The sequence below is a fragment of the Aquimarina algicola genome (assembly GCF_006443095.1).
Taxonomy (GTDB): domain Bacteria; phylum Bacteroidota; class Bacteroidia; order Flavobacteriales; family Flavobacteriaceae; genus Aquimarina; species Aquimarina algicola.
On record NZ_VFWZ01000002.1, the window covers coordinates 1,441,787 to 1,499,457 of the forward strand.

The 57,671-nt window shown below is 33.2% G+C and carries 53 protein-coding genes (2 of these 53 running past the window's edge); 33 read left to right on the top strand and 20 right to left on the bottom strand.

All coding sequences use genetic code 11. The annotated features are described in order from the left end of the window. The 4 genes from FHK87_RS10335 to FHK87_RS10350 form a co-directional block, all read left to right on the top strand. Positions 1-109 carry the 3' portion of an enoyl-CoA hydratase/isomerase family protein gene (locus FHK87_RS10335; protein ID WP_140592600.1) on the top strand. Its footprint begins 671 nt before the window's first position, so 109 of the gene's 780 nt are visible here — the last part of the coding sequence; the start codon falls outside the window, past its left edge; its stop codon occupies positions 107-109. A 118-nt stretch (positions 110-227) separates the two neighbouring features. Continuing rightward, positions 228-1,154: a helix-turn-helix domain-containing protein gene (locus FHK87_RS10340; RefSeq protein ID WP_140592601.1), complete on the top strand. Its 927-nt coding sequence runs from the start codon at positions 228-230 to the stop codon at positions 1,152-1,154. A 68-nt stretch (positions 1,155-1,222) separates the two neighbouring features. Further along, complete coding sequence (locus FHK87_RS10345; protein WP_140592602.1) at positions 1,223-2,671, top strand: S41 family peptidase; 1,449 nt, start codon at positions 1,223-1,225, stop codon at positions 2,669-2,671. 114 nt (positions 2,672-2,785) lie between these two features. After that, positions 2,786-3,418, top strand: a complete 633-nt coding sequence (locus FHK87_RS10350; protein ID WP_140592603.1) for a hypothetical protein — start codon at positions 2,786-2,788, stop codon at positions 3,416-3,418. Positions 3,419-4,113: 695 nt separating this feature from the next. Here the strand turns inward: FHK87_RS10350 and FHK87_RS26185 are convergent. The 7 genes from FHK87_RS26185 to FHK87_RS10375 form a co-directional block, all read right to left on the bottom strand. Beyond that, positions 4,114-4,260, bottom strand: coding sequence for a hypothetical protein (locus FHK87_RS26185; protein WP_226294178.1), 147 nt, complete (start codon positions 4,258-4,260; stop codon positions 4,114-4,116). Positions 4,261-4,282: 22 nt separating this feature from the next. Beyond that, positions 4,283-4,411 (bottom strand): hypothetical protein, encoded by a 129-nt coding sequence (locus FHK87_RS26535; protein ID WP_262711253.1) that lies wholly within the window; start codon positions 4,409-4,411, stop codon positions 4,283-4,285. A gap of 123 nt (positions 4,412-4,534) precedes the next feature. Beyond that, a complete protein-coding gene (locus tag FHK87_RS10355) occupies positions 4,535-4,870 on the bottom strand; it encodes an HTH domain-containing protein (RefSeq protein WP_140592604.1) in 336 nt (111 codons plus the stop codon). 371 nt (positions 4,871-5,241) lie between these two features. Beyond that, positions 5,242-7,401 (bottom strand): peptidase domain-containing ABC transporter, encoded by a 2,160-nt coding sequence (locus FHK87_RS10360; protein ID WP_140592605.1) that lies wholly within the window; start codon positions 7,399-7,401, stop codon positions 5,242-5,244. 492 nt (positions 7,402-7,893) lie between these two features. Continuing rightward, positions 7,894-9,066: an HlyD family secretion protein gene (locus FHK87_RS10365; protein ID WP_140592606.1), complete on the bottom strand. Its 1,173-nt coding sequence runs from the start codon at positions 9,064-9,066 to the stop codon at positions 7,894-7,896. Positions 9,067-10,600: 1,534 nt separating this feature from the next. After that, positions 10,601-11,080, bottom strand: coding sequence for a hypothetical protein (locus FHK87_RS10370; RefSeq protein WP_140592607.1), 480 nt, complete (start codon positions 11,078-11,080; stop codon positions 10,601-10,603). Between the two features lie 232 nt (positions 11,081-11,312). Continuing rightward, on the bottom strand, positions 11,313-11,567 hold the full coding sequence (locus FHK87_RS10375) for a hypothetical protein (protein WP_140592608.1): 255 nt from the start codon (positions 11,565-11,567) through the stop codon (positions 11,313-11,315). A gap of 437 nt (positions 11,568-12,004) precedes the next feature. On the opposite strand from FHK87_RS10375, the gene FHK87_RS10380 reads away from it, so the two are divergent. The 7 genes from FHK87_RS10380 to FHK87_RS10405 all read left to right on the top strand — a co-directional run bounded on the left by FHK87_RS10380 (position 12,005) and on the right by FHK87_RS10405 (position 22,950). After that, the gene (locus tag FHK87_RS10380) at positions 12,005-13,732 is read left to right on the top strand and encodes a helix-turn-helix domain-containing protein (protein WP_140592609.1); all 1,728 of its coding nucleotides are present in this window, start codon (positions 12,005-12,007) and stop codon (positions 13,730-13,732) included. Between the two features lie 122 nt (positions 13,733-13,854). Next, complete coding sequence (locus FHK87_RS26190) at positions 13,855-14,007, top strand: hypothetical protein (RefSeq protein ID WP_226294179.1); 153 nt, start codon at positions 13,855-13,857, stop codon at positions 14,005-14,007. 98 nt (positions 14,008-14,105) lie between these two features. Further along, entirely contained in the window at positions 14,106-16,271 is a 2,166-nt protein-coding gene (locus FHK87_RS10385) for a prolyl oligopeptidase family serine peptidase (RefSeq protein ID WP_226294180.1), read from the top strand. Positions 16,272-16,280: 9 nt separating this feature from the next. Beyond that, complete coding sequence (locus FHK87_RS10390) at positions 16,281-18,428, top strand: prolyl oligopeptidase family serine peptidase (RefSeq protein WP_140592611.1); 2,148 nt, start codon at positions 16,281-16,283, stop codon at positions 18,426-18,428. Further along, positions 18,418-20,088: a S8 family serine peptidase gene (locus FHK87_RS10395; RefSeq protein WP_226294181.1), complete on the top strand. Its 1,671-nt coding sequence runs from the start codon at positions 18,418-18,420 to the stop codon at positions 20,086-20,088. Before FHK87_RS10390 ends, FHK87_RS10395 begins: the two co-directional genes overlap by 11 nt. 9 nt (positions 20,089-20,097) lie before the next feature. After that, positions 20,098-21,750 carry a S8 family serine peptidase gene (locus FHK87_RS10400; RefSeq protein ID WP_140592613.1) on the top strand — a complete coding sequence of 551 codons (1,653 nt, stop codon included), beginning with the start codon at positions 20,098-20,100 and terminating at the stop codon, positions 21,748-21,750. Between the two features lie 39 nt (positions 21,751-21,789). After that, positions 21,790-22,950, top strand: a complete 1,161-nt coding sequence (locus tag FHK87_RS10405) for a mycothiol transferase (RefSeq protein ID WP_140592614.1) — start codon at positions 21,790-21,792, stop codon at positions 22,948-22,950. A 43-nt stretch (positions 22,951-22,993) separates the two neighbouring features. On the opposite strand, the gene nadD is transcribed toward FHK87_RS10405, so the two are convergent. Genes nadD through FHK87_RS10420 form a run of 3 tightly spaced genes read right to left on the bottom strand, consistent with a single transcriptional unit; the run spans position 22,994 to position 25,063 of the window. After that, on the bottom strand, positions 22,994-23,575 hold the full coding sequence (nadD, locus tag FHK87_RS10410; protein WP_140592615.1) for a nicotinate (nicotinamide) nucleotide adenylyltransferase: 582 nt from the start codon (positions 23,573-23,575) through the stop codon (positions 22,994-22,996). Between the two features lie 57 nt (positions 23,576-23,632). Beyond that, positions 23,633-24,205: a guanylate kinase gene (gene gmk, locus FHK87_RS10415; RefSeq protein WP_140592616.1), complete on the bottom strand. Its 573-nt coding sequence runs from the start codon at positions 24,203-24,205 to the stop codon at positions 23,633-23,635. After that, a complete protein-coding gene (locus FHK87_RS10420) occupies positions 24,206-25,063 on the bottom strand; it encodes a YicC/YloC family endoribonuclease (protein WP_140592617.1) in 858 nt (285 codons plus the stop codon). A 183-nt stretch (positions 25,064-25,246) separates the two neighbouring features. Between FHK87_RS10420 and FHK87_RS10425 the strand changes: the two genes are divergently transcribed. Both FHK87_RS10425 and FHK87_RS10430 read left to right on the top strand, forming a co-directional pair. Further along, the gene (locus FHK87_RS10425) at positions 25,247-26,038 is read left to right on the top strand and encodes a zinc metalloprotease (RefSeq protein WP_140592618.1); all 792 of its coding nucleotides are present in this window, start codon (positions 25,247-25,249) and stop codon (positions 26,036-26,038) included. 238 nt (positions 26,039-26,276) lie between these two features. Beyond that, on the top strand, positions 26,277-27,068 hold the full coding sequence (locus tag FHK87_RS10430; RefSeq protein ID WP_140592619.1) for a zinc metalloprotease: 792 nt from the start codon (positions 26,277-26,279) through the stop codon (positions 27,066-27,068). 72 nt (positions 27,069-27,140) lie between these two features. Here the strand turns inward: FHK87_RS10430 and FHK87_RS10435 are convergent, their stop codons facing one another. Genes FHK87_RS10435 through FHK87_RS10445 form a run of 3 tightly spaced genes read right to left on the bottom strand, consistent with a single transcriptional unit; the run spans position 27,141 to position 31,382 of the window. Beyond that, positions 27,141-27,689, bottom strand: a complete 549-nt coding sequence (locus FHK87_RS10435; protein WP_140592620.1) for a GNAT family N-acetyltransferase — start codon at positions 27,687-27,689, stop codon at positions 27,141-27,143. 3 nt (positions 27,690-27,692) lie between these two features. After that, positions 27,693-28,244 carry a CopD family protein gene (locus FHK87_RS10440; protein WP_226294182.1) on the bottom strand — a complete coding sequence of 184 codons (552 nt, stop codon included), beginning with the start codon at positions 28,242-28,244 and terminating at the stop codon, positions 27,693-27,695. Next, positions 28,245-31,382, bottom strand: a complete 3,138-nt coding sequence (locus FHK87_RS10445) for a WD40/YVTN/BNR-like repeat-containing protein (protein ID WP_140592621.1) — start codon at positions 31,380-31,382, stop codon at positions 28,245-28,247. 229 nt (positions 31,383-31,611) lie between these two features. Between FHK87_RS10445 and FHK87_RS10450 the strand changes: the two genes are divergently transcribed. The 5 genes from FHK87_RS10450 to FHK87_RS10470 all read left to right on the top strand — a co-directional run bounded on the left by FHK87_RS10450 (position 31,612) and on the right by FHK87_RS10470 (position 37,776). Further along, complete coding sequence (locus FHK87_RS10450; protein ID WP_140592622.1) at positions 31,612-32,637, top strand: helix-turn-helix domain-containing protein; 1,026 nt, start codon at positions 31,612-31,614, stop codon at positions 32,635-32,637. Positions 32,638-32,858: 221 nt separating this feature from the next. Beyond that, positions 32,859-35,510 (top strand): T9SS type B sorting domain-containing protein, encoded by a 2,652-nt coding sequence (locus FHK87_RS10455; RefSeq protein WP_140592623.1) that lies wholly within the window; start codon positions 32,859-32,861, stop codon positions 35,508-35,510. An 82-nt stretch (positions 35,511-35,592) separates the two neighbouring features. Beyond that, on the top strand, positions 35,593-36,765 hold the full coding sequence (locus tag FHK87_RS10460) for a PQQ-dependent sugar dehydrogenase (RefSeq protein ID WP_140592624.1): 1,173 nt from the start codon (positions 35,593-35,595) through the stop codon (positions 36,763-36,765). A gap of 13 nt (positions 36,766-36,778) precedes the next feature. Next, entirely contained in the window at positions 36,779-37,336 is a 558-nt protein-coding gene (locus FHK87_RS10465; protein ID WP_140592625.1) for an NUDIX hydrolase, read from the top strand. Positions 37,337-37,353: 17 nt separating this feature from the next. After that, positions 37,354-37,776, top strand: a complete 423-nt coding sequence (locus FHK87_RS10470; RefSeq protein ID WP_140592626.1) for a nuclear transport factor 2 family protein — start codon at positions 37,354-37,356, stop codon at positions 37,774-37,776. Positions 37,777-38,181: 405 nt separating this feature from the next. Here the strand turns inward: FHK87_RS10470 and FHK87_RS10475 are convergent, their stop codons facing one another. Then, positions 38,182-39,573, bottom strand: a complete 1,392-nt coding sequence (locus FHK87_RS10475) for an MATE family efflux transporter (protein ID WP_140592627.1) — start codon at positions 39,571-39,573, stop codon at positions 38,182-38,184. A 78-nt stretch (positions 39,574-39,651) separates the two neighbouring features. Then, a complete protein-coding gene (gene hemH / locus FHK87_RS10480; protein ID WP_140592628.1) occupies positions 39,652-40,695 on the bottom strand; it encodes a ferrochelatase in 1,044 nt (347 codons plus the stop codon). Positions 40,696-41,015: 320 nt separating this feature from the next. Between hemH and FHK87_RS10485 the strand changes: the two genes are divergently transcribed. Beyond that, positions 41,016-41,195, top strand: a complete 180-nt coding sequence (locus tag FHK87_RS10485; protein ID WP_140592629.1) for a hypothetical protein — start codon at positions 41,016-41,018, stop codon at positions 41,193-41,195. Positions 41,196-41,204: 9 nt separating this feature from the next. On the opposite strand, the gene FHK87_RS10490 is transcribed toward FHK87_RS10485, so the two are convergent. Further along, a complete protein-coding gene (locus tag FHK87_RS10490; protein ID WP_140592630.1) occupies positions 41,205-42,095 on the bottom strand; it encodes an AraC family transcriptional regulator in 891 nt (296 codons plus the stop codon). A gap of 200 nt (positions 42,096-42,295) precedes the next feature. On the opposite strand from FHK87_RS10490, the gene hemA reads away from it, so the two are divergent. From hemA to FHK87_RS10530, 8 genes are all read left to right on the top strand, one after another. Then, positions 42,296-43,555, top strand: a complete 1,260-nt coding sequence (gene hemA, locus FHK87_RS10495) for a glutamyl-tRNA reductase (protein ID WP_140592631.1) — start codon at positions 42,296-42,298, stop codon at positions 43,553-43,555. Beyond that, complete coding sequence (gene hemC, locus FHK87_RS10500; protein ID WP_140592632.1) at positions 43,548-44,462, top strand: hydroxymethylbilane synthase; 915 nt, start codon at positions 43,548-43,550, stop codon at positions 44,460-44,462. Before hemA ends, hemC begins: the two co-directional genes overlap by 8 nt. 4 nt (positions 44,463-44,466) lie before the next feature. Then, complete coding sequence (locus tag FHK87_RS10505) at positions 44,467-45,132, top strand: uroporphyrinogen-III synthase (RefSeq protein WP_140592633.1); 666 nt, start codon at positions 44,467-44,469, stop codon at positions 45,130-45,132. 67 nt (positions 45,133-45,199) lie between these two features. Then, positions 45,200-46,225, top strand: coding sequence for a uroporphyrinogen decarboxylase (gene hemE, locus FHK87_RS10510; protein ID WP_140592634.1), 1,026 nt, complete (start codon positions 45,200-45,202; stop codon positions 46,223-46,225). 1 nt (position 46,226) lies between these two features. Then, positions 46,227-46,718 (top strand): DUF6973 domain-containing protein, encoded by a 492-nt coding sequence (locus FHK87_RS10515; protein WP_140592635.1) that lies wholly within the window; start codon positions 46,227-46,229, stop codon positions 46,716-46,718. A 61-nt stretch (positions 46,719-46,779) separates the two neighbouring features. Continuing rightward, complete coding sequence (locus tag FHK87_RS10520; RefSeq protein ID WP_140592636.1) at positions 46,780-47,589, top strand: EI24 domain-containing protein; 810 nt, start codon at positions 46,780-46,782, stop codon at positions 47,587-47,589. Between the two features lie 35 nt (positions 47,590-47,624). Further along, positions 47,625-48,527: an oxygen-dependent coproporphyrinogen oxidase gene (gene hemF, locus FHK87_RS10525; RefSeq protein ID WP_140592637.1), complete on the top strand. Its 903-nt coding sequence runs from the start codon at positions 47,625-47,627 to the stop codon at positions 48,525-48,527. Positions 48,528-48,608: 81 nt separating this feature from the next. Then, positions 48,609-49,211 (top strand): hypothetical protein, encoded by a 603-nt coding sequence (locus tag FHK87_RS10530; RefSeq protein WP_140592638.1) that lies wholly within the window; start codon positions 48,609-48,611, stop codon positions 49,209-49,211. Positions 49,212-49,416: 205 nt separating this feature from the next. Here the strand turns inward: FHK87_RS10530 and FHK87_RS10535 are convergent, their stop codons facing one another. Next, the gene (locus tag FHK87_RS10535; protein ID WP_140592639.1) at positions 49,417-50,013 is read right to left on the bottom strand and encodes a cysteine hydrolase; all 597 of its coding nucleotides are present in this window, start codon (positions 50,011-50,013) and stop codon (positions 49,417-49,419) included. Continuing rightward, complete coding sequence (locus FHK87_RS10540) at positions 50,010-50,483, bottom strand: nuclear transport factor 2 family protein (RefSeq protein WP_140592640.1); 474 nt, start codon at positions 50,481-50,483, stop codon at positions 50,010-50,012. The genes FHK87_RS10535 and FHK87_RS10540 overlap by 4 nt, the downstream gene beginning before the upstream one ends. Before the next feature lie 78 nt (positions 50,484-50,561). Here FHK87_RS10540 and FHK87_RS10545 point away from each other — a divergent pair, with 78 nt between their 5' ends. The 4 genes from FHK87_RS10545 to FHK87_RS10560 all read left to right on the top strand — a co-directional run bounded on the left by FHK87_RS10545 (position 50,562) and on the right by FHK87_RS10560 (position 52,939). Further along, positions 50,562-50,885, top strand: a complete 324-nt coding sequence (locus FHK87_RS10545; RefSeq protein ID WP_140592641.1) for a MerR family transcriptional regulator — start codon at positions 50,562-50,564, stop codon at positions 50,883-50,885. Between the two features lie 219 nt (positions 50,886-51,104). Next, on the top strand, positions 51,105-51,881 hold the full coding sequence (locus tag FHK87_RS10550) for a GNAT family N-acetyltransferase (protein WP_140592642.1): 777 nt from the start codon (positions 51,105-51,107) through the stop codon (positions 51,879-51,881). A 94-nt stretch (positions 51,882-51,975) separates the two neighbouring features. Then, entirely contained in the window at positions 51,976-52,470 is a 495-nt protein-coding gene (locus FHK87_RS10555) for a hypothetical protein (RefSeq protein ID WP_140592643.1), read from the top strand. A 43-nt stretch (positions 52,471-52,513) separates the two neighbouring features. Further along, a complete protein-coding gene (locus tag FHK87_RS10560) occupies positions 52,514-52,939 on the top strand; it encodes a hypothetical protein (protein ID WP_140592644.1) in 426 nt (141 codons plus the stop codon). Between the two features lie 24 nt (positions 52,940-52,963). On the opposite strand, the gene FHK87_RS10565 is transcribed toward FHK87_RS10560, so the two are convergent. Both FHK87_RS10565 and FHK87_RS10570 read right to left on the bottom strand, forming a co-directional pair. Next, positions 52,964-54,316 (bottom strand): sensor histidine kinase, encoded by a 1,353-nt coding sequence (locus FHK87_RS10565; protein WP_140592645.1) that lies wholly within the window; start codon positions 54,314-54,316, stop codon positions 52,964-52,966. Then, positions 54,316-55,680 (bottom strand): sigma-54-dependent transcriptional regulator, encoded by a 1,365-nt coding sequence (locus FHK87_RS10570; protein WP_140592743.1) that lies wholly within the window; start codon positions 55,678-55,680, stop codon positions 54,316-54,318. The genes FHK87_RS10565 and FHK87_RS10570 overlap by 1 nt, the downstream gene beginning before the upstream one ends. Positions 55,681-55,934: 254 nt before the next feature. On the opposite strand from FHK87_RS10570, the gene FHK87_RS10575 reads away from it, so the two are divergent. Further along, the gene (locus FHK87_RS10575) at positions 55,935-57,260 is read left to right on the top strand and encodes a TolC family protein (RefSeq protein WP_226294183.1); all 1,326 of its coding nucleotides are present in this window, start codon (positions 55,935-55,937) and stop codon (positions 57,258-57,260) included. Between the two features lies 1 nt (position 57,261). Beyond that, positions 57,262-57,671: the beginning of an efflux RND transporter periplasmic adaptor subunit gene (locus FHK87_RS10580; protein WP_140592647.1), read on the top strand. The gene runs 841 nt beyond the window's last position; 410 of the gene's 1,251 nt are visible here — the first part of the coding sequence; its start codon is at positions 57,262-57,264; its stop codon lies off the right edge, out of view.

A 57,671-nucleotide genomic window follows, 5' to 3' on the forward strand; every position in this document is an offset into this window, starting at 1 on the left:
ATATACTACAGAGATAGAACAATTTGGTAATTGTTTTGGTACCGAAGATTTCAAAGAAGGAACTACTGCATTTTTAGAAAAAAGAAAAGCAGATTTTCCCGGTAAATAAAATAGATACGTAATACACATGTTGAAGTCTCTTTTTGTCAAAAATCTTAAAGAGACTTTTTTTTGACCATTTTATTCTTGTATCGCAATGCAATTACATTAAATATCATGTATTGATTATGAAAAGCACTTTGTTTAATAAAGATGTGAGGTTATTACAAACTTCGTATAAGAGATCATTTTTTCCAGATCAATTCTCAAATGAGATATATTATTCCAGCTTTACAAAACCTTCAAAAAATACACCCATAAAGTATACATCAAACTTTTCTATAAAATATGTGCTTAGCGGTAGCGAATCGTATCTGTTAAATGGAAAAAAGCATACAATAGAATCAGGGAAATATTTACTTGTTAATGATGGACAAGAAGTAGAAACAAAACCAGAACGTAACTCTGAAGGGATCTCTATTTTTTTAGAAAAAGAGCTAATAGCCGAAGTATATGCTTCGCTTATCAGCACAGACAAGAAGCTTATTGAAAAAGAAGTCTCAAGCAATGCTTTTTTGGATATAGAATTTTTTGAAAGTACTTTTAGTCATTCTGATATCCTGGGAACCGTACTGCAACAAATATCACAAAATATAAAGGGTAATAAGAACTATAAAGATGCACTAACAAAAGAATCGTATTACTGTATCGCTGAAAAATTGATACTTTCACAAAAACAAGTGCAAGATGAAATCGGGCATATAGAAAGAACTAAAAAAAGTACGAGAGAGGAGTTATATAAAAAGGTACGTATTGCCAAAGATTACATTCATGATACGATGTTGTCAGATTTTAATCTTGAGCTATTGTCAAAAAATGTAGGATTGTCAAAATATCACCTTATTCGAGTTTTTAAATCTACTTTTTCTATGACGCCCTACCAATATCATTTATTTTGTAAAGTAGAGCGAGCCAAAGCGTTGCTCATATACCATTCTCACAATTTAGAAGTTATAGCATACATCTGTGGGTTTAATGATATTTTTTCTTTTAGTAAAACCTTCAAAAAAGTAGTAGGGGTAACGCCATCAAAATTTAGACAGCAGTATAAATAGGCAATTTTTGACAAATTCTTTTTTTCTCAAACGTTTACTTTGGTGAAGTAGAATTAAAAAATCTTCTTATGCAAAGATCAGCTTTACTATTCCTCTTTTGGATATATAGTATCTCATTTGGCATATATGCTCAGACACAGTTAGGGTATACTTATGACGAAAAATTTTCTCCCGATAGCCTTAGACTATGGGCAGAAAAAACGATGAACGAGGTCATCCTGCATCATCCGGGAATGTATCGATATACCACCAAACCAAAATTTGATACTATAATTAGCAAGCTGACTCAAAGCATAAACGACTCATTAACCACTCTAGAATATTATAGAAAGCTCAAACCTATATTTGCTCAAATAGGATGTTTGCATACCTCAATTACATTATCAGAACCATTTCAGCACCATTACGAAGAACATTTAAAATTTATTCCTATAGAAGTATTTATAGATCACAATAAGCATGTTTTTATAACGAAAGCATATCGTCAACAACAAATTCCTTTACAAAGCAGGATTATTTCAATCAATAATCAACCTATTTCAGAAATTTTGGATATTCTTTATAAAGCAATACCCTCAGACGGATATAATGAGACCTTAAAAACATTGGCGCTAAACGATAGATTCCCATTTTGGTATCAAAGTATAATAAGCACCACTGATCAATATACTATTGAAACTGAGTATCAAGGAGAGATACAAACATATCATTTGGAGGGGGTACCCAAAGAAACGTTTCCGAAGTCAGAATTTGAAAAAGATACAGAAAAAGAGCAGTTGGTGTTTCTCATAAAAGATGATGTTGCTTTTCTTACCATACGTTCGTTCGCAACCACACTCATTACAGATAACGGACAAAACTTTCGAAAATTTATAAGTACAACTTTTAAGACCATTCAAGATCAACAAATAATGAATCTGGTTATCGATGTAAGAAATAATACAGGCGGTACAGATAGAAACGCTGTATTTCTAACCTCTCATTTTTTTGATCAGGATTTTCAGTACTGGAAACATGTTGAAGTTACAGAAGCCGTTGCTAAGCAAATCAAAGGAATGTACAGGGTATTTTATAAGAAACCCAAAAAAATAGGGGACAAATATCACTGGAAAGGCGCAAGATGGTGGCTCACAAAAGAGTTTAATTATTATAAAACTCAAAAACCTGCAAAATACAATTACAATGGCAATGTCTATATTCTTACAAATGGTGGGTGTATGTCATCATGTGCAGATGTTGTAGCACTATTGTCTCAGGATAAAAAGGTTAAAGTAGTAGGAGAAGAAACCGGTGGGGGTTTTCAAGGCAATACCAGTGGTTTGATGCCGGTAACAAAGGTTTATCCAAATATGGAAATGATCATTCCATTACAAAAATATACAAATGCAGTAGATGAGAATATCAATGTTGGCAGGGGTACAATACCGGATCATCATGTACCTTTAACATTAGAAAATGTGATGCGCAATTATGATGAACAATTAGAATATGTAAAGCAATTGATCAAAAAAAAGTAGTGTTTGGCTAAAGAGACACATATCCTTAGCTACGAACTCGTTTAAACGAGTTCTACAAATAGATTGTAATTTTAAGTTTTTGTACATTTATCAAAACTCTTATTATCCTAATGTATGAATGCGCTCTATAAAAACCCAATAGCTATAATTTTAATAGTGCTTTCTATTGTTGGCTACATTTTACTCAAAGCATATTTACCGCCAATAGATCTCTCTCATTTAACTCCCGAAAATGTAATTGCGGTTTTAGGATATCTATCAGTAGTCATGTTTGTTGTTGAACAATTTATTGAGATTTTTATAGATGATCCCAATCAGAAAGAGAAAAAAGAATGCAAAAACAGAATTTCTGAGATCAATACGTATTTAGAAAAGATCAATAAAGATAGAGATGCTGTTGCCATAGAAGAAGAACCTGTAGAAGAAGAAAACCCTGATAAAGTGATCAGGATTATGAGAGAAAAGAAAGCATTACAAGAAAAGTTGATTAATAAAGGGTTACATCGACAACAAAGAACCTCTATAATCGCTTTTGTATTAGGATTAGTACTCTCTTTTTCGGGATTACGCCTTATGTCAGGTATTATTTTTGAGGGTTCGCAAGAATCACTTTCAGAAATTCAATCTACTATTATCCAATCCATAGACATTGTCCTCACTGCAGGAATCATTGCCGGAGGCAGTGGGAGAGTACATCGGTTAATCAAAAAAATAAAGTATTCTATTACTCCGGATATGAACCTGTGAGTTTTTGAGTTTTTGAGTTTGTGAGAAAGTGAGTTCTTGAGTCTGTGAGTAGGTGAGGAGTAAAACGTGATGTCAGTCTGAGCTTGTCGAAGACACTTTGAGTATGTGAGTTTTTGAGTCCATGAGTTTGTGAGGAAGTGAGTATTTGAGGGTAGAGTAGTAAAACGTGATGTCAGTCTGAGCCTGTCGAAGACATTATGAGTTCTTGGGAATGTGATTACATTCACATATGGCATATACGTCACCCTAAACTTGATTTAGGGTCACACAAGTAGAGAAACGACTCTGGTGAGATGCTGAATCGAGTTCAGCATGACGATATTTTAATTGTTATACATAAAAAAACACTGCTCTCAGAGAAAGCAGTGTTTTTTTAAATGCTTTTTATAAAATATGTTTTAGCCAATATAATATTTGGCAATCTGGTATCCTGCCATGAATAAACCAACCATGGCGATACTACTATATATAATAACGGTTGCTGTTTTATCTTGAATTGCTTTCATAATTTAGGTTTTTAAGTTTAATAAACTTCTACTAAAATATTTTATTTATTACTATTTACCAAATTTACCTTATAATATTATCAAATTAAAAAAAGATTTTTATTAGAGAATACTTTTAATCAAAAGTATTCTCTAACTAAGAATAGCCTCTTTTTATTAATTTATAACTTAAGGTATTCTTATTTATTATTAAGAAGCTAAATCTCTACCTACTTGATATCCTGCACTAAAAAGAGCAACTGTTAAAATAGCTGCGGCAATTATAGAACCTCCATTTGTATTTGATTTATCTTCTAGTGTTAATTCTATTGAATTGAATTCTTTTAAATTTTTCATAATTATTTATTTTTATTTTGACTTACATATTTACTACATAACCTGTGATTAAACCTAGTATTGGAGCTGTGATTAATCCCCAGCCTCCGTCAACTTTTTTTATCTCTTCAGAGCTCAATGCTTGAACTCCAAAACTTTCTAAATTTTTCATGTTTTTAAATTTTAATAATTAATAATTCAGTTTTTAATCCGTGCATCTTGTTTCGTCAAACCTGATGCTGTTTTTGTGTTGCAACACTTGTAAACGCATGCGCATTGCGTTTATATTACAATACTACAACGGTTGCGTCCCAATTTTCGGGACGCTGTTGTAAAATGTATATTTTTTTAAAAAACCTCCCCCAAATATGGCTTTGGATTCGCTATAATCTAGCTCTCCAACCTCGAACCCAAATCTAAATTTTACGATCCCATCATATACAAAACTCTGTATGCCATGATGATAATAGATAGGGGCTTTCAAATCTTTCATCACATCAATAGCTCTGTAGATTTTGGTTCTAGAGACGCCTAGCCGAGCAGCCAATGTTGCCGGTGGCCCTGTTGCTTTTAATCGAATGAGTTGATCTATACGATCGATCAGCTCTACATGTTTGATTAATGTATCCATACTTTTTTTGTTTAGTTGTTATTAAGTACTGAGTACAAAGTATTAAGTAATCAGTATTTATCCGTATCGTCATGCTGAACTTGATTCAGCATCTCATTAGGCTTAGTTTTTCTATTTTTTTACCCTGTTTTGTGCGACCCTGAATCGAGTTCAGGGTGACGTTTGTTATATTTTTAGTTTTTAGTCACTTGATTTGTAATAGGTCTTCGACAAGCTCAGACTGACATTTGGTTTTATTTCATTTAATTTCCTCACATACTCACTTACTCAAATGCTACTTTTCACTTTTACATTTAGCCTTTTACATTTTACATCCTCATTCCTCACATGCTCAAAAACTCACATTCTCACAAACTCACCTCCTCAACATCTCACACACTCATTTCCGGGATTTGTTTTTGCCAGAGTTGATAATATTTCCCTTGTTGGGGATATAGTGTATGGTGATCACCCTGCTCGATAACTTTACCTTGTTCTAGCACCACAATCTGGTCGGCATTGACTACTGTGCTTAATCGATGTGCAATAATGATTACTGTTTTATGCTGGTCACGTAATTGTTGTACCGCTTGTTGGATATAGTTTTCTGAGGTACTATCTAGAGATGAGGTGGCCTCATCCAGCACTAATATTTCAGGATTTTTGTATAAGGCACGTGCAATGGCAATCCGTTGTTTTTGCCCACCTGATAGTGTTGCCCCATTTTCACCTAGATAGGTGGCAAATGCATTGGGAAGTTGCTCTATAAATTCTAGAATTCCTATTGCTTTGCAAACGTTTATAATACGTTCTACATCGGGAGCAAACTCACCTACAGCAATATTCTCGATCACATTGCCGGCAAAGAGGTCGATGTGTTGGGGTACTACTGCGACCAGTTGTCTTAAACTGTCGTTATCAATATGTTTTAAATCTTTGTCTCCTATAGCGATTTTCCCTTTTTGTATGGGATATATATTTTGTAACAGTGACATTAGTGTGGATTTGCCGGATCCGCTTTCACCAATTATAGCAGTGATTTTTCCTTTTGGGATGCGCAAATTGAAATCAGTAAATACCTGCACCCTCGAACCGTATCTAAAAGACACATTAGCAAAATGAATATCACCAATATGCATGTTGTCAAGCTTCATTTTTTGGGTGTTGGTTTCTCGCTCTAGGTCCATAATCTCAAATAAACGGTCTGCGGCAATCAATGCATTTTGTATTTGCTTATTGGCACTGACCAAACTTGCTACCGGAGCGGTAAAGTATCCTGTAATGGCATAAAAGGCCATAAGTTCTCCTGCTGTAATTTCTTTTTGGATGACAAAATAAGTACCACACCACAAGAGTATAATGGTAAAGAGTTGTGCAATAGTATCGGTACCCGAGGTAGCAAATACAGTATTGAGCGCAGAGGTATAGCCGGTTTTTAGCAAACTGATAAAACGCGTTTCTGTTTTGATATTGGCAAAACCCTCTAAACCAAATTGTTTTATGGTTCCCACGGCATTGAGAGATTCTACAAGTTGACTCTCGAGTTCTGCTGATTTTTCCATCACTGCTCGTTCTGTTCGTTTGTTGAGCGTATCCGTAATTTTATAAAGGATACCATATAGCGGTATGATAGCAAGCATAATAAGTGCTAGTTTCCAATAATAGGTAAACATCAAAACAAAAGAGAAAATAACAATGAGGATATTAACAGATAGGGTTAAGGCTACCCCATTGATAAATGTTCTTATTTTTACCGCATCATTAATGCGAGAAATAATCTCTCCCACTCGCATGGTATCAAAGAACTGTTGTGGCAGTTTAAGTAGGTGTTTGTAATATCCCAATATCAATCGGGTATCGATCTGTTGCCCCGTTTTGATTAAGAATATATCTTTAAAAACCCCAATCACAAGTTTGAGTAGTACTATCGCAATCATAAAGACCCCCAACAAGTTTAGTAATTTGGTAGAAGTACCTATAAACACATGGTCGGTTAATTTTTGAATATAAATAGAAGTAGAGAATCCTAATAGGGTATATAACATTGCCCCAACAAAAGCTTGTATCAATACGGTTTTGTGAGGTTGTAATAAAAACCAAAAGCGTTTGTAGACGGATACTTTTTGATTTTCTGCTACAAAATTTTCTTTGGGTAATAGTAAGACCAGTACACCTGTCCATTCTTTCTTGAATTCGTCATGTGTTTTTTTATGTACCCTACCATCGGCAGGATCCATAATCGTGATGTGATGTTTGGTTACCTGATAGATCACGACATAATGGTGTAATTGCTCATTTACGATAATATGCGCAATAGCAGGTTTAGGAATTTTAGACAGACTCTCCAGATCTCCACGCACACCTTTGGCGTCAAATCCGATCTGTTCTGCGGCTTCGAGTAAGCCTAATACATTGGTTCCTTTTTTGTCTGTATTGGCAAGTTGTCGTATTCTGGCAATGGGGATTTGTAATTTATAATGTGCAGCCACCGATGCCAGACAAGCAGCACCGCAGTCTGTGATATCATGTTGTTTTATTTTGGTTCTTCTCATGGTGGTTTTTTAGTTTTTAATTTTTAGTAATAAGTGGTTATAAGTACAAAGTAAGAAGTACAAAGTACGAAGTATGTCCTCCTCTCTCTCAAATCTCACTTTCCATCTCTATCATTCCTCACACCCAACACCTCATTCCTAATGCTGCATTTCACTAGTTATTTCTTATCTTTTTGTGTCACCCTGAATCGAGTTCAGGGTGACGTGTGTTATATTTTAATTTTTATTGTCAAACTGAGCTTGTCGAAGTTTTTTGGTTATTTACTTTTCAGTAGGTCTTCGACAGGCTCCGACTGACATTTCATCTTTCTTTTTATTTCGTCATGCTGAACTCGATTCAGCATCTCATTATTTATGTTTTCGCTTGTTGTGTGACCCTGAATCGAGTTCAGGGTGACGTGTATATTATATTTTTAATTTCCTCATTCCTCATACCCCATACTTCACACCTTTACTACTTCCTCAAATACTCAACAACTCACAAACTCACATTCAACGACTCACCACCTCGTCCCTATTTGGACTAGAAGGGTTAAGCCAATCATCAACTTTGTCATATAGCAGATCATACAATGTACGCTCAGTGAGTTGAAATCTTGCATTGAGGGTCATTCCTTTATTAAAGTTGCCTTTGAATCCATTTTTGAGTTGTAAAAAATTTTGATCTACCTGACACTTTACTTTAAAAACAGGTTGATTGTCTATCATATCAATGTCTTTACTGATTTCAAGAATTTGTCCGGTAGCCAATCCCCATTGATTGTAATTAAAGGCATCGACCTGAAAATTAACAGTTTTGTTTTTGCTGATCAATCCGATATCAGAAGGAGAGAGGTAGCACTCTGCAACCAACCGGGTATCCGGTGATATTTCTGCAAGCTTAGTTCCTGCAGTTATAAAACTACCGGGGGCGATGCCGGTTACATTTTTGAGTATCCCATCTATAGGGGCAATAATCATCTGCTCTTTTTGGCTTTGTTGTAATTGTGAGAGGTTGCTTTTTTGTTCCCTTAGTGTTGTGTTGTAATCGGTTAAAGCCGCTTGCCAGTTGTTTTTTTGTTCTTTTTTATATTGTGATACGTTACTGCTTGCCAGTTGGTATTCAAATAAAGTATTCTCATATTCTACTTTGGCAATAACCCCTTTTTGATATAGTTTTTTATTGCGTAGATAATCGTTTTTGGTTTTTTGTACTCGATTTTTTAGAATCCTTAGTTTTTGATAGAAATAGAGGGTCTCTTTTTTATATTTTGCAGAACGTACTTGATGTAGTTTTGGATACATGGTAGTACTTAGGTATTTGCAATCTGTAATAAAGGTGTTGATCTCTTGTGTTTGTAGGGTTGATCTTTGTATTTGTGCATCGATTGCTATAGTGCTTGTCATCAATAAGGTATCTCCCTTTGCGACCTTTTGGTTGTCTTGTATAACAGCAAAAATCACCTTTCCGGATTGTAAGGGTGTAATCATGATTCGTTCTTTACTTGGTTTTAGCATTCCCTTTGCTGTGGTATATATATTTATTTTTATAAAGGGTAACCCAAGTAATACGACGACTACGGTAAAGAGTATTGTACCATAAATGATCTTGCTTTTACTGGTATGAGTAAATTGATGTACCTCTACGGTATGCTCTATAATTTCTTTAGGAAATAGTTGTTTCATAAGATATAGTTATTATAGGCCAAAGATTGTTGTGAGATATTGAAGTAACATATTGACCCCTGTAATGGTTATTTTGGTTATAAAATGTATCATTGTTTTCCCTTTTTGTTTTTAATATTTAGAAGTACGGGAGTAAGAAGTACAAAGTACGAAGTATGTTCTCCTTGTAAATCTTCACATTCTCAAAGACTCACAATGTCTTCGACAAGCTCAAACTGACATCACGTTTTACTCCTCACCCCTCATACCCCACACCTAATTCTGCATCTCATTAAGCTTGGTTTTTAGCTTCTTGTGCGACCCTGAATCGAGTTCAGGGTGACGTACATATTATATTTTAATTTCCTCACATACTCACTTACTCAAATGCTACTTTTCACTTTTACATTTAGCCTTTTACATTTTACATCCTCACACCCAATACCTCACCCCTAATCTAATCCCTTTCCTCCGTTGCGTATTTTTTACCTTCCGTTGGGTCTTTTTGATCAAAATTTCAACTCGACAAGTAGAAATTTTAACTCACGAGGTTGAAATTTTAACCTCGTGAGTTAAAATTTTAAAGGTTTGGGTTAAAATTTGAGTCATGTTTCTTAAAATTTCAATGCTTCGGGTTAAACACTTAGTCTTTTTGACCCATCGTTTGGTCTTTTGGGTTAAACGTTTAACCTTTGGGGTTAAAATTTTAATGCCGTTCCTTAAAATTTGAATGTGTTTTGTTAAAATTTTGAGGTTGCTGCTTCATTTTTTATCGATTGAGGTAAAATCCCCCTTTAATAGCTTTTATTTACGGGTGCCTACCCAACTATATGTATGTAATTTTAATTGTAAAACGTTGCTAAAAAAGGGGGAGTGGGGGTATCAATTGGGGATATTTAATTTTCTTGTTTGATTTTGTAATAGGTCTTCGACAAGCTCAGACTGACATTTAGTTTTATTTTTACATTTCATCTCTCTTTTTATTTAGTCATGCTCAACTCGATTCAGCATCACATTAGTTATTTCTTCTCTTCTTGTGCGACCCTGAATCGAGTTCAGGGTGACGTACATATTATATCCTCATTCCTCACATCCCATACCTAACCCCTTTACTACTTCCTCAAATACTCAACAACTCACATTCTCACAAACTCACCCCTCATACCTCACATACTATCTTTGATTGAGTTTAGGGAGACGATTAATAATTTTTCAGCTTTATTAATATATATTCACAAACTCATCATCTCCCAAACTCAAACTTCACTATTCAAATCACTTTAATCTTATTCTGCTTTCGTCATGCTGAATTCGATTCAGCATCTCACTAGTTATGTTTTCGCTTGTTGTGCAACCCTGAATCGAGTTCAGGATGACGTACATATTATATCCTCATTCCTCACACCCCATACCTAACCCCTTTACCACTTCCTCAAATACTCAACAACTCACAAACTCACATTCTCAAAGTGTCTTCGACAGGCTCAGACTGACAAATCGTTTTACTCTCCAAAACCTCAAGAACTCACCTACTCAAAGACTCACAAACTCATTTTTAAAGTTGTTCTTCTGTAGGATCTGATTTACTTCTGGATCGGCTAAAGAATTGTGACAGTTCTGCGACTTTTTCTGTAAATCCCGGTTTGCCGGCTCCTTTGCTGTATTGCGAGAAGGCGTAGTCTGTAAGAGAATCTTGATAGTTGTCGTAATCATGCAGAATTTTGGTGCTTTCCATTCGATACACAAGGCTTTCTATACGGCCCAATAGGTTTTCGAGATATCCACGAGCGCTATAGTCTCTATCAAACTCTTCCCAGTCGATATCAGGAGAGCTTAGTGATGGGCTATGATTACGGTAATCTTTAATTTTATTAACGAATAATTTATTTTTTTCGTTGATAGCTTTATATCCTGAGCGTTGCTTTTCTGTAAGTGCAGATAATTTGTTTAAGAAGATATTTTCTAATTCTGTGATTAAGTTTTCTGCTTGTTGTTTTTCTTCCGGTGTTAATTGGTCTTGAATAATATTTCTCATTTTTCTATAGTTATTAATTTTTCGTTATTCATTTTACCTATTTATATCGTCATGCTGAACTCGATTAGGTATCTCGTTAGTTTTATTTTTGCTTCTTTACTTTTTATATCGTCATGCTGAACTTGATTCAGCATCTCATTATTTATGTTTTCCTTTCTAGTGCGACCCTGAATCAAGTTCAGGGTGACGTACATATCATATTTTAACATACTCACTCCTCACACCCCATACCTCACACCTTGTTATACCCGGCGCATGTTTTTTTGTAATAGTCAAGCAAAAACAGGTTACGCGCTTTATAAATTAATTGAATCGCTTCGTCACTGGTTTTGCCTTTGGTATAGAGCTTATTGATCCAGAGATAGAGTATGGTTTCATAAAGGCTTTGTCTTACTAGATTATACATAAACTGATCTGTGGTCATATGAAAGGCTGCTAAAACCGTTGCGATAAATTTATTTTTTGAGGGTTGTGATCCTATATGCATAGCCAATGTTTTTTTGGTTTTATAATATTATTAATAGTTATGTTTTATTATTGAAAACTTTTTGTGTAATAATACTTAACTCAATATTCAATAAGGTTTTTCTTTCAAAATGAACTTCAACTAATTCAAATAAGGTTATTATCTTTACTCACTTTAATTCATTAATCAATCAAAACTTTAAAGATTGTTTGCTTACACTACTATAGCGGTTTGTTTAATAAGTGCTTTTTAGGTTTAAATAAAATTTTCATTTTTTGATAGGACAAATGTAAGAGTGCAACAATCTTTAAAACAAGTTGTTACAATGATGATTTATAAATTGACATCTGTTATTTTATAAATTGTTGACTATTATTTAATCAATAATAATTTGATAGACAAAAGCTTACGTGAAGTTTTGATTTATAATAATATGTAAACACCTAAAGTTGTATAAAGTGAAGGGAGAAAAAAAAATTACATTAACTTATTTAGTTATTTTTATACTATTTACTAATATAGTTAATTCAAAACCTTTGTACGAATCAGCTTTGATTTTTAAGAGTGTTGAAAAAGATTCTTTGAAAAACAAAAGTTATAATTATCTCGAAAAACGATATTATAATAGTGGAAATGATTTAGAAGCAGCAAGGGTTTATGCTAATGCTTATTTGAATCTGGCTAAAAAAGAAAAAAACAGTATTAAAATTGCAAATGGTTTTCTTTACCTTTCAGAAGCTTCTAGTGAAAAGAAATCACTAAAATATGCTGATAGTATTATTTTTTATGGTAAAAAATCTAAAAACAAGGAATTACTTATTAAAGGAAACATTCAAAAGGGAATTCAATTTTATTTTTTAGCTGAATATAATAAATCGCTATCTAAATTACTAGATGCTCAGAAAATAGCTGTTGAGGAAAACAATCACTTTCAACAGGTAGTAATAAAACACCATATTGGCAATCTAAAAAATGTTACAAAGCAAAGAGAAGAAGCATTAGAAATATTTAGGTCTAATATTAAATATTTTGATAAGAAAGATATTGAAAGTCCAGAAGAGAAAAGGCAGTATTTGAAATCATTATTTAGGTTGGCAAATATATATAATATAAAAAGGAACCTCGACTCTGCAGAGATTATTAATAAAAGAGGAATCAAAGAATCTCTTCAGACAGAAAATCAATATATGTATCCCGTTTTTTTAGCTTGTTATGGATCAACTTTACAATTGTCAGGAAGGGTTGATATGGCATTAGACAGTCTTAAGAAAAGTGCCAATCTAACTAAAAATAGAAAAGCAAGATTAGCTTCAATATACTTAATTATCTGTCGAATAGAAAGAGATAGAGGTAATAATCAACAATATGAAAATTATCTTCTTAAAATTGACTCAATGTATGCTAATTATCCAGAAACAATTAAAGAAACTAAAATAGCGTATGAAGCTCTCGTAAAACTTTATAGAGATAATAAAAATCATGAACAACAACTGATTTTTATGAATAAGTTAATTAGGCTTGATAGTATTTTGGACTTAAAATTTCAGAATATAAATAAGGATATTGCTAGAAATTATGAGAATAGAAATTTAATTCACGAAAAAGAAAATTTAATAAAAAAATTAGGTGAGGGCAAAAAACAATATTCCTATTTTCTTTTTTTCACAAGCATGGCTATTATAAGCTTATTGTTTTTAATTTACTTTTTTTACAAAAAGAAAAAGATTTATCAAACTCGATTTAATCAATTGATGAAGGACCAGTCAAGTCCAAAAAATCAAACAAAAAAACTAGTTCAAATAAAAAAACAAGATTCTATTCCAGAAGAGATTGTTGAAAGTATTTTAGAAGGTTTAAGAAAATTTGAAACAGAAAAAAAATATTTATCTAAGAATATTTCATTAAAAGAATTAGCTACTACTTTAAAGACTAATACTTCTTATTTATCATTTGTGATAAATTCTCAAGAGAAAAAAAATTTTTCAAAATATATTAGTGATTTAAGAATACAATATAGTATTGATAGGATTAAAGAAGATAAAAAATTCAGATCTTACACGATTAAAGCTATTGCTAATGAAGTTGGTTTTAAATCGCAAGAGGCATTTTCCAAAGCTTTTTATAAAAAAACAGGTTTATATCCATCTTATTTTATTAATAATATACAGAAAAGCAGAAAAATATAAAATGCTTGTTTACAAAAACTTAAGCATGTTTATTTATAAATATAGACTATTAAAATAAAAAATAATTGCCCTCTTTTATTACTTATTATACATTTGAAACCAACGTCTAAATATGAATTGAAATGAAAAAAAAAGCAAAAGTAAAACAAGAAAAAAAACTTAGTTTCAAAAAACTTCAAATCTCTAAGTTAAACAATCTTTATGTCATTAAAGGAGGAAGTGCTATAATTTCAGATGATGGAACTGGAGAAGGTGGTATAAGTATAACGGGTTAATAAATTTTGTTTAAATATTTACATCTCGATCAATTCAAATTGATCGAGATGTAAAATCAACATAAAATCAACATAAAAATCTTTCTATTTTGAAATACTTGTCTTTAATAATTTTTTTCATATCTATCTTTCAATCTAATTCTCAAGAAATTATAAAACCTTTACAAAAGCAAGAATTGACAGAAGAATACTTTGGTAAAAAGGTTAGTGATCCTTATAGATATTTAGAGAAGAATTTAGACAATAATTTTATTGTTGATTGGATAAAAGAAAACAATGAAGTTACTAGTAATTATTTTAAAAATATTGAATCAACCGATAAGGTTTTGGAGAAAATTTTGAATTCTTACGACAAGAAAGGAGATCAGATATCTTCTACTAGAATAACTTCAAACAACAAATATTTCTATTTAAAAACAAAGTCTGAAAATAATTTTTCAGAGTTATTTTATAAGAATGGTAAAGATGGTAAGGAAGTTTTGATTTTTGATCCATCATCTTATAGAATTGATGATGGAGTTAAATACAAAATTAATCATATTAGTCCATGCTTAGATGGTGAGAAAATAGCAATAGGAGTTACAGAAAATGACACAGAATTTTCAGATATTATAGTAATAGATGTAGAATCCAAAGAAATAATATTCAAAACCAATAAAAAATCATGGCCAAGTGCTTTAGGAGGTATTAAATGGAATGCCAATTGTGATGGAATATATTATACTCATGTCCCTGTAACGGACAAAAATAAAGAGGACTATCTGTTCAATACAGAAGCGATTTACTTCAATATTGAAAACAAACAGGAAAAGACAGTGCTTTTTTCAAAAGAAAATAATCCTGATGTATCATTTAAGGAAGAAGACTTTCCTTTATTATACTTCGATTTTGTTGAAAATAAACATATTGTAGGAACAGTTGCAGGAGTAGCAAAATATAGAAATGCGTATATTTCGTCATTAGAATCTATATCGAAAAAGAAAAATGATTGGAGACCTTTATTTAAAGTTTCAGATAAGGTAAGAAGGTTTTTCTTGTTTAAAGATGAATTGATATTTCTAACTGCTAAAAATGCTTCAAATTTTAAAATATGTAGAACTTTAATAAATAATCCTAATTTTGAGAAACCAGAGGTTCTTGTCCCTGAATATACTAATGAAATAATTACAGATTTTGCTATAACTAAAGATGGTATTTACTTTGTAAAAGTTAAAAATGGAGTAGAGGCGAATTTAATGTTACTTAAAAATAATGGAAATTTAAAATCGATAGAACTTCCAATAGGAGCGGGTAATATTAAACTACAAACGAAAAGTCCAATAGAAAGTGATTTGTGGGTAACTCTTCAAGGATGGACTATCAATTCAAAAAAATATTTTTACGATGTAATAAGTAATTCTTTTATACTAGAGAATTCTAAATCAAATTCAGAAAAAAATAACAAAGATGATATAGTTGTTGAAGAAATATTAGTTCAATCTCATGATAAAAAAGATATACCTTTATCAATAATCTATAAAAGAGGTTTTAAAAAAAATGGTAATCATCCATTATTCATAACAGCATATGGAGCTTATGGAAGAAGTATTAACCCAAGATCAACTGCTCTAATTTCAAATTGGATTGATGAAGGTGGGGTATACGCTGTAGCACATGTAAGAGGAGGAGGAGAAAAAGGATATGAATGGTACACTGAAGGGTTAAAATTAAATAAAGCTAATAGTTGGAAAGATTTAATTAGTTGTGTAAAATACCTTCAAGAATATAAGTATACAAAATCTTCAAAAACAGTAGCATGGGGTGCAAGCGCGGGAGGTATTGCTGTTGGAAAAGCTGTTTTAGAAGAGCCTAGTTTATTCTCTGCTGCTGTAATAACTTCAGGAATGCTAAACACACTAAGATCAGAATTTGCTCCTAATGGTAAAAATAATGCAAAGGAATTTGGAACAGTTAAGAATCCAAAAGAATTTGAGTCTCTTCTTGCCATGGATAGTTATCAAAGTTTGCAAAAGAATACTTCATATCCTTCGTTTTTAGTTACTACTGGTCTTAATGATTCTAGGGTAGCATCTTGGCAATCAATGAAATTTGTAGCTCGTTTAAGGGAATATAGTAGTTCTAAAAAACCTATATTATTTTCAGTAGATTTTGAGTCTGGACATGGATATGAAAGTTCTAAAAGAAAAATGAATATTAAAATAGGAGAGATAATAGTTTTTGCTCTTTCACAAACCGGGCATCCAGAATATCAGCCTAACGAATAATTTTTTCTAATGAAAAAAAGCTTTCTACTACTATTTGCTAGTATCATTTTTGCTAGTTGTACTCAACCTAAAAAAGATGCTGTTTCTGATGTATATCATGGGCAAACTATAACTGATTCATATCGACATCTAGAACGTGTAGAAGATACCACTGTAATTGATTGGATTAAGCAACAAAACAAAGAGACTATTACTACACTACAAAAGTTACACCATCGACAACATATTATTGATAAATTAGAAGCGTATGATCAAAAAAGAAATTTTAAAATTAGGCGATTACAAGTTGCTGATAATGGTTTTATTTTTTATCTAAAAAGAAAAGCTAATGAAGATGTAGCCAAACTCTATTATAAAAAAGGAATCAACGATAAAGAGATAGAATTATTTGACCCCAAAGACTTTCAACCGGAACTAAACACAAAAAACCAGATTAATTATATCAAACCTAGTTGGGATGGTAGTAAAATAGCAATAAGCATTAATCATGATGAAAATGAATATTCAAAAATTATTGTACAAGAAGTAAGCAGTAAAAAGATATATCCCGACATTATAGATCATTGTAAACCTACTTCTATTGCTGGTATACAGTGGCTCTTTGATAATTCTTCTATTATCTATTCGTATTTGCCAAACGCAAATACAAAAAATCGTAATGCCAGTCATGACAGCTCCTCTGTTGTCTATACCATTGGCAAAAACCCTAAAACAACAACATCTTTTTCTAAAGAAAATAATCCTGAGATTGGTATGCGATCAGAGGATTTTCCTATGATATACGTAGATCACCCCAATACAGATTATATTTTGGGTATAGTAGGCGGAGCTACTCCTTTTACTGATGCCTATTATATTACCAAAGAGGAACTTGATCAGAAAAAACAAAACTGGAAACCTCTCTTTAAAAAAGAAGATAGAATAAAAAGTTATCATATAGATAATGATAGCATAATCTACATGACCGCAAATAATAGTCCTAATTATAAAATTTGTAAGACCTCTATAATCACCCCCGATTTTGAGAACCCTAAAGTAATAGCAGATGAAAAGGAAGAGGAGGTGATCAAATACTTTATGTCAACCAAAAGAGGACTATTATTTTCTACGGGAATTAATGGTGTTGCTACCAAATTATACTATATAAATAAAGGAGTAGAAAAAGAAATTAAATTACCAAAACCATATGGTGATATCAAATTGTATAGAAAAGGAGAAGATATATTAGTAGTAACCAAAGGGTGGTTAAGCGATATTGAGCAACACCTATTTAATTTTGATACAGAAACGCTAGAAAACTTTAATGTATTTCCGGATAAGTTTATTGATGATTTTGCTGATCTTGTTGTAGAAGAGGTAACAGTAACCTCTCATGATGGTGCAGAAGTTCCACTATCTCTGGTATACAAAAAAGGAACTCAAAAAAATGGGAGCACCCCTGTAGTCATGAGAGCTTATGGCGCTTATGGTGTATCTATGGTACCTAACTCTTATTATCCATTCTTATTTTGTGCTCGAGAAGGAGCAATCTATGCAGTAGCACATGTGAGAGGCGGTGGCGAAAAAGGAGATGATTGGCACAAAGGTGGGCACAAGACAACAAAACCGAACAGTTGGAAAGATTTTATAGCCTGTACAGAGTATTTAATCAATAATAAATATACGTCTAAGGGTAAGGTCGCCATCTGGAGTGGAAGCGCAGGAGGGGTTGTGATAGGTAGAGCAATGACCGAACGTCCTGATCTCTACAATGCAGTAATCATTGATAGAGGTATACTCAATACTATAAGAATAGAAAGCGGTGTTAATGGAGCTAATACAGCAAAAGAATTTGGGAGTATAAAAGATTCTATTGGTTTTAAAGGACTTTTGGCAATGGATTCGTATCACCATGTCAAGGATAATACTGAATATCCGGCTACATTGCTTACTACTGGTGCAAATGACACCCGAGTCCCACAATGGCATTCTATGAAATTCGCAGCAAGATTGCAAGAAGCAAATACTTCGAATAATCCTATTTTACTTAAAACAGAGTTTGATGCCGGTCATGGTTTACAGTTTACCAAAACTTCACAATTTGAAAGCATCGCTGAAGCTTTATCTTTTGCGTTTTGGCAAACCGGGCATCCAGAATATCAGCCTAATGAAAAATAGTTTTATACTACTATTTACTAGTATCATTTTTGCTAGTTGTACACAAACAGAAGAAAAGCAGTTTGTAGCCATTGATAACATCATACCCAAAACAATAGCCCTATCAGAAGAACAACAAAAAAATTGGCAATACAAGGATATTATCGACGATACAATACCAGGTATTAGTCTTGATAAAGCGTATACAGAAATTATAAAGGACAAAAAAGGAGCTCCTATTATTATTGCTGTAATAGATACAAAGCTGGATATTAATCACGAAGATATATCTAAACATATCTGGATAAACCCCAAAGAAATACCTGATAACAATATTGATGATGACAACAATGGGTATATAGACGATATGAACGGATGGAATTTTTTGGGTAATAAAAAAGGAGAAGATGTATTCTATTCTAATTTTGAATCTATGCGTATTATTAGAAAGTATGATTCAGTTTTTAGCGATAAAAAGCCTGACCAAATACCAACTGAACTTTCTGAAGCTTATGCACTATACAAAAAAGCACAACATCTTAGAGAAAAAGAATTAAAAAAGGGGCTGCAAAACCAAAAATATGGCGACTTTTTGGTAAATACCTATCCTGAGTCTTTAGCAACGTTACAAAAAATTTATCCAAAACAAGACTACACGCTGAATGAGCTGGATAGTTTATATACTGTATATAAAAAAGATACGGTTGTATCTAAGTTAATTTACTATATGGTGAATTATAAAAAGTATAACTTAACACAAAAACGGATTCATAACTATAAAAAATCCTTTGATGCTGTAATGTCAAAATCGCTACGTTATGAGCATAATGAACGAACGTTGATCGGCGATGATCCAGAAAATATAAACGATATCAAATATGGTAATCCTAAGGTTTGGAATGATGACATACCATTTCAACACGCTATTGGAGTTGCAGGTGCTATTGCTGCAGATCGCCATAACGATAAGGGTATAAATGGTATTTTGGATCATGTAAAAATCATGTCTCTATGCGTAGCTTCATCCGGTGGTGATGAACATGATAAAGATATTGCTCTGGCTATTCGATATGCAGCAGACAATGGTGCAAAAATCATTAATATGAGTTTTGGAAAACCATTATCTCTAAACAGAAGTTGGGTAGATGATGCGATTGTATATGCAGAGTCCAAAGATGTTCTTATCGTATGTTCTGCAGGAAATGATAATATAGAGATCAATCTAGAAAATACTCACTATCCAAATGATTACTCGAAGACTGGTGAGGAGATTTCTAATAATTTAATCAAAGTAGGGGCATCAACATATAGTCTAGACAAAACGCTCAAAGCTTATTTTAGTAATTATAGTAAAAAACATATTGATCTTTTTGCGCCCGGATACAAGGTTTATAGTACATCACATGGCAATATATATAGGCCTATTAATGGCACATCACTTTCGGCTCCTATAGTATCCGGAGTAGCTGCATTGATACGATCGTACCATCCTGATCTAAGTGCATTTGAAGTTAAAGATATCCTTATGAAATCTGGAGTTTCTTATGATATCGATGTAGAGATTATACAAGAAGATGGAAGTGAAAAACTAGTTCCTTTTTCTAAACTTTCTAAATCAGGGAAAATTGTAAATGCCTACAATGCCTTACTCATGGCAGAACAAGTTGCAAATTCAAAGTAAATTTTTCTGATGAAAAACAGTTTTATACTACTATTGGTTATTATCATTTTTACTAGTTGTAAAAAAACAGAAGAAAGGCAGTTTGTAGAAATTGATAGCATCATACCCAAGGCAATAGCCCTATCAGAAGAGCAACAAAAAAATTGGCAATACAAAGACATTATCAACGATACAATTCCTGGTATTAGTTTAAACAAAGCTTATAATAAAATAATCAAGAATAGAAGAGGAGAAGAAATTATTGTAGCTGTTTTGGACACTGATCCAGATATTAATCACGAAGATTTAATTAATAATATATGGATTAATAAAGATGAAATACCAAACAATAATATTGATGATGATGGTAATGGTTATATAGATGATATAAATGGATGGAATTTTGTAAGTAATGCTAAAGGAAATTCTTTGACATATGTACAAATGGAAGAAACTCGTATTTTGTCAAAATATAACAATTACTTTGAGGCTCTTGATGTGATCAGTAAAAAGGATAAAGAAAAATATGAATTATTTAAGAAAGCTGACTCCTCATATAGATCTATTATAAAAGAAACTAAAAATTCAATTAGTAAATATCATAAGTATAAAACAATAAGACAAAGGGCTTTCAAAATAGTTTCAGAATTTTTGTCAGATACAATAATTACTATTGAGAAGTTAGATAAAATTAAAACATCAGATTCAATAATTATAAAAAACACCAAGATTCTAAATCATGCAATCAAAAAAAACTTTGATGATGATTATTTTAATAAATTAATAAGAGAAAAGGATAGTATTCTAGAGTTTTGTATGAATATTAATTACGATACTAGGATAAGAATTAATGATGATCAAGATGATATTACAGATAAGAAATATGGAAGCCCTTACTTATCTCAAAATATAAACAAACTTAAGCATTCTACCGCTATGTCTGGTATGATTGCGGCAGATAGAACTAATAAAATAGGGCTTAAGGGTGTTACCAATAATGTAAAGATTATGCCCTTATACTTCACAGCAATTGGAGATTATACTGATAAAGACTTATCATTAGCAATCAAATATGCTGTAGACAATGGGGCAAAAATTATAAATTTAAGTCAAGGAAAAAGCTTTTCTTTGAATCAAAATTGGGTAGAAAGAGCAATTAAATACGCAGAATCTAAAAATGTTCTTATAGTGAAAGCGGCTGGGAATGATAATCTTAATATAGATAAAAGTGATTGGTTTCCTAAAGATCAAATTGGGAAAAATGGTAAAGAATTTGTTCAAAATGTAATAACTGTAGGAGCTAGTACATTTTTTTTAAATAGTAAATTAAAAAATAACTCTTCTAACTATGGAAAAAATAATGTAGATCTTTTCGCACCTGGATATAAGGTAAAGGCTCTTAAGCCTAAAAACCAATATGGCATAGCTAGTGGAAGCTCATATTCAACAGCTATAGTATCCGGAGTAGCCGCATTGATACGATCACATCACCCTGATTTAAGTGCATTTGAAGTTAAAGATATCCTTATGAAATCTGGAGTTTCTTATGATATTGATGTAGAGATCAAACAAGAAGATGGGAGTAAAAAACTAGTTCCTTTTTCTGAGCTTTCTAAATCAGGAAAAATTGTAAACGCTTATAATGCTTTACTTATGGCAGAACAAATTTCAAAATCAAAATAATTTTTTTCGCCTCTTGGCAAACATATAAACATAATATAAATGACACCAACACACTCTACTAAAATTATAAGCCTAATCTCTATACTTGTTTTGAGTATATCTGTATATGCACAAAAGACAACACGTCCTATAGAAAGAGAATGGACCTCATTTGTGCAGATCATCCCTGTGAAAACAGATAAAAAAGTAGATTTTAAACTACAGGCAGATGTAAAAGTAGTAGCGCAAGATGATAAAGGTAATGCCGGTTTATGGGTACGTGTAGACAATACAAATGGAGAGTCTGGTTTTTTTGACAATATGAATGATAGGCCTATAACTTCTTCTGAATGGAAAACATATACAATAGAGGGGTCTATGGATCAAAATGCTTCTACAGTTAATTTTGGAGGGATCTGCGTACTTAACGGGGATTTTTATTTTGATAATGTTAAGTTTTTTACTAAAAATGAACAAGGCATTTATGAACCATTAGAAATTAAAAACCCGGGATTTGAGGAACAAGTTATCAATCAAGACGAAGTACCCAATTGGCTTAGAGGAATACGTAAAGATAGAACAGTAAGAATCAAAGGGTTTACCTATCAATCTACAAAAGACAAGACAGAGGGGAAATATGGACTACTTATTACAGGTAAAAATGTAAAAAAAGATTCTACACGCTATATCAACGCATCACAAGAATATACCCCCCAAATCGGTACACTAGTCTCTATGTTGAACAATCTGAGCAAACGAGTAGAAAGAGTTGTACAAAACCTCGATCAAAGAGAACTTGATCATCTTATGGATGAAAAAGCAAACAGAATAGGGGCGCTACTTATGCATCTAGCTGCGACAGAAGTATATTATCAAGCCTATACTTTTGAGAATAGAGGGTTTAATGAAGAAGAAAAGAAAAAATGGGGTGTAGCACTTTCATTGGGAGAAGATGCCCGAGCACAAATAAAAGGTCATGATGTAGACTATTATCTCAACCAATATAAAGAGGTAAGGAAAAAAACATTAGAAGAACTCAAAAAACGTAATGACGATTGGCTTACACAAGGAGCATCTGATGCGGCGTATAGTAATTATCACTACAACTGGTTTCATGTAATGGAGCATCAGTCTAGCCACTTAGGGCAAATCTTATTACTCAAAAAGCGTATCCCAAAGGAGAATACTATTAAACTGCCCGAAGACAAAGTAGATCAATAATACTGCTGTGTATCTAAAATCAAAAACAAGGAAAATGATATTTTTATTTATAAAAATTCATTTCATCAATATATTCCCAAACGGCTTCTGGTAGTAGCGGCCTTATGTTTTTGTGATTTGCAATAGCTTTTCGGATAAATGTTGATGAGATTTCCATAATAGGAGCATCAATGCTATGGATGTTAGGATGATTGCTAAATTGAGTTTTGATCTCACCCTCTGCAATACGTGGATATACATAAATATCATGATGTTCTAGAATCACCTCATAATTTTTCCACTTATGAAAACTTTTTAAGTTATCCTCTCCCATAATCAGACTAAACGTATATTCAGGGTATTTTTCTTGCAAGTAGGCTAGGGTGTCTACTGTATAATTGGGTTGTTTTAGCTTAAATTCGATATCACTGGGTTGTAATCTTGGATATTGTTGCGTAGCACGATATACCATCTCATAGCGATGATGGTTATCTAGTAAAGAACTCTTTTTTTTGTGTGGATTATGTGGTGTTACGACCATCCAAAGCGCATCGAGATCAGAAAACTCTGCCATATGATTTGCTATGGCAAGGTGCCCTATATGAATGGGGTTAAAGGTTCCAAAATACAATCCAACTTTTTTCATGAAAAACTGATTTTTGATCTTAAGGACTTTAGGATTGCCGTTTCTTTATACATGTTTTTATCCTAAAAGAAACTTTCTAACGAGTTGATATACTTCTTGTTTTGCTTTTTCAAGGTCGTCATTAGTAACAATAGCATCAAATTGTGGTGCAGTAGCCATTTCTGTAGAAGCTTTGGCTACGCGCATATTGATTTTGTCTTCAGACTCTGTCTTGCGTTTTTTGAGACGTATCTTTAACTCCTCGATACTCGGTGGCTTTACAAATACGGCAAGTGTGCGATCAGGATAAATTCTTTTGATATCCAGACCTCCAACAACATCAATATCAAAAATTACATGTTTACCATTATCCCATAGTCGTTGTACTTCTGTTTTCAACGTACCGTAGAAGTTATCACGGTAGACTTCTTCCCACTCAAGAAACTCGTCTGACTTGATTTTGTCTTTGAACTCTCTAAGGGATAAGAAATAGTAATCTTTACCATGTATTTCTCCTGATCGAGGTTCTCGAGAAGCTGCAGAAATAGAGAATCCAAGATTTAACTCTTCTTGATTAAGCAAGTATTTGACTAAAGTCGTTTTTCCACTTCCTGAAGGTGCAGAAAGTACAATAAGCTTTCCCTGATTCATTTACAATACGTTTAGTAATTGTTCCTTTATTTTTTCAAGCTCATCTTTCATCTGCACGACCAACTGTTGCATTGGTGCATAATTTGATTTGCTACCTATAGTATTGATCTCTCGTCCGATCTCCTGGCTGATAAAACCTAATTTTTTTCCATTAGAATCGGCAGAGTTTAGGGTAGTTGTAAAATATTCTAAATGATTAGACAATCGAACTTTTTCTTCTGTAATGTCAAATTTTTCCAGATAGTAGATAAGTTCTTGTTCAAAACGGTTCTGATCTACTTCTTCTTTTAATTCTGAAACGGCTTTTTGTAATCGTTCTCTCACTGCTTTTATACGCTCCGGATCTATTTCAATCACTTTTTTGAGTAAGTTTTCTATATTGTTGATCCTGATATTGAAATCCTTTTCTAAGGCTTTTCCCTCGTCAACTCTATAGTTTTCTATTTCGACCAATGCAGCGTCAAGCTCATTTTTGATAGCAGTAAACTCTTCTTCATTGATCTCTTCTCGTTCTGTTTTTAAAGCATCAGGCATGCGAACCGCCATTTTCATCAATTCTGTAGTATCCGCTTGATGCACATTGCTTAATTGCTTAATATATTCTTTTACAATCACTTCGTTGACTCTGGTGGTTGTTTCTTCACCTGTAATCTCTACATACAATCCAAAATCTATTTTACCTCTCACTAGACTTTTGGCGATGGTATTTCGCATTTCTAGCTCTTTTTCGCGGTATTGCGATGGGATTCTAGCATTTATATCCAGGTTTTTGCTGTTTAAAGATTTAACCTCGATTGTTACTTTTTTGGAAGGGAGCTGTAAAATGGACTTCCCAAAACCAGTCATAGATTTGATCATAGAATTGTTATAAAAGGTGGCGCGAAGATACGGAAAAGTGATAAGATCAAAATCTAAACCTAGAAATGAAATTTTATTTACTTAAGTTAATTTTTTGAAAATACATGTAAAAAATGGCTAATTATTAACACTTTTTGAAAAAAATAATAATTAGTTTCATGATTCAACTTAAATATATTAATTATGAAAATTTTCAAATTTTCTATACTGATGCTATTGGCAATCAGTGTAGTTCGGTGCTCTGATGATGCCGAAAATGATCTTCAACAAGACAATGCAATTACACAACAGAGTGTGCCACTCGAAGTTTTGTCAAAGTTAGAAAGTATGGGTTTCGATATGGATAAAACATCTGTAATACCTGAAGAAGGAGGGTATGTTGTAGACGGTGATATTTTTATTACCGAAGAAACCCTTCAAGAAGAGATCAGCTCAAAACAAGCTTTTATAACAATTATGAATTGTAATAGAGCTGGAAACATCCGTATTCAGAATGCTTTGGGTAACAATGCCGCAGGAAGAGGTTTTCAAAGAGGTGTTAATCTATGGAACAATGTCAATGGAACAACCCTGCGTTTGATTCCTGTAACTAGTAACCCTGATATTTTGGTTCGCCTATCTAATCCCGGAGAGATCGGCGGATGGGGTCGAGGAGAATTCCCAAGTAATGGTGTAGAAGGAGGTTTGATTTTATTAAACCTTAATGAGCCTAGTATCGATGGAGACCCTGTAACGGATAGAGAATGGGGAAATATATTAGCTCATGAAATTGGTCATAACATTGGATTTCTTCATGTTGAACAAGAGTTTTTTGGAACAGCAGTCCCTGGGACACCGTTTGGTAGTGATCCTAATTCAATCATGACTTCTGGATCAAACCCTAGTGTCGTATTTAATGCAAACGATGTTTCGAATTTTGATAAAGTAGCTGTACAACGTATGTATAGTAATAATAGTAATCGATTGTGTAGATAAGATCCATTTATCTTAAAAACCTAAAGAATGAAAACTGCCTTTTCGAAAAGGCAGTTTTTTTATGTCTACTTTTTGGATAAGGTACATCGTTTTTTTTAACCAAAATTCTAGAAAATGTTAACATTTTTTGTGTATAAGCACCTCTATTTCACAAAAAAACACATATATATAAATTTGATTAACTGATTTTTATAAAAATTTTTAGTTAAATTTATGGCTCAACTTAAATATACTAATTATGAAAATTTTCAAATTTTCTATGCTGATGCTATTAGCAATCAGTGTGGTTCGGTGTTCTGATGATGCCGAAAATGATCTTCAACAAGACAACGCAATTACACAACAGAGTGTGCCACTCGAAGTTTTATCAAAGCTAGAAAGTATGGGTTTTGATATGAATAAAACATCTGTGATACCTGAAGATGGAGGGTATGTTGTAGACGGTGATATTTTTATTACCGAAGAAACCCTTCAAGAAGGGATCAGCTCAAAACAAGCTTTTTTCGGGATTGTTAATTGTAATAGGGCAGGAAACATCCGTATTCAGAATGCTTTGGGTAACAATGCTGCAGGAAGAGGCTTTCAGAGAGGTATTGATCTGTGGAACAATGTCAATAGAACAACGCTGCGTCTGATTCCTGTGACTAGTAACCCTGATATTTTGGTTCGCTTATCTAATCCCGGAGAGATCGGCGGATGGGGTCGAGGAGAATTTCCAAGTAATGGTGTAGAAGGAGGTTTGATTTTATTAAACCTTAATGAGCCTAGTATCGATGGAGATCCTGTAACGGATAGAGAATGGGGAAATATATTAGCTCATGAAATTGGTCATAACATTGGATTTCTTCATGTTGAACAAGAGTTTTTTGGAACAGCAGTCCCTGGGACACCGGTTGGTAGTGACCCTAATTCAATCATGACTTCTGGATCAAACCCTAGTGTCGTATTTAATGCAAATGACGTTTCTAGATTTGATAAAAGAGCCGTAAGACGCATGTATAGTAATAGAAATAATAGATTATGTCAGTAAGAATTCATTGACAATCAATAAAAATTAAAACTGCCCTTTTTTAAAAAAGGGCAGTTTTTTTATCGTAAATCATTAAGAAACCGCTTTGGTCATCGTAAGTTTGTCTAGATAGTTATCATTTTCAAAAAAGAAACCTTGTATGTGACCTGTTTCTTTAAAACCCATTTTTTTGTATAATGCGATCCCTGAAGTATTAGTAGCATATACTTCTAGCCAAACTAATCTGAGGATTTCATTTTTTTGCGCCCAGTCTAATACATGCTGTAGTAATAGTGTGCCGATTCCTTGATTGTGGTAGTTGGTATGCACTCCCATACCAATTACAGCAGTATGTTGCATTTTTTTGCGGGTGTTTCCTGTGAGGTCAATGTTTCCCACAAGAGTATTATTATGCGCTGCTACCAGAAGTAGACTGTTGTTTTGACTTTGATACCTTTTAATTAATTTTTCTTCTTCAACAATATCATTAGGATATTCATAATCAAATAAAGGAATAGTGCTTGTGTTCTTTAAATATTGTAGTTTGAGTTCTAGTAGTTGCTCTGCATCTTGTGGCACAGCTTCTCTCACCAAAATAGATTGGTCAAATTTGGTATGATATGTTTTTGATCTAAAACTCAAAAATTAAGCATCTGGGTTTTTGGTTCTTATTCTTTTGTATAGTTTAATCCCCAGCATGAGTAAAATAGAAAGTACAATAATACCAATCACCCCATACACCCAATTTACAGCATCGCGCACAATAACAAGAAAGATTACAGAGAACAAAATAATAGTGGACCCTTCATTCCAAATACGCATTTGATTAGAGGACCACTTAATAATATCTTGTTGTAATTGTTTGTAAATCTGATGAGATTTTAAATGGTATGCAAACAGTAATAGCACAAAACCAAGTTTTACGTGCATCCAGGGTTGTTTTAGCCAATCAGGAATCAATAGCAATAACCAAATAGCAAATAGGGTGGCCAGAATAGCAGAAGGCCAGGTAATAATGAACCAAAGCCTTTTTGCCATTAATTTAAGTTGTTTTCCTAGTATTTCTTTATCGGGAGAAGGTTTTTGAAAAGCTTCTATCTGATACACAAACAGCCTCGGAATATAAAATAACCCTGCGAACCATGTAATCACAAAGATCAGGTGCAGGGATTTTATATAGTCGTAATATTCGATCATTTATTCTTCTACAAAAAGATAATTAAGTTGCAAGGTATTAAACGTAGTATTAAATTCTTTGATTTCTTTTGAAATTAATTGATCAAATGCCGTTAATTGTTTTTCAATTTGTGCGGTCAACTCATTTTTTACCGCGATATCCTGTTCTGTCGGTCCAAAATCACCCATACCTACTAGTGAGTTAAGGTGTCCAAGTTTATTGGTAAGCTTAATCGGAAAATTCAAAGGATCTTGATTACTTCTATTTTTGGTTTGATACAATGCTTTTTCGATATTACCAAATTGTTCTTGTAGCTCTTTTGCTTTTGTAACAAGATCTGTCGTTCTGGTATCATCTTTATATTGTTTTTGAAAAGCCTTTAATTGTGTATTGATCTTTCTAATCTTCTTTATAGATTGATGGGCTCTGTCTACAACGGTATTCACACTAGTAATAAAATCATATTGCATTTGCATTTGTCCTAGTGTTGCTTCGGCTCTTGGGTCTGGTAGGATTTTAAATGTTTTTTTGGATACTTCTTTTCCATTGATACCTAAACTTACCTGATAGTTTCCGGGAACAGCTTTTGGCCCATCTAGATTTGCCCACCATAGGATCATGCCTTTTAATTTTTCTGCTCCATCACCGCGTAGGTTCCAAGAAAATAGATTAGCTCCCTTTTTTGCTTCAATTTTATCCTTTTTTTCTTTTGCAGCAGTGCTGAAGGATTTTATAGTATCATTTTTTGTGTTGAAGTATGTTAGCGAAAGGGTATCTTTTTTAGCATCAAAATCTTTTACATAAAAATACGTCATCACACCATCGGGATGATTTGTACCTGATGCTTTGGTATTTTTGGCTTGCGTACCAGCCATACGATAGGTGTCTTTTGGCTGAAACAGGATATATTCTTTTGATTTGAAGGTATCACTTAATTGATGCAGAACGGTTAAGTCATCAATAATCCATAGGCTTCGCCCTTGAGTGGCTACGATGAGATTGTTATTTTTTATCGTAAGATCAGTGATAGGTACGATAGGCAGATTTAATTGAAAAGGCTGCCATGTGCTCCCATCATTGAAAGAAATGTACATTCCGGTTTCTGTACCTGCGTATAGTAACCCTTTTTTCTTTGGATCTTCACGAAGTACTCGAGTAAAATGCTCAGATTCGATTCCAGTTGTGATTTTTGTCCATGTCTTACCGTAATCAGTGGTTTTATAAAGATAAGGAGCAAAATCTCCTGATTTGTATCGTGTTCCTGCAATGTAACACGTGCCCGGATCAAAAGCACTGGGTTCTATACTATTGATCATCATCCACTCGGGCATACCCTTGGGCGTTACATTGTTCCATGTGTTTCCACCATCTTGACTTACATGTACTAATCCATCATCACTTCCTACCCATAGTACTCCTTCTTTCATTGGGCTTTCTGCAGCAGCAAAAATGGTACAATAATATTCTACAGAGGTATTATCCTGTGTAATAGGTCCACCAGAAGACTTTTGCTTTTCTGAATCATTACGGGTAAGGTCGGGGCTGATTACTTTCCAGCTTTGTCCTTCATTTTCGGTAACATGAACACGATTAGAGAACGTATATAATCGATTAGGGTTATGTTTTGAAAACATGATAGGAAAATTCCATTGAAATCTGTATTTCATATCTTCGGCTCCATGTCCCATAGGATTATCAGGCCATACACTTATAGACCTAATGGTTTCTGTTTTATGATTGACACGGGTAAGAAAGCCATCGTAACTTCCACCATAAACGATGTCATTATCTTCGGGATCTACTGCAATATGTGCAGATTCTCCACCCGCAGTGCGTTCCCAGTGTTCTTCAGAAATTGATGAACCTGTGCTTCTATGTTGAATTCTAATTGTTGAATTGTCTTGTTGTGCAGCATAAATACGATATGGGAAATGATTGTCTGTTGTCACCCGATAAAACTGTGATGTAGGTTGATTGTGATACGTACTCCATGTCTCGCCACCATCATATGTGATTTGAGCCCCACCGTCGTCTCCTATAACCATACGTTTGGGATTTTCTGGTGCGATCCACAAATCATGATGATCTCCATGAGGGGCACGATAGCTGCTAAAGTTTTTCCCGCCATCTTTACTTTTGTGGTATGATACATTTACCACATAGACTACGTCTATATCTTGTGGGTCGGCATATATTCTGGTATAGTACCATGCACGTTGCCTCAAGCTACGTTCACTATTCAAAAGAGCCCATGTTGTGCCACCATCATCACTACGATATACTCCTCCCTTATCTTTGTGTTCTACGATTGCCCAAACACGATCACTATTTACAGGAGATACGGTTACTCCAATAATACCAAGAGTATCTTTTGCAAATCCTTTGTTTGTTGAAATCTCATTCCATGTCTTTCCGCTATCGGTACTTTTCCATAATGCAGATCCTTTACCACCAGAACTCAAACTGTAGGGAGTTCTTCGGGCATTCCATGTAGAAGCATATAAGATTCTGGGGTTATTGGGATCGAGAGTAAGATCAACAGCCCCGGCATCTTGGTTGGCAAACAATACTTTTTTCCATGTTTTACCACCATCAATAGTTTTATAGACTCCTCGTTCTTCTGTAGATTTATAGATGTTTCCTAGTACGGCAGCATAAGCAATATCCGGATTATCAGGATGAATACTAATTCTGGGAATATGCCTGCTTTTGGGTAATCCTGCGGCTGTCCATGTTTTGCCTGCATCTACACTTTTCCATACACCATAACCAGAAGAGACATTTCCGCGCAGGGTTTTTTCGCCACCCCCTACATAGATAACATTTGGATCACTTTTGGATACCGTGATCGAACCGATAGATCCTCCAAAAAAACCATCAGAAATATTACCCCATGTACGGCCCCCATCTGTAGTTTTCCATACGCCGCCTCCGGTAGCTCCAAAGTAAAATAAATTAGGCTTGCCGGGTACTCCTGTTACCGCAGCACTTCGCCCTCCTCGAAAAGGACCAATTAGTCTATATTCTAATGCATCATAAAGTGTTTCAGAATATAAAGGAGAGGTAGTTTTTGATTTTTTGTTTTGTGCAGTAAGTGTAGAAATACAAAGAAGAAAAATAAGTGATAACACACCTAGCTTAAGAATAGATTTATGCATTGTGTTGCGTGATTGAATTAATTTAATCTTTAAATGTATCGATATTTTAAGTAAAAAAATGTGTTTTTAGCATTTCATTAGATAATTTGAAAAAAATATTAAAAGAAAACAAAGTCAAAGAGTAGTTTTTATGTGATTTCTCTCAGTTATCGAGAAGGGGTATTGGGAGGATTTAGATTATGAATTTCTTATAGTGGTATAAAAGTTCTTTTTTATATTTTTGACTACTATGCTACAAAAAGGATTTATATTAGTACTTAGTTGTCTTGGAGTGTTTCAAGCACTTTTTCTGTGTATATACTTGTTTTCCCTTCAAAAAGGAAACCGTCTTGCTAATAGATTGTTGGCACTGGTCTTGTTAGGGCTAACGATACGTATCGGGAAGTCTATCTTTCATAATTATATAGCTTTAGACCCTCGTATCAGAAACCTTGCTATTGCTGCTATTCTAACAGTGGGGCCTTTTTTGTGGTGGTATGGCAAAGCACTTTTTCAAAAAGACTTTTCTATTTCCAAAAAACAGTTTATTCACCTGATTCCCTTTGCAATATATGTGTTGTGCAGCCCCATTATTCCTAATCAGGGAGATGTACTTTCTTCTATAGCCTATTTTTCTGTGTTTTTACATTTTGGGGTATACATTTTCATCAGTTATCGATATGCATTACAACAAAAAAATACAAGTAATGTAAAATTGAAAACATGGTATAATAGAATTGTGATAGGAGTAAGCGTTACTTGGTTTTTGTATGTTGGAATTTTTTTCGGGTTTATTCCGTTTTATATCTTAGGAGCAATTTCTTTTTCATTTTTGGTATACATGTTTTCTTATCTTTTATTAAAACGACATGTATTTGCGCTCGAAAAATATAGGAGTTCTACTATTGACAGGGATGAATCACAAAAATTGCTCAGCTCTTTAAAATTATTATTCGAGAATGAAGAAATTTATTTACAACAGACCATTTCTTTGCAAATAATAGCCAAAAAATTATCAATATCACCAAGACAATTATCACAAGTCATTAATGAGAACGAGGATAAGAATTTTTCTGAATTTGTAAATTATTATCGCATTCAAAAAGCAAAAAAGATGCTTGTTGATTCTAGTTATATTTCTGAAAAAATAGCGACCATAGCATATGATTGTGGTTTTGGAAATGTAACATCTTTTAACCTTGCTTTTAAAAAAGAAACAAAATATACGCCATCACAGTACAAGAAACAGTTTTGTTTGAATGGTTGTCAAGTATGATAGAGTATAAATAATCAACTTGGCAATAAAATTTTAGGATCTACAAAAAATATAATTTCAACTAATTAGTTATGTATTAAAAAATACTCCTGTCTTGAATAGCACAGGATAATTTTTTTAAAATATGATTTCTACCCTGTATTTTTTAAGATGATGCCATTGCGGTATTAGTATTTTATGTTATCAATTTGTAAAGAATGAGAATTTGAGAACCAAATATCATGACAAAACGATTTCTGCAATTAAATAATGATACAGAATCTTATGTATGTAAAAAATATGCCCTTGCCCTACTAGGGTTTGTTATTTGGCTATGCAGTACTTGTATATCAAAAGGATATGCTCAGGATGTTGATAATGATGGTGTTATAGATATAAGAGATCTTGATGATGATAATGATGGGATTAAAGATAGTGACGAGGATATTTGTGTAAAAGCGAATGCAGATGATGGTATTTTTACAGGGCCAACAACTAGTGCAATTACTTGGGATTTTTCTACAGGAGAGCGACGTCCTTTTTCTTTGCCCAATGTAGAAATTGGAGATTTGTTTACTGTAAACCCAACTTCTTTTATACGTAAATCAGGAGACTATTTTTTTACAATAAACTTTTCTAATCCAGTACCTGCAAGTGAGATTGTATTGATCATATTTGATTATGATCGTACAGGGTCAATCAATTTTGAAGTTACTAGTGGCACAGCTACTAGTAGAGATTTTATTGCCAGAAGATACAATAATGAAAATTTGCTTACATATGATTCTAATACAGGAGAGTTGACCAGAACATCTCCTACCAGTGTTGTAAATCCCTCAGAAGGTATTGCTTTGCAAGGCCAAGGAAATAATATTGTAAGTCAGATTACAATTCGCACAAACAGGCTATCGTCTGGAGATCAGATAGGATATTTTATAACGACACCACCGTATTGTGATGATGATAATGATGGGGTTATCAATAGCAGAGACCTTGATAGTGATAATGATGGAATCTATGATACTGTAGAAGCAGGTGGGATTTTATCTTCTTCTGGTTCAGGGAGAGCACAAGATGATAATGACAACACAGATAATACCGGAAATATAGGGATTCCTACAAGTGCAGGTTCTGGGCTTGTACCTATTGCAACTACTACGGGTATTTCTAACCATCTTAATATAGATAGTGATGGGGATCGTTGTAATGATACTTCTGAAGCAGGATTTACAGACGATGATTATGATGGTATCTTAGGCCCTAGTCCCGTTGTTGTAGATGCAAATGGAATTGTAACTAGTGCAAGTGATGGTTATACGAATCCTAATATGGCATATATAGATGATACTATTACAACTATTTGTAATACAAGTATCACGATCAATCAGCCTATAGCGATAGATGATATTATTAATGCCACAGAAGCAAGTACAATTAGCGTTACAGGAACTACAACGGGAGCTATAGCTGGACAACCGATTACACTCACCTTTACTGATGCGGTTTCAAATAGTGTAATAGTTAATACTTCAGTAGCTTCAGATGGTAGTTGGATAGCTTCAAACATTGACCTAACCAATTTAAATGATGGTATAATTACCATTTCAGGAATAGTAGTAAATCAATTCAGTTTCACTGATAATGATGCAATACAAGTTGAACTTGACATGACAGACCCAGTGGTTGATAGTTTTATTACAAATAATTTTACTCCCATACTAGTAGGTAATGATAAACCTAATATGCTTATAACAATTTTGGTAAGCGAAGAAAATAATACTATTCCTATTGCAACTTACTCTACCGTTACAGATACAGATGGTAATTGGAGTATAAATACAAATACCATTATTCCGGCAAGTGGTGTGTTCCCGGATCTTTCTGACAATGATATCATCAAAATTTCTGCTACTGATAATGCAGGAAATACAGGAATAGGGTTTGTTACGATAGATATAACGACTCCCGAAGCTGATAGTTTTACTTCTCCTATCATAAAACCTATACTGACCGGTTTTGGAGAACCCAATGAGACACTTACGATACAGATTAGCGTTAATAGTAACACGACTCCGCAAGCTACATATACTTTAATCACTGATAGTGATGGAGTATGGAGTATTGATACTAATCAAAACGTTCCTGTAAGCGGTGTTTTTCCAGACGTAGAAAATGGAGATATGATCAATGTACAAGTCAATGATATAGCAGGAAATACAGGAAACGGGGTTGTTTTGATAGATACTACTGATAGTGATGCAGATGGTTTGCCAGATTTAATTGAAGAAGTTGAGGGGAGCGATCCTTTTGATGCTTGTGATCCTAATCCTGCAGCTTTGCCTAATGGAGATTGTGACAGCGATACAGTGTTTAATCAATTTGAGATAGGTGATGACCCAGAAACATTGCAAGATACTGATGGTGACACTATTCCTGATATTATAGATGCAGATGATGATAATGACGATATCCCCACAGTAGAAGAAAACCCTGATCCTAATGGAGACGGAAATCCTGAAGATGCTGTAGATAGTAATGGTAATGGCGTGCCTGATTACCTCGAACCCAATACAATAGACCTAAATGCAGTAGATGGAATAACAGTATATGCTACGGTATCACCTAATGGAGATACGTTTAATGATGTTTTAGTCATTAGAGGTATCGAAAAATTTAAAAATAAAGTGACTATTTTTAACCGATGGGGTGTCAAAGTGTTTGACACTCAAAATTATGGTAGTGATCATAATTTTTTCTCTGGTATTGCCGAAGATAAAAATGTAATTGCTCAAAATGATGGTCTTCCGTCAGGGACTTATTATTATACGTTAGAATACACTCTTGATTCTGGTGTACAAAAGAAAAGAGCAGGATATTTTTATCTTAATAGATAATTTTCGTTTTAAAAATCATGTTTTTTAAAGAATTTTAAATAGATCCTTTAGACTTTGTGCTCGCAAATTCAAAAAAGGACAAATGTTCAGATACACTATTATTTTATTATTATTCTTGATAACGATAAGTTGTTATAAAGAAAAGAAACCCGATACACATTTTCTACAAACCTATCCAATCAAAAAAGTTGTTGTAGATAGCCTAAAACATCCTTGGAGTATGGCTTTTATAACAGAAGATGAGGTGCTGATCTCTGAAAAAGACGGAGCACTTCTAAAGGTAAATCTCTCTTCAAAACAAAAGACAATTATAAAAGGTTTTCCCAAAGATCTTACAGATAGTATTAGAGTGCAATACAGGGGAGATAATTCTGGTATTTTTGAGGTGCTTCTTGATCCGGATTTTAAAAATAATCAACAACTCTATATTTCTTATGCTGCAAAACAAGAGGGTGAAGGAAGTACAACCAAAGTCATTCGTGCACAGTTACAAAATGATTCGTTGCAAAATATCAAAACATTGATCGAAGCTGCTCCATATACCAAAGAGTATTTTCATTATGGAGGAGGAATGACCTTTGGTAAGGATGGCAAGTTATATGTAACTGTTGGAGAACGGTTATTTAAAGAGATAGACGAACCAGAATTGCCAATTGCTCAAGATATTACAGATACCAGAGGTAAAATTTATAGAATCAATGCGGATGGGAGTATTCCTAAAGATAATCCTGATTTTGGCAGTACTGCGGTGCAAGGGCTATATGCTGTGGGAATCAGAGCTGCACAAGGGATTACAGTTCACCCCAAAACAGGAAGCATCTGGTTTACAGAACATGGTACAAAACAGGGTGACGAGGTCAATATATTGCAATCAGGTGCAAATTATGGTTGGCCGATTATCACAACCGGAGGGTATCGTAGTAGAGATTATGTGCCACCTAATATTGAAGGAGCCGTTTTTACAAACCCTACTTGGTATTGGCGTCATACAGTAGCACCAACAGGACTGGTATTTTACACAGGAAATGAATTTCCTGAATGGAAAAACGATTTATTAATTACAGGTTTGAGTAGAGGTAGCTTTTGGAGATTTCGAATAGAAAATGACACTATAAAAAGTACAGAAGAATTATTTATCAACAGTCGTGTACGATCCAGGAAAGTTGTACAAAGCCCCAAAGGGAAACTCTATATGCTTACTGATGAAGATAATGGAAAAGTAATCAGGATTCAACCAAATAAACTTAAACAATAAACATTAAAAACAAATGCAACATTTACTAATCAAACTAATATTGGTTAACATCTATTGCTCTTTTTCTTGTTGTAAATTATCTGCTCAAGAGGCTGAAAAACCTTTAGACAACTATACAATCAAGAGATTGATCGTATATAATGATAAAGATCAAATAGCAATGGTGAACTATAGAGAAGTGTGGGATATTCCTCCTCTTAGGTATAATACATCCGAAACCTATAACGAATCGTTGGTGTCGCTGGCAAAAGCAATGGGGATTGAGATTTCAAAACCCAAACTAGCAGGAATTTTCTCTTTCAAATATGGATATACGAATAGAGCAGCGCTAAGAATGTTTTACACCGCTAGATTAAAAAAAGGAACATTAAAACCAAAAGACGGGTGGAACAAGGTGCGATGGATGCCAAAAAATGAAGTATTGGCACTTAAAGATCAAGATGTATATAGTTACATAGGTACAAAAGTGATTGAAGATACAACTACGCTTTGGGGAGGAGCATTCTACCTCTATAAAGAGAAAGATCAAGTCAAATATAAAATAACAGAAGAATTTTATCCTTTACGATAATCATAAAAATAAAAAACATGAATATTAAGCACATATGTTTATTACTAATTTGCATTGCAAATACTGCAATTGCACAATCAGATGAAGACCAAATAAAAAAAACAATTGATACCTATATCGAAGGAACTGCATACAATAATCCTGAGATGACAATGGAAGCGTTTTATAAAGATGCGAATCTTTTTTTAAGTCATAAAGATAAAGAGATATGGATTGTGCCAATCAAAGAATATGCTTCGTGGCTTGCAAAAAGAGAAAAAGGAAAATTTAATGGTAGAACGGGAAAAGTAATTGCAGTAGATGTTTCAAATGATATTGCTACTGCAAAAGCAGAAATTATGATGGATGACAAAAATTCAAAATTTATAGATATTTTTCTTCTTAAGAAGCTAAAAGGAAAGTGGAAGGTAATTAGTAAAGCTGCAACTAGAATAGAATAAACTTATTGTGTATTTTAGTACTTTACCTAAAAAAATTAAAAGAATTTGAGATTGATATAAGATAATTTCAAAGGGAACTATTTGCTGTAAAACTGAGCTTGTCGAAGTTTTTAATTACTTGATTTGTAATATGTCTTCGACAAGCTCAGACTGACAGTGCGTCTCGTCATGCTGAACTCGATTCAGCATCTCATCAGGATTGGTTTTTCCGTTTCTTGTGCGACCCTGAATCGAGTTTAGGGTGACGCGCATATTATATTTAGTTTCCTCACACCTCATACCTTTATTACTTCCTCACAAACTCAAAGTGCCTTCGACAAGCTCAGACTGACAATACTTTTGTTTTTAAAACTTTCAATTTTCTAAATGTAGGAAGAGTTAGAATAAAAATAATTGTATTGTAGATTAAGAAGTTTCTGCGACAATAAGCTCTTTTCGTACCTCTTTGTTTAAGAAATATCCGGTAACAATAGTAGCCAATACATCTGCAATTGGAAAAGAAATCCAAACCCCTAATTCTCCATAAAACTCTGGCAATATTAGAATTAAAGGAATAAAAAAGAACCCTTGTCTGGATAAGGTGAGTAATAGTGCGGGGATGGCTTTTCCGATGGCTTGAAAATATGCAGCACCTATCAATTGAAGGGCAATAATTGGTGTAGCTGCAAAAACCCATCGCATTGGTGTCGAAGCATGAGTAAGCACATACTGATTTAAAGCCAATTCTTTTGCGGATTGATTAGGATTGTCGCTTAAAAATAGAGAGGTAATCTCAGTAGGAAAAATCATGAGTCCTATAAAAACCAAAGTGGCGACAATCGCAGCATATTTTATTGCTGTATTGATCGTTTCTCGAACACGAGAATAGTGTTTGGCTCCGTAATTATATCCGGCAATAGGTAAGAATCCTTGAGTAACACCAAACACAGGAAATAAGGCAAACATCAGCATTCTCCCAATAATGGCATATACAGCAACAAGACCTTCTTGTCCAAGATTGAATAAGATATTATTCATTAATAAATAAGTAATACTTACTACAGCTTGCCTTGCCAGGGTTACACCACCCAAAGAGCCAATTTCTGAAACAATATTTCTTTGCAGCCCAAAATGCCTGAAACTTAACTTTAATTCGGAATTCTTTGAAAAGAAAAACCAAAAAATATACAAAAAACAGGCAAGATAAGAACCTGTAGTTGCCCAGGCAGCACCATACATACCCATATCCATAAGATGAATAAAAATATAATCCATGAGCAAGTTGCCAACAGTAGGGATAATCATGGCAATCATAGCAAATTTTGGTTTTCCTTCTGCTCTGATCACAGTATTACCCATCATAGCAAACCCTAAGATCGGCACACCATACAGCACAATAGTATAGTAGATTTTTGCAGGTTCAAATATATCTCCTCTTCCTCCAAATTTGGGAATGATGTCATTGGCAAAAAACAAACCAATGACAACCAAAGAAACGGTACAAAGCAGTGTAAGTGTAATTTGGTTTCCAAAAGTTTTTAATGCCTTTTCTTTATGACCAGCTCCTAGAGCTCTCGAAATAATACTCGAACCGCCTATACCAATAGCCATACCGAGAGCTGCTATAAAAAATGAAACAGGCAATACCACATTAATAGCCGCTATAGCTATAGAACCGATCCAGTTTCCGACAAAAATAGAATCAATAAGAATATTTAATGACATAACTAGAATTCCTATCGAGGCAGGAACAGCTTGTCGAACCAATAATTTACCAATGGGTTCGATTCCTAAAGCTTCAGAAGAGACTTTTGCCATTAATGATATTGTAAAAAGATATTAAACTGGTTTATAATTTCAGGATATTGAGATATGTAATCAATTACAGTTTTCGTTTTATTCAGAAACTACAGCTGCTTCAACATCAACCCATTCATTAACCCATTTTGACAATACATCAGCCCAATCATCTCGTTCATTAAGGCAGGGTATTGTTGTAAATGTTTCACCACCAACTTCATGAAAAATTTCTTCACCTTCCATTGCGATTTCTTCTAAAGTCTCTAGGCAATCAGATACAAAAGCGGGAGTAACGATGGCCATTTTTTTGACACCTTCTTTACCCATACGTTCTATTGTACGGTCTGTATAGGGTTTTAGCCATGGGTCAAATCCTAATCTGGATTGAAAAGATGTAGAGTAGGTTCCGTTCTTCAGTTTTAAGTTTTTGGCTACTTGCACTGTAGTCATTTCACATTGATGACGATAGCAGAATTCGTGTTGTTTTGATCCTTTTTTGAAACAACATTTTCCATCCATTTTACAGTTTCCGTTGGTAATATCACTTTTCCTGATATGTCTTTCGGGTACACCATGGTAACTAAATAAAAGATGCTCATATTCTAAACCTTCTAATTTTTCTGCAATACTTTTAGAAAGTACTTCAATATATTCGGGTTTGTTATAGAAGGCAGGCAAGGATTTGATGGTAAGTTGCGGAAAAAACTCGTTTTTAAGCTCTTCTACCTTTACATCAATGGTCTCGGTTGTAGCCATTGCAAATTGCGGATAGAGAGGAATGGTAAGGATTTCATCTACTCCTTGATCTACAAGTGACTGTAATCCTTTTTTTAGCGTCATGCTTCCGTATCGCATAGCTAGTGCTACAGGGATATCAACACGTTCTTGAACTTTCTTTTGTAACCTTTCAGAAAGCACAATAAGTGGGGAACCTTCTTCCCACCATATTTTTTGATACGCAGCTGCAGATTTTTTAGGTCTGGTGTTTAGTATAATTCCTTTTACAAGAAGTGTTCTTGCCCAAAGAGGAAGATCAATAACTCTAGGGTCCATAAGAAATTCACCAAGATATTTTTTAACATCTTTTGGATTTGTACTGTCAGGAGAACCTAAATTAACAAGAAGAACGCCTTTACTCATAACGATTTTATTTTTTAGCAAAAATACGAACTATTCAGTAGGAATAAGATCAATTTATGATAAGACTTTTTGATAGCAGTATCACTGAATTAATACTTAGTTTTTAACATATAAAATGAATTTTGATACTGTAATTTAGAAATACGTTAAATTCTGATAAACTAAAACCTGAATAATATTATTTTAGTATTTTTAAAGTGAATTTATAGCAAGGATGAACTTAACTCAATTAAAAAAATGTATTTGTATTAGGTGACAAATAACATTTTTAATTGATTAAAAGTTCCATGTGATCATTAACAATAATAATTTCTAAACACATGAAACGTATTATAGTAGATGTAGAAAAGGACAAATTACCTTTTATTTTAGAACTTCTTGAGCAATTTGAATTTGTATCTGTTCTCGCTGATACTACAGAAGAAGACAGAGGTATGTATGATTCTATTGTATCATTACAAAAAGGTGTAGGGATACCAAGAGGAGAAATGCTTGATTAATTTAGAGTTTTAGCTTAAGCTCATAATATATTTTTTGGGAGTAGTACCAAATTTCTTTTTGAAAGCTGCTATAAAATGGCTTGCCGTACTGTAACCTACTTTTAATCCCACCTCATTTACATTATGACTTCCTGATGCTAGCAACTGTCTGGCAACCTCCATCTTGTAATCAAATAAAAATGTATACACAGGTTCTCCGTATATTTGTTTAAAACCATCTTTGAGTTTTTTAAGTGGTAATCCGATTTCTTTTGATAACTCTTGTAATGTAGGAGGTTCAGACATGCGAGAAATTATAATTTCTTTTGCCTTTCTTATTTTTATAACGTTTTCTTCGTCAACCAAAAAGGGGCATTGTTCTATATCTGCATCTTCTGGTCTATTAAAATATAAGCTTAATAACTCATATGCTTTGCCTTTGAAATATAAAAGTTTTATTGACTGATGTAATCCATAATTCATAATTTGATTAAGAACTACAGCCATTGATGGTGATATATTGCCATCACTGTAATATTTTTTATCTCTGTTGCCTTCTCCAAGAAAAGGGATATAATCTGCTTCTTTAGAGAATAAAGAATGGAATTTTTGTATTGAAATTAAAATAGTAATCAACCAGGAATCCGGTTGCATTTCTAGATTCATAGGTAAGTCTCTTTGGGGATTATATAATAAAAGAGAATTTTCTTCTTTAAGTTGTATAGCGTAGCTGCCGTTGTTAAAATTAAAGGTAATCCCTCCCTTAATACAAAAATGAAATTGGATATAACTGCTGTCAATTTCTCTTATAACTTCTTGACTTTCATTCGTTTCGTTTTGAAATTTAAGGATATAAAAACCATTCTCTATAAAGGTTTCGTCTAGAATTCCTGGAGCGTTATTTTTTATTTGAATTTCCATAATTGTAAAATCTTATTATTTAGAATAAGTCTAAATTATTAACATAAAAACCTTTCAAACCACCACAAAAATAGGAATATTTGACTGTTTTTATGAAAATAATATCATAAACAACGAATTTCGATATTAAAAATTCTTCTAGCGTTATTTTTTCTGAACTATCTAAAATATTTTTGTTGTGGAATATATAGAACTATTACATGGAGCCTCATTTAAGAGCGAAAGGAACGAACTTTTACACTATTGGACTGAGTTATAAAAAAGCGGATGCAGAGATTAGAGGTCATTTTAGTGTTGGTGAAGAAGCTAGAAACGCAATTTTAGATCAAGCAAAAAAAGAAGGAGTCGAAGCACTGCTGATCACCTCTACTTGTAACCGAACAGAATTACATGGTTTTGCACAGCACCCTTTTCAACTGATAAAATTATTATGTGAGCATACGCAGGGTACTGTAGAAGAATTTGAAAAAGTTGCTTATGTGCACAAAAATAATGAAGCTGTATCACACTTATTTAGAGTAGGTACAGGTTTAGATAGTCAAATTCTTGGAGATTTTGAAATTATAAGCCAATTAAAACAAAGTTTTAAAATATCCAAAAAAAGTAATCTTACCAATCCTTTTCTAGAGCGGCTTATTAATGCGGTTATACAAGCTAGCAAACGTATTAAGAATGAAACCGAAATCTCTTCTGGTGCTACTTCTGTCTCTTTTGCTTCGGTACAATATATTCTGAAAAATGTAGAAGATATTTCAAATAAAAATATTCTACTTTTTGGAACTGGAAAAATAGGAAGAAATACCTGCGAAAACTTAATTAAACATACCAAAAATGATCACATTGTTCTTATCAACAGAACAAAAGATAAAGCAGAAAGAGTAGCGGGGAAGTTTAATTTGGTGGTAAAAGATTATGCCAACATACAAGCAGAGATAGCAGATACAGATATTTTAATTGTCGCTACTGGAGCACAAAATCCTACCATTTCAAAACAATTAATTCATTCGGATAAACCATTACTTATTCTTGACCTTTCTATTCCAAAAAATGTTTCTGAAAATGTAACAGAGCTTTCTAATGTAACATTGGTTCACCTTGATCATTTGTCGAAAATGACAGATGATACATTACAAAACAGAAGGCGACATATCCCAAAAGCAGAAGAAATTATCGAAGAGGTAAAATTAGAATTTGATAATTGGCTAGAAACCCGAAAGTTTGCTCCAACAATCAAGGCTTTAAAGAAAAAATTAGTCACGTTGAAGGATACGGAGATCAATATACAGCGAAAAAAATATGGAGATTTTAATGAGGAACAGGCTGATATTATAAGTAGTCGTATTATTCAAAAAATCACAAATCATTTTGCGAGTCACCTCAAAGATGATCATGCCTCTGCAGATGAAAGCATAGAATTAATTCAAAAAGTTTTTCAACTAGAAAAAAACACCCTTGACTAAGATAATTCGTATAGGTACCAGAGATAGTGAATTAGCACTTTGGCAAGCTAATACTGTACAAAAATCCTTGCAAAATCTAGGATATAAAACGCAATTGGTGCCAGTAAAATCAACAGGAGATTTAGTATTAGATAAGCCTTTGTATGAACTTGGCATTACCGGTATCTTTACCAAAACACTAGATGTTGCCATGCTAAAAGATGAGGTAGATATCGCAGTTCATTCTATGAAAGATGTGCCTACCGCATTACCAAAAGGAATTGTAGAAGGAGCAATTCTTCAAAGAGCTAATGTAAAAGACATTCTTGTTCATAATAAAGGGATAGATTTTTTACAAACAACAGGAACTATTGCTACAGGAAGCTTAAGACGCAAAGCACAGTGGTTGCATAAATATCCTAAGCACAGCGTTGTAGACCTTAGAGGTAATGTAAATACACGCATGCAAAAACTTACTGATAATGATTGGTCTGGAGCCATATTTGCTGCTGCTGGATTAGAACGTATTCATTTAAAACCAGATAATTATATAGATCTGGATTGGATGATACCTGCTCCGGCACAAGGCGCTATGTTGGTCGTAGCCAAAGAAGAAGACGAGTTTTGTAGAGAAGCGTTATCACATCTCAACCATAAACCTTCAGAAATATGTGTACATATAGAAAGAGCTTTTCTAAGAGCACTAGAAGGAGGGTGTACAGCACCAATAGGAGCATTGGCAGAAGTAGAAGAAGATTATATCAATTTTAGAGGAGCGCTATTTAGTTTAAATGGAAAACATAAAATAGAAGTAGTAAGAAAAGTTAAAATAGGTAATGAAGAAGGATTTGGAGAGGCCTGTGCTAATCAAATTTTAAATAATGGAGGTCGAAAAGTAATGCAAGAGATTAAAGCAGAAATCAATTAGATCAATGAAACCTACTATACTTTCGACCAAAAAATTGACCATAGCTCAAAAAGAGCTGTTTCTTAATGCAGGTATAGGAGTAGTAGATTTTGACGCAATAACTATAGATTTGATAGCTTTTGAAGCCAAAAGTGATATAAAAAATGTAATCTTCACAAGCAAAAATGCAGTCAAAGCCATACAAAATGCTAAAATTAAGATCGAAAATTGCTTTTGTGTAGGAGATAATACCAGAAAATTATTAGAGACAAACGGATATAACGTCTTAGAAACGGCACAAAATGCTGCTGATCTTGCAAAAATCATTGTAGAAAATTACACAAAAGAATCATTTACGTTCTTTTGCGGTAACATAAGAAGAGATGATTTACCAAAATACTTACTTAACAATACTATTGCAGTTGAAGAAATAACAGTTTATACAACGCACCTAAAAGCTAAAAAGATCGATAGATCATTTGATGGGATATTGTTTTTTAGCCCATCGGGAATACAAAGTTATACCACTGTAAATAGAATTGATAGTGTTGCTTTTTGCATAGGAAACACAACAGCTTCTGAAGCTAATAAACATACTGATCAAATTATAATTGCAAATAAACCTACTGTCGAAAATGTAATTGTTCAAGCAGTAAAATATTTTAATCATAATTTGTCATCCCAAATATGATTTTGGGCTTTATTTTCAAACATTCGAAATATAAAAAATTCTAGTTCACACAAGAATATTAAAAGATATGATAAAAAACGATTTATTTCTAAAAGCATTAAATGGAGAAACTGTAGAGCGTCCACCGGTTTGGATGATGCGCCAGGCAGGTAGATATTTACCAGAATTTAGAGCACTAAAAGAAAAATATGATTTCTTTACTCGTTGCAGAACCCCAGAATTAGCTTCAGAAATAACAGTACAACCAATAGATATTATTGGTCCTGATGCTGCAATTTTATTCAGTGATATATTAGTTATTCCTCAGGCAATGAATATCGAAGTAGAGATGAAAGATGGAATCGGGCCTTGGTTACCTAACCCTATCAGGTCACTAAAAGATGTTGAGCAAGTAGTAGTTCCTGATGTGCACGAAGAATTGGGATATGTCATGGAAGCGATTAAACTTACCAAAGAACAGCTAGACAATCGAGTGCCTTTAATTGGTTTTGCGGGATCACCATGGACTATCCTTTGTTATGCTGTACAAGGACAAGGATCCAAAAACTTTGACAAAGCCAAAGCGCTTTGTTTTACAGAACCAGAAGCGGCACATCTATTATTGCAAAAAATTACAGATACTACCATTGCATACTTAAAAGCCAAAGTAGCTGCAGGTGTCAACGCCGTTCAGATTTTTGATAGTTGGGGAGGCATGTTGTCGCCAACAGATTATCAAGAGTTTTCATGGAAATATATCCAACAAATTGTAGATGCACTCAAAGAAGAAACCAAAGTTATTGTGTTTGGAAAAGGCTGTTGGTTTGCCCTACAAGAAATGTCAAAATCAGGGGCAGCAGCTCTTGGAGTAGATTGGACATGCTCACCTCGTAATGCTCGTTACCTTACAGGAGGGCAAATTACATTACAAGGAAACTTTGATCCTTCTCGACTACTATCACCACCAAATGAAATCAAAAAAATGGTAAAACAAATGATAGATGAATTTGGTAAGGATCGTTATGTAGTTAATCTTGGGCATGGTATTTTACCAAATATTCCGGTAGAAAATGCCAAAGCGTTTGTAGATGCGGTAAAAGAATATCACGTATAAAATGAATATCTGGAGGGTTGTCAAAGGGTTAAACCTATATCAACTCTACAGATTAGCAATACTCGCAGTACAAAATCCAATATTAGTTTACCCTACGATTAAAGTCACACGTAGAACCATGTTGATTTGTGATGATATGTATGGTGAAGCACATCATAAAAATGGTAAAGCAAATGCTTTCAGACATGCGTTATGGAATGTGTTAATCTGCAATGCAGCAAACAAAATTCATAAAAATGAGCAGAAAGCAGTGTTGTGGGCAAAAAAAGTAACGGATTTGCATGAGAAGTTGTGGCCAAATGCGCCTTTGCCAATGGCAATGGACCTACATAATAACGAAATAGGGCGAAAATATTTTTTGAAATGTATTAAGAAGCCAGAGAAAGAAGTGGTAACTTTTTTGAACGAATTTGCAGCAAATGCAAAATTAGTTTCAGATATTCGTGAAATACAGTCTCATACAGATAACCTTGTATATCTTGATGAAATTTAAGTATGCATTGAAACATTTTTCAATAAAATAGTACTAATAAAGGCAACCAAAAACATCTTATATGTTCAAAAATATTATAAATGCTATAAAAGCCTATTTCGGGAGCTTTAAGTTGATGTCAAAGCTAGGTCTCTGGAAATATTTTGGAATTCCTATTTTGATTAGTTTTGTTATCGGATGGTGTTATCTTTTAATGATCTATTTTTTATCAAGTACTTTGGGAGCATTGATATCAAAAATATGGATTTGGGAATGGGGAGCACAAACTTTTGCTACTATTAGTACATATCTCGGAGGCTTAATCATTTTTGCAGTTGGTTTGATCTTGTACAAACATATCGTAATGGCATTATCATCACCATTTATGAGTCCTGTTTCTGAGAAAATAGAAAAATACCTTTTGGGAGAAGAAGATTATGTGCCACAACAAGCATCTTTTACCAAGCAATTAGCAAGAAGTATTCGGGTAAACGCGAGGAATTTATTTAGAGAATTATTGTTTCTGATTCCTCTGCTAATATTAAGTCTTATTCCTGTAGTAGGCATTGTAGGAACAATACTGATTTTTGTAATACAAGCGTATTATGTAGGTTTTGGTAATATGGATTATACAATGGAGCGCCATTTTAATTATAAAGATAGTGTTCGGTTTGTAAGAAAACATAGAGGTACCGCAATAGGTAATGGGCTGATATTTGTATTCATGCTTTTTATACCCATTTTGGGATTGATCATTACATTGCCTATTGCGGTAGTAGCAGCTTCTACAGAAACGGTTAAATTATTGAAAGCAGAGGGTTTTTTGAAAATAGAACACACAAAAAAAGAACTTCTGGATGTAGAAGAACAACCTAAACTAGAGCAATCTTAAAATAAAATTTGTCTTTTGGACAAAAATTTAAGTAGATGAAAGATACATTTTATAAATACATACAAGAGCTTCAAGATAACATCACTACTACTTTAGAAAAAATTGATGGTAAAGCTACGTTTAAGCAAGATATTTGGGAAAGAGAAGAAGGTGGAGGAGGAAGAACACGAGTGATAGAAAATGGAGAGGTATTTGAAAAAGGAGGAGTAAATATATCAGGAGTTCATGGCGAGTTGCCAAAAACAATGCAGAGCTATTTTAATGTAGGAGATGTTGATTTTTTTGCCTGTGGCTTATCTTTGGTATTACACCCTAAAAACCCTATGGTACCAACAGTACATGCAAATTGGCGTTATTTTGAAATGTATGATAAAGAAGGCAATATTGTAGATCAGTGGTTTGGTGGAGGGCAAGATTTGACACCTTATTATGTATTTGAAGAAGATGCGGTACATTTTCATAAAACCTGTAAAGAGGCTTGCGACAAACATCATCCGGACTTTTATGCTGACTACAAGAAAAAATGTGATGCCTACTTTTATAATGCACATCGAGGAGAAGCAAGAGGTATAGGAGGATTGTTTTTTGACTACTGCAAGAAAAATGATCAGATGACTATAGAAGATTGGTACAATTTTGTAACCGAAGTTGGAAATAGCTTCCTGAATGCATATGTGCCTATTGTAGAGAAGAGAAAAGACCTTGTATACACAAAAGATCATAGAAATTGGCAAGAAATAAGAAGAGGCCGTTATGTAGAATTTAATCTGGTGCATGATAAAGGTACATTATTTGGATTAAAAACAAATGGTCGAATAGAAAGCATTCTTATGAGTCTGCCACCTCATGTACAATGGCAGTATAATCATCATCCAGAACCCGGAACAGAAGAAGAAAAACTAGTTAAAGTGCTCAAAAATCCAGTTGAATGGTTGTAATATAATTTTTTTTATTATATTGCAAGACAATCATTTAGGGCTTATCTAGATCAAGTTATATTAATTAACTAGCATTGCCCTATGAGAAAAATTCTACTATTACTTATTTCATTTACTATCATTGGATGTAATTTTTTGTCCGAAGACAAAAAAAAGTCCAGATTTTCTAAAAACACAATAGAGTTTAGAAACAACACTATCGTTTTAACCAGCAGTTACTCAAAAATAACGCCTGAGGAATTTAAAACCAGGCTTGATTCGGTACAGGATCGATCAAAATTTAAGAAGATTGCTTTAGACGAATTAAAAAAAATAAAAGACAAAAAAGTTGATTTTGAACTATTTGTAGATCAAAACAATGTTGAAAATTACGTTTTTATTTATAGCTGTGATTTTTATCAGTTTGATGAGCATAGAGCGGCTAGAGTTGTGCAAACCTTGAACGATCAATTAAAAGACGAATCCAATATACAAGAAGTAAGGTATAAAAGAATCCACGGTAGATTCTTCTTTACTCCAACATCAAAAGTCGTGAAACTTAAATATCTAAAAGCATATAAAAGCGATAGAAAGTTTCAAACAGAATATATTGTAGCTTCAAAGTCCGGAGGTATAGGATTAATAATTTCTAATCTTGAAGATATAGATTTTGAAGGTTCTGTAAAACGATTAGCGGTAAAATAACATAACCAATTAATTAACTGTACATTGCCAGTTTGACGACTATGATAAAGCAAATTTAATTTTGCCATGGTCGTCAAACTGGCAATTTATTTGTTTTTATAAAATCAAAAAATATATTTTAGTGCAATTCTTACATATTATAACTGTAAATAATAGATAATAAATTTTCTGTTGTTGATGCCATGAAGACAATTTATAACATTATTTAAAAAAGTGTATTAATAAATTCTTCGGTTGTTACATGACGCCCAAAGTGATGTACAATTTCTTTCAGAACATAATCTTGTTGTGTTTGATTAAAAGCTGATGTTGCATCAGATATTAAGTAGGTATTATAACCTTTATCATGAGATTCTCGTAATGTGCTTTCTACACAAACATGGGTTGCATACCCGACTAAGTATAAGTTATCTATTTTATTATTCCTCAAGAAAGTATCAAGATTAGAACTGGCAAAACCACTTGCTCCAGTTCTGCCGGTCACTACAAATTCGTTTTCATTTGGCTTTACAGTTTCATAAAATTGGCTGCCAAAACTATTAATCGAAAATGTTCCGGCGTTGGGGATAGCTTTCCTTAAGCCGCTTTTTCCGTTGGCCAATTCAGGATAACCTTCCTGAAAATATAATCCAACATGAATGATTTGAATATCGTTTTTGCGTGCGTAATGCAAAGCTTTTTCAATATTTGAAATAGAATTTGCCATCATCAATTCATCAGTAACCAATAGTTTTCTAAGTTTTCCTTTTGGATGCATCCATTCATTTTGCGTTTCAATTAATAGTAAAGCAGATGTATTCATAATTTCCAGGGATTTTCAATATGAGAATGGTAAATTTTAGTTACGATTTTCCATTGATTTTCAAATTTTAATAGTGTAAGTAAATCGGTAAAAACCAAGGTTTTGTTCCTTAAAAGTTTAAGTTTTACATAAGCAGTAGTTTCATTTACATCAATTTGAATAAACTCATACTCAAACTTTCTTAATTCATTATTCTCAGAATTTTTTTTGAAATCATCGACCATTTTTACCCAAGCATTCAAAGGCAACTTTTTCAACTCTTTTCCTTCTGCATAAAAAATAGCAAAATCAGAATGGTAACCTTCATACATAGCTTCTGTATTCATATCGTTTAACGCGCCATTTAAGTAACATTTTTCAATCAGGTTTCTAATCTTTGTTTCTTCCATTTCAGCATTGTTTTGTGCGTTGACATAGCCATAAACTGTTAGAATAATAGCAGTTAAACATATTTTGCTTTTTATTTTCATTAATTGTAATTTATTTACAATTTTAAATTAAGTACTTAAATTTTATATTTACAACAATTATTGTAAATAATTAACAAAATGAAAAATTCTGAAGAAGATAAAGACTTGTCTTTTGACTATGATTTCCTGGATAAATTGGTTGTCGGAATTGGAGAAGTATCTCAAATTACCAAAATTGCAACACGGCAAATACGATATTGGGAAGAAAAAGGGATCATTAAGAGTTTAACCGAAGAGGAAGGAAAAAATAGACGCTATGATTATAAGAATATAAAAAAAATGTTACTGATTAAAGAGCTTTTAGACGAAGGATACACATTAGATGCTTCTGCTGAAAAAGTAAAAAATAGGCTTGAAATGATCGAAGAAACATTAACTAAAATAAAAAAAGGGAATCATTAATAGTGTAGTGCTGTACAAGTAGCAAAAAAGTATTAAAAAGATCTTGTTAAGACTTTTCTATTTTTATATCGTTTTTTCATAATAATATAATGTATCGACCATTAGTTTTTGTAGCTTTACTTATAGGCTAGATATAAACGATTTTAAATACGCACAAATGTTTAATTGAATAGAGGTGCGAGTATATTTTATTACGTTTCAATAGTAAAAAACTACCCGGTGAGCACAAATTTTATACAAATTGATTCGACTAATATTGCAGAAGAACATATTTGTTGCGCTATTTCTGACAAAAAATGTGCAGACAGCTATCAAGCCAAAAAAGATTGGTTAAAAAAAGAATTCAATAACGGATATGTTTTTAGAAGACTTGATGTAAGAGCAAAAGTTTTTATTGAATATGGACCTGCTGAAACAGCCTGGGTTCCTATAACTGCAAATAATTATTTAAATATAAATTGTTTTTGGGTATCAGGTAAATATAAGAAAAATGGATACGGAAAAGCCTTGTTGAAAACAGCCATAGATGACGCAGAAAGACAAGGTAAAAACGGACTTGTTACTGTGGTAGGAACCAAGAAATTTCACTTTATGAGTGATACCAAATGGTTTTTGAAACAAGGATTTGAAGAAGTAGAAAAAATATCTAGCGGATTTAGTCTTTTAGTCAAAAAATTTAAAAAAGATGTTAAAATACCTAAGTTTAATGAGTCTGTTAGAGATGGTGAATGTTCAGAGAAAAAAGGGATTGTTGTTTATTATTCAAACCGTTGCCCATTTGCAGAGTTTCATGCCAGAGCATCTTTGGTCGAAACAGCAAAAAACAGAGGGTTGCAATTGAAAGTAATTAAATTAAAAACTATAGAGGAAGCCCAAAATGCGCCAAGTCCGGCAACAATTTTTAGTTTGTTTTTAGATGGTAAGTTTATGACAACAGATCTAAGCGTATGTATGGATAGTAGATATGACAAAGTGATTGGTAGATTGAAGAAATAAAAACAACGTATGTATTCTTGAAACCAAATCAATATAAGAAATAATTGCTAGTAAGATTTATAACCTATTAGCAATACCTAACAGTTGACACAAAATGAAATGGACAGAATTTGAATCTCAATTTGATTTGAGGAACCTAATAAAGAATTTAACCTTAGACTGCTTGGATAATTTTTTTAAAGATCATCAAGATGTAAAGATTATTGCTTTTGGAGCAGACTGTAGTGCCGCATATGGAGATGTTTTTATTTCTATACTTACAGAAAATGGAGTTGAGAATGTTCCAAAATGGAAAGAAGATTGGGAATGGATTGCCGAATGGGACTTCTGGGATCTAAATGGAGGTTTTGATGATAATGAATCGTATGCCAGCATGAAAGAAAAGCTAGATGAATTAATGTACGATCTAGAGATTGATGTTTTTGAAGAATTAGAAAAAAACTTTATGAATTCTGTTTGCGAGATCCTTATTGGTATTAAAGCTAAATATGATTCGCTAACTGAAGCAGAGCTTATTATACGAGATCATGGAGATATGACTGAAGAATCAAGAGAAAGAATAAAAAATGCTATTGCTAATAGTATATAAACCTAGTTTATATTTATTAATATTCGTTAGAAATTGAATACACATGAATGGACGGTCTGTTACTTTAAAAAGGTTTTTACTGTGTTTTGTCCTTATTGTTGTTCTTGGTTGTGCGCGATCCGTAGAACCTTCTATAGATAATATTAATACAATTTTTGCCTCAAAAGATTTTACCTTTGAATTTCATCCTCATCATCAGAGTAAAAAATCAATAAGTTTTAGAAGCGATTATTTGGTTTTTAAAAGTGATCAACCTACCTACCGAAGAGAAATAGAATACGAAGAAGTATTATTAATTAATGACTACATACAAAAAATTGTTGATCTGCATTCTAGCGACCTTAGTACCGAAACATCTTCATACTATGTGATTAAAAATACTGCTTACAAAGTTATTATTGTTCCTCAGCAAGAAGACTATTATTTTGATGCATTGCTTAAGACTTTAAAATTAGATCAAATTCAATAAAACAGGGCATAAGTGAATATTGATCTATTCAAAAAATAAAGAAAAAGAAGTTTCTTCATTAGGAATAGAATGTGCTGTTAGGTTTCCGCCGTGTAAATGCATGATCTGTTTGGATAAACTCAATCCGATACCTGTTCCATCTTGTTTTGTCGTAAAAAATGGAACGAATATTTGATCTAGAATATCAGGAGTGATCCCCGGTCCATTATCTTTTACTACAATGAGCTTTCTACTTTCTTTTGTAGTATCTAATATGATAGTAAGTTTTCCATTTTCAGTGTTTTTTAAAGATTGTATTGCATTTTTGCAGAGATTGATCAATATCTGAGTGATTTGTTTCTCATCTGCATAAATTTCTATACCTTCCGTTTTTTTGATAATCTCAAATTCAATATCGTATTGATCAATTTGTTGACTCATTAAGATTCTTACTTTCTCGATCAAATCATTTACATTAATAATTTTTTTATCTGGTACAGGTACATTGAGTAAACTTCGATATGACTGTACAAAACTCATTAAATCATTTCCTTGGTTTTTGATAACCTCTAATCCTTTTGCAGTAGTATTGATTTTGTTCTCATCTATTTGTTCGGTAGATACAATACCATCTTCCGTTTTATAATACCCTAAAATAGATTCTGAAATTGAAGTAATAGGAGTTACAGAATTCATAATTTCGTGAGTAAGTACCCTGATAAGTTTGATCCAAGAGTCTGTTTCTTTTTTGTCAAGCTCACTATGTATGTCTTGTATTGTGATAAGTGTTAATGATTCATTATTAAGAGACAATGCTGTAGATTTTATTGCAAGTTGTATCGTTTCGCGTTCATTAGTGAGGTTAAAGAGTTTTTGTTCAAAAGGTCTAAGGTTTTTAAAGAGTTCATATAACTTTACATCTACTTGTTGTAGTTGTTTGATATGATTTAGGGGACTATGATTTAATAAAAGTTCTATCTTAGGATTTTTATATAAAATATGCCCTTTGTCGTTAAAGGTCAGAATACCTATTTCTGCATGTTTTAGAATCTCTTGAAAATATTGCTGTTGTGTTTGATTGTCGATATGTACTTTTTGGATAACACTATTAAGAGTATTCAAACTTTTATGCAACTCATTTAGCGATGATACATTACCTTCTTCAGGAAAACGCAATGTAAAATCTTCATTTTTTACAGCATTAAAAAAGTATGCTATTTTTCGATTGCTTTGATTCAAATAGCGGATTAATAATATTGTCTCTACAATTAGTAATAGTAACACTATCGAAGACAGTAAGTATAATTTTTTTGATACCAGAATAGCCATCGCTATTGTAGTAAGAGATAAGATAAGTACTCGTACAATAATATTGATATAAATTTTTTGGCTTACCATTACTTTTCCAGTTTTTTAATTTTGTTGTAAAGTGTTTGCCTCGATATACCAAGTTGATTTGCTGCAGCGCTGTAGTTGCCATTATGCTTATCAAGGGCTCGATCGATCATTAATTTTTCCATCTCATCAAGTGTTTCAGGACCCTGATCCAAAGCTACTGTTGTAGCATTGCCTAATAAAAAATCTGCGGGTTTTAATACATTTCCCTCACTTAAAATCACAGCTCTTTCTACAGTGTGTTGTAGCTCACGTACATTACCCGGCCATCTATATCCTAATAATTTTTCTTGAGCAAAATTGTTGATCCTCAGAGAAGGTTTGCCATACTTTGAAGCAAATTTTTTAAGGTAGAAATCGGCAAGAACCAAAATATCATTACCGCGTTCTCGCAAGGGGGGGATTTCTATATGTATAGTATTGATTCTATATAAAAGGTCTTCTCTAAAGATACCTTCGGCAACCATTTGATTAAGATTACAATTAGTAGCACAAACAAGACGTATATCTACAGGTATAGTTTTATTAGACCCAACTCTTACAATCGTTCTGTTTTGTATGGCAGAAAGCAATTTTGCCTGAGTTTGTAGTGATAAGTTTCCGATCTCATCCAAAAATAAAGTTCCTTTATTTGCAGCTTCAAACTTACCGGCACGATCTTCTTTTGCATCGGTAAAAGCGCCTTTGCTATGCCCAAAAAGCTCACTTTCGAACAATGTTTCTGAGATAGATCCCATATCGACCCCAATAAATACTTCATCTTTTCGAGCAGACATTCGGTGTAATTCTCGGGCGATCAATTCTTTTCCGGTTCCGTTTTCTCCGGTGATCAATACATTTACATCGGTTTTGGCAACTTTTCTTACCAGATTCAGAACAGCGGTCAAAGCTTTTGAGTTACCGATAATAAAATTACCATCCTGATTAATTACCTGTTTAAGGTTACTTTCTTTTTGTTTGAGCTCTTGTACTTCTTTTCTGGATTTGCGCAGTAAATACGCCGATTTTATAGTGGCTAGTAATTTTTCATTCTTCCAGGGTTTTAATATAAAATCTGCTGCGCCTTCTTTTAGTGCTTTTACTGCAAGATCAACAGCTCCATATGCTGTCATCATAATTACAGCAGTATTAGGAGTCTTTTTCTTTATTTCTCTTAACCAAAATAAACCTTCATTACCGGTATTTACACCAGCAGAAAAATTCATATCAAGCATTACAACATCAAAATCTTTTAGATTCTGTATCGATGTGATTTGATTGGGATTAGATATGGTCTGTATATGCTTATACTCAAATTGTAACAAAATTTCGAGAGCACTCAATAAACTTTTGTTGTCATCTATGATTAAAATTTTTCCTTCCTGCATCATATATGATTTACGATATACGATAAAACTACAAATTAGAAAGAGTACAAAAAAAAAGGTGTAAAATTTTTTGACACTATTTGTATAAAAATTTTACATTTTATTTTTCTTCTTTCAAGTGGAATCGTTTTAAAATATTGATTTTCAAACATTTATGTTTTTTGGCACGGCATTAGTTTATAGTCTGGCATCAAATTATTTTATCAATCATTAGCGAACAGATGAATCACAATAAAAACATAATAATTTTTCTCTTGATTTTAGTAGTCAATACAATACATGCTCAAAAATCATGGTCTCTAGATGACTGTATTGCTTATGCGATACATCATAATCTTGAGTTAAAGAATTTTACGTATAGTCAAGATGAGAATCAAGAAACGTATCGACAATCTGTAAGAAGTTTATTGCCAAGTATAGACGCAGATGCAGATTATGTAAAAAACTTTGGACGATCTCCAAACCCTAATACCAATGTCTTTGAAAACACCGAGTTTATTTCTAGTGACTATGGGTTGAATGCAGAGATTGATTTGTTTCAAGGATTTCAGAAAATGAACACGATAAAGGCGTCAAAGTTTTTATACAAAGCCTCGAACGAAGAAACACTTCATCAAAAATATATGTTGGCTTTCAGAGTAATGTCTGCTTTTTATGATATACAGTTTATGGAAGGGCTATTGGCAATTTCTAAAACACAAAAAGAGATTTCTCAAAACAATTACGATATGGTAAAAAGGCAAATAGAACTTGGTCAAATGGCAAAAGCAGACTTATACCAGGCAGAATCTGCATTGATTACAGACAAATTATCGGTAACTCAAAGTGAAAATAATGTTACAGGGGCAAAGCTTAGGTTAATGCAAGAAATGAATTTGACAGAAGAATCTTCGATTTCTATCGTAACGACTCCAACAAAACCAATAGAAGAAGTACATATTGAGATCAAGAATGAAGATTCTATCTATAATAAAGCAAAGGATTTTGTACCAATTCTAAAAGCTCAAGAACTTAGGGTAGAAGCGGCCAAAAAACAATTGGCAGCTGTAAAAGGAAACCTGTACCCTTCTTTAACGCTTTTTGGAAGAATCAGATCTAGATTTGTAGATAATGCTCTAATTGAAGGAACAGATGAAACAGTATCTTTTAGAACACAATTAAAGGACAACACAGGTCAGGTAGTAGGACTTTCACTCAGAGTACCTATTAGTAATGGTTGGTCAAATAGATCAAGGGTTAAGCAACAAAAAATAGCAAAAATGCGTGCAGAGAATACTTACGAGATTCAAAAACAAGAAATGTATCAACTTATACAACAACTTGTACAAGAAGGCAAAGCATTAAAAACAGAATATCAGCAAAGCTATCAAAGAATGGAAGCACAAGAACTAACGTTTGAAATTGCTCAAAAAAGATATGAAAAAGGATTAATCAACGCAATAGAATTAAATCAGTCAAAAAATCTTTTTGCAACATCACAAAATGAAAATTTGCAAGTGCAATTAAGATTAAAAGTAAACGAAAGTACATTAGATTTTTATCAAGGGTTACCAGTATTTAACATAGACAAAGCACAATAAGATGGATATTAAAATAGAAAAGAAAAAAGGAGTAAGACCTAAACATTTTGGGTATATCGTAATAGGTTTGGTAGTATTTTTTGTAGGGTGGAAAATGGTTTTTGGAAAATCAGCTTCTACATTTAGAACCGAAAAAGAAAAATTATCGATTGCAGAAGTATCTTTTGGAAAATTTGACGATTATATTACAATAAACGGTGCTGTCGCTCCAATAAGTACCATCTATATGGACGCTTATGAAGGAGGTAGAGTTACAGAAAAACTTATAGAAGAAGGAGCAACAGTAAAAAAGGGAGATATTATCCTTAAACTCGAAAACAGAGCGCTGTATGAGCAAATTTTAGCCAGCGAAAATAATCTGGCACTCAAACAAAATGACTTAAGGTCTACCAAACTTACATTCGATGCAAG

What these genes read in the sequence shown, in the direction of transcription:
- FHK87_RS10450 (WP_140592622.1), top strand. Translation starts at nt 31,612, where the DNA reads ATGCTACAAAAAGGATTTATATTAGTACTTAGTTGTCTTGGAGTGTTT.
- FHK87_RS10470 (WP_140592626.1), top strand. Translation starts at nt 37,354, where the DNA reads ATGAATATTAAGCACATATGTTTATTACTAATTTGCATTGCAAATACT.
- FHK87_RS10440 (WP_226294182.1), bottom strand. Translation starts at nt 28,244, where the DNA reads ATGATCGAATATTACGACTATATAAAATCCCTGCACCTGATCTTTGTG.
- FHK87_RS10490 (WP_140592630.1), bottom strand. Translation starts at nt 42,095, where the DNA reads ATGGAAATTCAAATAAAAAATAACGCTCCAGGAATTCTAGACGAAACC.
- FHK87_RS26535 (WP_262711253.1), bottom strand. Translation starts at nt 4,411, where the DNA reads ATGAAAAATTTAGAAAGTTTTGGAGTTCAAGCATTGAGCTCTGAAGAG.
- FHK87_RS10475 (WP_140592627.1), bottom strand. Translation starts at nt 39,573, where the DNA reads ATGGCAAAAGTCTCTTCTGAAGCTTTAGGAATCGAACCCATTGGTAAA.
- FHK87_RS10395 (WP_226294181.1), top strand. Translation starts at nt 18,418, where the DNA reads ATGAAAAATAGTTTTATACTACTATTTACTAGTATCATTTTTGCTAGT.
- FHK87_RS10535 (WP_140592639.1), bottom strand. Translation starts at nt 50,013, where the DNA reads ATGAATACATCTGCTTTACTATTAATTGAAACGCAAAATGAATGGATG.
- FHK87_RS10485 (WP_140592629.1), top strand. Translation starts at nt 41,016, where the DNA reads ATGAAACGTATTATAGTAGATGTAGAAAAGGACAAATTACCTTTTATT.
- FHK87_RS10355 (WP_140592604.1), bottom strand. Translation starts at nt 4,870, where the DNA reads ATGGATACATTAATCAAACATGTAGAGCTGATCGATCGTATAGATCAA.
- hemE (WP_140592634.1), top strand. Translation starts at nt 45,200, where the DNA reads ATGATAAAAAACGATTTATTTCTAAAAGCATTAAATGGAGAAACTGTA.
- FHK87_RS10565 (WP_140592645.1), bottom strand. Translation starts at nt 54,316, where the DNA reads ATGGTAAGCCAAAAAATTTATATCAATATTATTGTACGAGTACTTATC.
- FHK87_RS10430 (WP_140592619.1), top strand. Translation starts at nt 26,277, where the DNA reads ATGAAAATTTTCAAATTTTCTATGCTGATGCTATTAGCAATCAGTGTG.
- FHK87_RS10375 (WP_140592608.1), bottom strand. Translation starts at nt 11,567, where the DNA reads ATGCATATAGGATCACAACCCTCAAAAAATAAATTTATCGCAACGGTT.
- FHK87_RS10345 (WP_140592602.1), top strand. Translation starts at nt 1,223, where the DNA reads ATGCAAAGATCAGCTTTACTATTCCTCTTTTGGATATATAGTATCTCA.
- FHK87_RS10515 (WP_140592635.1), top strand. Translation starts at nt 46,227, where the DNA reads ATGAATATCTGGAGGGTTGTCAAAGGGTTAAACCTATATCAACTCTAC.
- FHK87_RS10505 (WP_140592633.1), top strand. Translation starts at nt 44,467, where the DNA reads ATGAAACCTACTATACTTTCGACCAAAAAATTGACCATAGCTCAAAAA.
- hemH (WP_140592628.1), bottom strand. Translation starts at nt 40,695, where the DNA reads ATGAGTAAAGGCGTTCTTCTTGTTAATTTAGGTTCTCCTGACAGTACA.
- FHK87_RS10560 (WP_140592644.1), top strand. Translation starts at nt 52,514, where the DNA reads ATGAATGGACGGTCTGTTACTTTAAAAAGGTTTTTACTGTGTTTTGTC.
- FHK87_RS26190 (WP_226294179.1), top strand. Translation starts at nt 13,855, where the DNA reads ATGAAAAAAAAAGCAAAAGTAAAACAAGAAAAAAAACTTAGTTTCAAA.
- FHK87_RS10540 (WP_140592640.1), bottom strand. Translation starts at nt 50,483, where the DNA reads ATGAAAATAAAAAGCAAAATATGTTTAACTGCTATTATTCTAACAGTT.
- FHK87_RS10465 (WP_140592625.1), top strand. Translation starts at nt 36,779, where the DNA reads ATGCAACATTTACTAATCAAACTAATATTGGTTAACATCTATTGCTCT.
- FHK87_RS10360 (WP_140592605.1), bottom strand. Translation starts at nt 7,401, where the DNA reads ATGAGAAGAACCAAAATAAAACAACATGATATCACAGACTGCGGTGCT.
- FHK87_RS10405 (WP_140592614.1), top strand. Translation starts at nt 21,790, where the DNA reads ATGACACCAACACACTCTACTAAAATTATAAGCCTAATCTCTATACTT.
- gmk (WP_140592616.1), bottom strand. Translation starts at nt 24,205, where the DNA reads ATGAATCAGGGAAAGCTTATTGTACTTTCTGCACCTTCAGGAAGTGGA.
- FHK87_RS10365 (WP_140592606.1), bottom strand. Translation starts at nt 9,066, where the DNA reads ATGAAACAACTATTTCCTAAAGAAATTATAGAGCATACCGTAGAGGTA.
- FHK87_RS10425 (WP_140592618.1), top strand. Translation starts at nt 25,247, where the DNA reads ATGAAAATTTTCAAATTTTCTATACTGATGCTATTGGCAATCAGTGTA.
- FHK87_RS10370 (WP_140592607.1), bottom strand. Translation starts at nt 11,080, where the DNA reads ATGAGAAATATTATTCAAGACCAATTAACACCGGAAGAAAAACAACAA.
- FHK87_RS10390 (WP_140592611.1), top strand. Translation starts at nt 16,281, where the DNA reads ATGAAAAAAAGCTTTCTACTACTATTTGCTAGTATCATTTTTGCTAGT.
- FHK87_RS10420 (WP_140592617.1), bottom strand. Translation starts at nt 25,063, where the DNA reads ATGATCAAATCTATGACTGGTTTTGGGAAGTCCATTTTACAGCTCCCT.
- FHK87_RS10340 (WP_140592601.1), top strand. Translation starts at nt 228, where the DNA reads ATGAAAAGCACTTTGTTTAATAAAGATGTGAGGTTATTACAAACTTCG.
- FHK87_RS10530 (WP_140592638.1), top strand. Translation starts at nt 48,609, where the DNA reads ATGAGAAAAATTCTACTATTACTTATTTCATTTACTATCATTGGATGT.
- FHK87_RS26185 (WP_226294178.1), bottom strand. Translation starts at nt 4,260, where the DNA reads ATGAAAAATTTAAAAGAATTCAATTCAATAGAATTAACACTAGAAGAT.
- hemA (WP_140592631.1), top strand. Translation starts at nt 42,296, where the DNA reads ATGGAGCCTCATTTAAGAGCGAAAGGAACGAACTTTTACACTATTGGA.
- FHK87_RS10455 (WP_140592623.1), top strand. Translation starts at nt 32,859, where the DNA reads ATGACAAAACGATTTCTGCAATTAAATAATGATACAGAATCTTATGTA.
- FHK87_RS10460 (WP_140592624.1), top strand. Translation starts at nt 35,593, where the DNA reads ATGTTCAGATACACTATTATTTTATTATTATTCTTGATAACGATAAGT.
- FHK87_RS10555 (WP_140592643.1), top strand. Translation starts at nt 51,976, where the DNA reads ATGAAATGGACAGAATTTGAATCTCAATTTGATTTGAGGAACCTAATA.
- FHK87_RS10445 (WP_140592621.1), bottom strand. Translation starts at nt 31,382, where the DNA reads ATGCATAAATCTATTCTTAAGCTAGGTGTGTTATCACTTATTTTTCTT.
- FHK87_RS10350 (WP_140592603.1), top strand. Translation starts at nt 2,786, where the DNA reads ATGAATGCGCTCTATAAAAACCCAATAGCTATAATTTTAATAGTGCTT.
- nadD (WP_140592615.1), bottom strand. Translation starts at nt 23,575, where the DNA reads ATGAAAAAAGTTGGATTGTATTTTGGAACCTTTAACCCCATTCATATA.
- FHK87_RS10545 (WP_140592641.1), top strand. Translation starts at nt 50,562, where the DNA reads ATGAAAAATTCTGAAGAAGATAAAGACTTGTCTTTTGACTATGATTTC.
- FHK87_RS10400 (WP_140592613.1), top strand. Translation starts at nt 20,098, where the DNA reads ATGAAAAACAGTTTTATACTACTATTGGTTATTATCATTTTTACTAGT.
- FHK87_RS10520 (WP_140592636.1), top strand. Translation starts at nt 46,780, where the DNA reads ATGTTCAAAAATATTATAAATGCTATAAAAGCCTATTTCGGGAGCTTT.
- hemF (WP_140592637.1), top strand. Translation starts at nt 47,625, where the DNA reads ATGAAAGATACATTTTATAAATACATACAAGAGCTTCAAGATAACATC.
- FHK87_RS10570 (WP_140592743.1), bottom strand. Translation starts at nt 55,680, where the DNA reads ATGCAGGAAGGAAAAATTTTAATCATAGATGACAACAAAAGTTTATTG.